Source organism: Ralstonia sp. 1138 (genome assembly GCF_040544795.1).
GTDB lineage: Bacteria > Pseudomonadota > Gammaproteobacteria > Burkholderiales > Burkholderiaceae > Ralstonia > Ralstonia flatus.
The window spans coordinates 1-56789 of record NZ_JBEPKQ010000002.1 but is presented as its reverse complement, the minus strand read 5'-3'; the positions used below and the strand labels follow the sequence as shown (position 1 = coordinate 56789).

51 protein-coding genes and 1 tRNA gene (1 of these 52 running past the window's edge) are annotated in these 56789 nt (G+C 65.9%); 21 read left to right on the top strand and 31 right to left on the bottom strand.

All coding sequences use genetic code 11. The annotated features are described in order from the left end of the window. Together ABIC76_RS07860 and ABIC76_RS07855 are read left to right on the top strand one after the other, a co-directional pair. Nucleotides 1-144, top strand: the 3' end of a protein-coding gene (locus ABIC76_RS07860) for a porin (protein ID WP_027680420.1). 987 nt of this gene lie to the left of the window's left edge; only the last 144 of its 1131 coding nucleotides appear in the window; its start codon lies beyond the left edge, outside the window; its stop codon occupies nt 142-144. A gap of 145 nt (nt 145-289) precedes the next feature. Continuing rightward, the gene (locus tag ABIC76_RS07855) at nt 290-1288 is read left to right on the top strand and encodes a Bug family tripartite tricarboxylate transporter substrate binding protein (RefSeq protein WP_354533600.1); all 999 of its coding nucleotides are present in this window, start codon (nt 290-292) and stop codon (nt 1286-1288) included. 6 nt (nt 1289-1294) lie between these two features. Here ABIC76_RS07855 and kdpE read toward each other — a convergent pair whose 3' ends face one another. The 4 genes from kdpE to ABIC76_RS07835 form a co-directional block, all read right to left on the bottom strand. Next, nucleotides 1295-1999, bottom strand: a complete 705-nt coding sequence (kdpE, locus tag ABIC76_RS07850; protein ID WP_102063946.1) for a two-component system response regulator KdpE — start codon at nt 1997-1999, stop codon at nt 1295-1297. A 71-nt stretch (nt 2000-2070) separates the two neighbouring features. After that, nucleotides 2071-2382: a high-potential iron-sulfur protein gene (locus ABIC76_RS07845; protein ID WP_354533599.1), complete on the bottom strand. Its 312-nt coding sequence runs from the start codon at nt 2380-2382 to the stop codon at nt 2071-2073. A gap of 325 nt (nt 2383-2707) precedes the next feature. After that, a complete protein-coding gene (gene hisC / locus ABIC76_RS07840) occupies nt 2708-3775 on the bottom strand; it encodes a histidinol-phosphate transaminase (RefSeq protein WP_354533598.1) in 1068 nt (355 codons plus the stop codon). A gap of 163 nt (nt 3776-3938) precedes the next feature. After that, nucleotides 3939-4014, bottom strand: a tRNA-Arg gene (locus ABIC76_RS07835). A gap of 381 nt (nt 4015-4395) precedes the next feature. Between ABIC76_RS07835 and ABIC76_RS07830 the strand changes: the two genes are divergently transcribed. Continuing rightward, nucleotides 4396-5283 carry a c-type cytochrome gene (locus ABIC76_RS07830; protein WP_102063948.1) on the top strand — a complete coding sequence of 296 codons (888 nt, stop codon included), beginning with the start codon at nt 4396-4398 and terminating at the stop codon, nt 5281-5283. Nucleotides 5284-5458: 175 nt separating this feature from the next. Beyond that, a complete protein-coding gene (locus ABIC76_RS07825) occupies nt 5459-5872 on the top strand; it encodes a surface-adhesin E family protein (RefSeq protein WP_102063949.1) in 414 nt (137 codons plus the stop codon). Between the two features lie 16 nt (nt 5873-5888). Here the strand turns inward: ABIC76_RS07825 and ABIC76_RS07820 are convergent, their stop codons facing one another. Beyond that, nucleotides 5889-6962: a DUF2993 domain-containing protein gene (locus tag ABIC76_RS07820; protein WP_354533597.1), complete on the bottom strand. Its 1074-nt coding sequence runs from the start codon at nt 6960-6962 to the stop codon at nt 5889-5891. Then, entirely contained in the window at nt 6959-8116 is a 1158-nt protein-coding gene (locus ABIC76_RS07815; protein ID WP_354533596.1) for a hypothetical protein, read from the bottom strand. Before ABIC76_RS07815 ends, ABIC76_RS07820 begins: the two co-directional genes overlap by 4 nt. 86 nt (nt 8117-8202) lie before the next feature. Between ABIC76_RS07815 and ABIC76_RS07810 the strand changes: the two genes are divergently transcribed. Continuing rightward, entirely contained in the window at nt 8203-9021 is an 819-nt protein-coding gene (locus tag ABIC76_RS07810; RefSeq protein WP_354533595.1) for a MerR family transcriptional regulator, read from the top strand. A 91-nt stretch (nt 9022-9112) separates the two neighbouring features. Here the strand turns inward: ABIC76_RS07810 and ABIC76_RS07805 are convergent, their stop codons facing one another. The 6 genes from ABIC76_RS07805 to ABIC76_RS07780 all read right to left on the bottom strand — a co-directional run bounded on the left by ABIC76_RS07805 (nt 9113) and on the right by ABIC76_RS07780 (nt 18700). Continuing rightward, nucleotides 9113-10009: a metal-dependent hydrolase gene (locus ABIC76_RS07805; protein ID WP_009239703.1), complete on the bottom strand. Its 897-nt coding sequence runs from the start codon at nt 10007-10009 to the stop codon at nt 9113-9115. Next, nucleotides 10006-11028: an alpha/beta fold hydrolase gene (locus tag ABIC76_RS07800; RefSeq protein WP_354533594.1), complete on the bottom strand. Its 1023-nt coding sequence runs from the start codon at nt 11026-11028 to the stop codon at nt 10006-10008. The genes ABIC76_RS07805 and ABIC76_RS07800 overlap by 4 nt, the downstream gene beginning before the upstream one ends. Before the next feature lie 10 nt (nt 11029-11038). After that, nucleotides 11039-11929, bottom strand: a complete 891-nt coding sequence (locus ABIC76_RS07795; protein WP_260798658.1) for an SDR family NAD(P)-dependent oxidoreductase — start codon at nt 11927-11929, stop codon at nt 11039-11041. A 28-nt stretch (nt 11930-11957) separates the two neighbouring features. Beyond that, nucleotides 11958-13580 (bottom strand): flavin-containing monooxygenase, encoded by a 1623-nt coding sequence (locus tag ABIC76_RS07790; protein WP_354533593.1) that lies wholly within the window; start codon nt 13578-13580, stop codon nt 11958-11960. 145 nt (nt 13581-13725) lie between these two features. Further along, nucleotides 13726-18030, bottom strand: a complete 4305-nt coding sequence (locus ABIC76_RS07785; RefSeq protein WP_354533592.1) for an ATP-binding protein — start codon at nt 18028-18030, stop codon at nt 13726-13728. Nucleotides 18031-18034: 4 nt separating this feature from the next. Further along, complete coding sequence (locus tag ABIC76_RS07780) at nt 18035-18700, bottom strand: response regulator (protein WP_354533591.1); 666 nt, start codon at nt 18698-18700, stop codon at nt 18035-18037. Nucleotides 18701-18938: 238 nt separating this feature from the next. On the opposite strand from ABIC76_RS07780, the gene ABIC76_RS07775 reads away from it, so the two are divergent. Continuing rightward, nucleotides 18939-20087, top strand: a complete 1149-nt coding sequence (locus ABIC76_RS07775; RefSeq protein WP_354533589.1) for a cation diffusion facilitator family transporter — start codon at nt 18939-18941, stop codon at nt 20085-20087. 9 nt (nt 20088-20096) lie between these two features. Here ABIC76_RS07775 and ABIC76_RS07770 read toward each other — a convergent pair whose 3' ends face one another. After that, nucleotides 20097-21311, bottom strand: coding sequence for a hypothetical protein (locus ABIC76_RS07770; RefSeq protein WP_354533588.1), 1215 nt, complete (start codon nt 21309-21311; stop codon nt 20097-20099). Nucleotides 21312-21583: 272 nt separating this feature from the next. Between ABIC76_RS07770 and ABIC76_RS07765 the strand changes: the two genes are divergently transcribed. The 4 genes from ABIC76_RS07765 to ABIC76_RS07750 all read left to right on the top strand — a co-directional run bounded on the left by ABIC76_RS07765 (nt 21584) and on the right by ABIC76_RS07750 (nt 23265). Further along, the gene (locus tag ABIC76_RS07765; RefSeq protein WP_102063960.1) at nt 21584-21793 is read left to right on the top strand and encodes a hypothetical protein; all 210 of its coding nucleotides are present in this window, start codon (nt 21584-21586) and stop codon (nt 21791-21793) included. 43 nt (nt 21794-21836) lie between these two features. Continuing rightward, the gene (locus ABIC76_RS07760) at nt 21837-22064 is read left to right on the top strand and encodes a hypothetical protein (RefSeq protein ID WP_015855793.1); all 228 of its coding nucleotides are present in this window, start codon (nt 21837-21839) and stop codon (nt 22062-22064) included. A 335-nt stretch (nt 22065-22399) separates the two neighbouring features. Continuing rightward, entirely contained in the window at nt 22400-22822 is a 423-nt protein-coding gene (locus ABIC76_RS07755; protein WP_012436616.1) for a hypothetical protein, read from the top strand. A 41-nt stretch (nt 22823-22863) separates the two neighbouring features. Continuing rightward, on the top strand, nt 22864-23265 hold the full coding sequence (locus tag ABIC76_RS07750) for a hypothetical protein (protein WP_354533587.1): 402 nt from the start codon (nt 22864-22866) through the stop codon (nt 23263-23265). A gap of 41 nt (nt 23266-23306) precedes the next feature. Here the strand turns inward: ABIC76_RS07750 and ABIC76_RS07745 are convergent, their stop codons facing one another. Beyond that, nucleotides 23307-24023 (bottom strand): glutathione S-transferase, encoded by a 717-nt coding sequence (locus ABIC76_RS07745; RefSeq protein ID WP_354533586.1) that lies wholly within the window; start codon nt 24021-24023, stop codon nt 23307-23309. A 119-nt stretch (nt 24024-24142) separates the two neighbouring features. Between ABIC76_RS07745 and ABIC76_RS07740 the strand changes: the two genes are divergently transcribed. Both ABIC76_RS07740 and ABIC76_RS07735 read left to right on the top strand, forming a co-directional pair. After that, complete coding sequence (locus ABIC76_RS07740; protein WP_102065091.1) at nt 24143-25396, top strand: MFS transporter; 1254 nt, start codon at nt 24143-24145, stop codon at nt 25394-25396. A 66-nt stretch (nt 25397-25462) separates the two neighbouring features. After that, complete coding sequence (locus ABIC76_RS07735) at nt 25463-27730, top strand: mechanosensitive ion channel family protein (protein WP_354533585.1); 2268 nt, start codon at nt 25463-25465, stop codon at nt 27728-27730. Nucleotides 27731-28011: 281 nt separating this feature from the next. Here the strand turns inward: ABIC76_RS07735 and ABIC76_RS07730 are convergent, their stop codons facing one another. After that, nucleotides 28012-29058 (bottom strand): porin, encoded by a 1047-nt coding sequence (locus tag ABIC76_RS07730; RefSeq protein WP_102063963.1) that lies wholly within the window; start codon nt 29056-29058, stop codon nt 28012-28014. Between the two features lie 288 nt (nt 29059-29346). On the opposite strand from ABIC76_RS07730, the gene ABIC76_RS07725 reads away from it, so the two are divergent. Then, complete coding sequence (locus tag ABIC76_RS07725) at nt 29347-30210, top strand: MurR/RpiR family transcriptional regulator (RefSeq protein WP_015855786.1); 864 nt, start codon at nt 29347-29349, stop codon at nt 30208-30210. A gap of 72 nt (nt 30211-30282) precedes the next feature. On the opposite strand, the gene ABIC76_RS07720 is transcribed toward ABIC76_RS07725, so the two are convergent. Beyond that, nucleotides 30283-31047 (bottom strand): PepSY-associated TM helix domain-containing protein, encoded by a 765-nt coding sequence (locus ABIC76_RS07720; protein WP_102063964.1) that lies wholly within the window; start codon nt 31045-31047, stop codon nt 30283-30285. Between the two features lie 89 nt (nt 31048-31136). Then, a complete protein-coding gene (locus tag ABIC76_RS07715; RefSeq protein ID WP_354533584.1) occupies nt 31137-32120 on the bottom strand; it encodes a helix-turn-helix domain-containing protein in 984 nt (327 codons plus the stop codon). Between the two features lie 117 nt (nt 32121-32237). Here ABIC76_RS07715 and ABIC76_RS07710 point away from each other — a divergent pair, with 117 nt between their 5' ends. After that, nucleotides 32238-33158 (top strand): alpha/beta hydrolase family protein, encoded by a 921-nt coding sequence (locus ABIC76_RS07710; protein ID WP_354533583.1) that lies wholly within the window; start codon nt 32238-32240, stop codon nt 33156-33158. A 12-nt stretch (nt 33159-33170) separates the two neighbouring features. Here the strand turns inward: ABIC76_RS07710 and ABIC76_RS07705 are convergent, their stop codons facing one another. Then, nucleotides 33171-33968, bottom strand: a complete 798-nt coding sequence (locus ABIC76_RS07705; RefSeq protein ID WP_354533582.1) for a MipA/OmpV family protein — start codon at nt 33966-33968, stop codon at nt 33171-33173. 202 nt (nt 33969-34170) lie between these two features. Between ABIC76_RS07705 and ABIC76_RS07700 the strand changes: the two genes are divergently transcribed. Both ABIC76_RS07700 and ABIC76_RS07695 read left to right on the top strand, forming a co-directional pair. Next, nucleotides 34171-34902 (top strand): response regulator, encoded by a 732-nt coding sequence (locus tag ABIC76_RS07700; protein ID WP_102065093.1) that lies wholly within the window; start codon nt 34171-34173, stop codon nt 34900-34902. Nucleotides 34903-34905: 3 nt separating this feature from the next. Next, entirely contained in the window at nt 34906-36231 is a 1326-nt protein-coding gene (locus ABIC76_RS07695) for an ATP-binding protein (protein ID WP_354533581.1), read from the top strand. 36 nt (nt 36232-36267) lie between these two features. On the opposite strand, the gene ABIC76_RS07690 is transcribed toward ABIC76_RS07695, so the two are convergent. Next, complete coding sequence (locus ABIC76_RS07690) at nt 36268-37065, bottom strand: AraC family transcriptional regulator (protein ID WP_027680451.1); 798 nt, start codon at nt 37063-37065, stop codon at nt 36268-36270. Between the two features lie 282 nt (nt 37066-37347). Between ABIC76_RS07690 and ABIC76_RS07685 the strand changes: the two genes are divergently transcribed. Next, nucleotides 37348-38439, top strand: coding sequence for an ABC transporter substrate-binding protein (locus ABIC76_RS07685; RefSeq protein ID WP_354533580.1), 1092 nt, complete (start codon nt 37348-37350; stop codon nt 38437-38439). A 682-nt stretch (nt 38440-39121) separates the two neighbouring features. Here ABIC76_RS07685 and ABIC76_RS07680 read toward each other — a convergent pair. After that, nucleotides 39122-40423 (bottom strand): MFS transporter, encoded by a 1302-nt coding sequence (locus ABIC76_RS07680; protein WP_027680520.1) that lies wholly within the window; start codon nt 40421-40423, stop codon nt 39122-39124. Nucleotides 40424-40431: 8 nt separating this feature from the next. Then, entirely contained in the window at nt 40432-41673 is a 1242-nt protein-coding gene (locus ABIC76_RS07675) for an AGE family epimerase/isomerase (RefSeq protein WP_354533578.1), read from the bottom strand. Between the two features lie 276 nt (nt 41674-41949). On the opposite strand from ABIC76_RS07675, the gene ABIC76_RS07670 reads away from it, so the two are divergent. After that, nucleotides 41950-43563 (top strand): OpgD/OpgG family glucan biosynthesis protein, encoded by a 1614-nt coding sequence (locus tag ABIC76_RS07670; RefSeq protein ID WP_354533576.1) that lies wholly within the window; start codon nt 41950-41952, stop codon nt 43561-43563. Between the two features lie 283 nt (nt 43564-43846). Here the strand turns inward: ABIC76_RS07670 and ABIC76_RS07665 are convergent, their stop codons facing one another. After that, on the bottom strand, nt 43847-44473 hold the full coding sequence (locus ABIC76_RS07665; RefSeq protein WP_354533575.1) for a DUF1415 domain-containing protein: 627 nt from the start codon (nt 44471-44473) through the stop codon (nt 43847-43849). A gap of 191 nt (nt 44474-44664) precedes the next feature. On the opposite strand from ABIC76_RS07665, the gene ABIC76_RS07660 reads away from it, so the two are divergent. Further along, on the top strand, nt 44665-45030 hold the full coding sequence (locus ABIC76_RS07660) for a hypothetical protein (protein ID WP_027680524.1): 366 nt from the start codon (nt 44665-44667) through the stop codon (nt 45028-45030). Between the two features lie 66 nt (nt 45031-45096). Here the strand turns inward: ABIC76_RS07660 and glpK are convergent, their stop codons facing one another. The 8 genes from glpK to glpD form a co-directional block, all read right to left on the bottom strand. Beyond that, the gene (gene glpK / locus ABIC76_RS07655) at nt 45097-46593 is read right to left on the bottom strand and encodes a glycerol kinase GlpK (RefSeq protein ID WP_354533574.1); all 1497 of its coding nucleotides are present in this window, start codon (nt 46591-46593) and stop codon (nt 45097-45099) included. Between the two features lie 113 nt (nt 46594-46706). Then, nucleotides 46707-48452, bottom strand: a complete 1746-nt coding sequence (locus ABIC76_RS07650; RefSeq protein WP_027680525.1) for an ABC transporter substrate-binding protein — start codon at nt 48450-48452, stop codon at nt 46707-46709. A gap of 172 nt (nt 48453-48624) precedes the next feature. Further along, nucleotides 48625-48906 carry a DUF2160 domain-containing protein gene (locus ABIC76_RS07645; protein ID WP_232041215.1) on the bottom strand — a complete coding sequence of 94 codons (282 nt, stop codon included), beginning with the start codon at nt 48904-48906 and terminating at the stop codon, nt 48625-48627. A gap of 22 nt (nt 48907-48928) precedes the next feature. After that, complete coding sequence (locus ABIC76_RS07640; RefSeq protein ID WP_027680527.1) at nt 48929-49762, bottom strand: carbohydrate ABC transporter permease; 834 nt, start codon at nt 49760-49762, stop codon at nt 48929-48931. Further along, nucleotides 49755-50645 (bottom strand): carbohydrate ABC transporter permease, encoded by an 891-nt coding sequence (locus tag ABIC76_RS07635; protein ID WP_004637132.1) that lies wholly within the window; start codon nt 50643-50645, stop codon nt 49755-49757. Before ABIC76_RS07635 ends, ABIC76_RS07640 begins: the two co-directional genes overlap by 8 nt. Beyond that, on the bottom strand, nt 50642-51739 hold the full coding sequence (locus ABIC76_RS07630) for an ABC transporter ATP-binding protein (protein WP_354533573.1): 1098 nt from the start codon (nt 51737-51739) through the stop codon (nt 50642-50644). Before ABIC76_RS07630 ends, ABIC76_RS07635 begins: the two co-directional genes overlap by 4 nt. Continuing rightward, nucleotides 51726-52844: an ABC transporter ATP-binding protein gene (locus ABIC76_RS07625; protein WP_354533572.1), complete on the bottom strand. Its 1119-nt coding sequence runs from the start codon at nt 52842-52844 to the stop codon at nt 51726-51728. Before ABIC76_RS07625 ends, ABIC76_RS07630 begins: the two co-directional genes overlap by 14 nt. A 67-nt stretch (nt 52845-52911) precedes the next feature. Beyond that, entirely contained in the window at nt 52912-54489 is a 1578-nt protein-coding gene (glpD, locus tag ABIC76_RS07620) for a glycerol-3-phosphate dehydrogenase (protein ID WP_102067516.1), read from the bottom strand. Between the two features lie 143 nt (nt 54490-54632). Here glpD and ABIC76_RS07615 point away from each other — a divergent pair, with 143 nt between their 5' ends. Continuing rightward, nucleotides 54633-55406, top strand: a complete 774-nt coding sequence (locus ABIC76_RS07615) for a DeoR/GlpR family DNA-binding transcription regulator (RefSeq protein ID WP_027680531.1) — start codon at nt 54633-54635, stop codon at nt 55404-55406. Nucleotides 55407-55515: 109 nt separating this feature from the next. Beyond that, nucleotides 55516-56376, top strand: coding sequence for a CHAD domain-containing protein (locus ABIC76_RS07610; protein WP_354533571.1), 861 nt, complete (start codon nt 55516-55518; stop codon nt 56374-56376). Nucleotides 56377-56439: 63 nt separating this feature from the next. Here the strand turns inward: ABIC76_RS07610 and ABIC76_RS07605 are convergent. Continuing rightward, a partial coding sequence (locus ABIC76_RS07605) for a hypothetical protein (protein WP_354533570.1) occupies nt 56440-56789 on the bottom strand: 350 nt, incomplete at its 5' end.

Here is a 56789-nt window from a genome sequence, read left to right as displayed (position 1 = left end):
AAGCGCACGCAAGTGTACGGCACGGTCGACTACAACAAGGTCAAGGACGCAGCTCTGCCGGAACTGTCGGGTGGCGGCAACGCAACCGGCGTTGGCAAGTCGAACCAGACGAGCGTTGGCGTGGGTATCCGCCACATCTTCTAATCGACACTGTCACGCGATTGGGAATGGAAAAGGCGCCTTCGGGCGCCTTTTCTTTTGCCTGCTGTTTTTGTACGTCGCCAGGGCGAGCTTGCCTGGGCATCGGCCTACAATGTTCCTTTCCGTTTCTCCCCCCTGACATTGCGCCATGACTTCCGCACGTACCGCCCGCCGTCGTCTGATTGCTTCTGCCGTGCTGCTGTGCGCCGGCCTGCCGCTGCTGGCCACCGTGCCTGCCCAGGCGCAGGACTATCCGGCCAAGCCGATCCGCATCATCGTCGCGTATCCGACTGGTGGCATTTCCGACAACGTGGCGCGTGCGCTGGGTGAAAAGCTGTCGGCGCAACTGGGCCAGCCGGTGGTGGTGGAAAACCGCGCCGGTGCCGGCGGCAGCATCGGCATGGACGCCGTAGCCAAGTCGGCGCCCGATGGCTACACGCTGGGCTTCTCGTCGGTCAGCCCCCTCACGCTCAACCCGCATTTCGGCAAACTGCCGTATGACCCGCAGAAAGACATCGCGCCCGTGGCCAACGTCATGTACGCACCGATGATCCTGCTGGGCACGCCGTCGTTCACCGGCAAGAGCTTTGCCGACATGCTGAGCCAGTCCCGCACCAAGCCGGGTTCGATCCGCTGGTCGACATCGGGCCTCGGTACGGTGGGGCATCTCGCGCTGGAGCAGATCAAGTCGCAGGCGCGCGTGGATATCACGCTCATCCCGTACAAGGGCGGCGGCCAGCAATTGACGGATGCGCTGGGCGGCCAGGTGGAAGTCATGTCGACCAACGTCGGTCCGACCTTGATGCAACACATCACCAGCGGCAAGCTGCGCCCGTTGGCGGTGGGTGCGCCGCACCGGCTCGACGCGCTGCCGAATGTGCCGACCTTCACCGAACTCGGTTACGCCAAGGCGAACATGGCCTCGACCTTCGGCGTGTTCGCGCCCGCCAAGACGCCAGCCCCCGTGATTGCCCGATTGAACGCCGAGATCAACAAGGCGCTGGCCGCGCCCGATCTGCGCGAGCGCCTCACGCAGGCCGCCGTGGTGCCGGCGGGCGGCACAGCCGAGCAGTTTGCCGCGGCCATTCGCGCCGAATACGACAGCAACGGCCGCATCGTGCGCGCCGCCGGCATCAAGGAGCATTGAACCGGCTTATGCGGTGAAGCGGTACCCGACGCCGACTTCGGTCAGCAGGTGTTCGGGCCGCGCGGGGTCGCGCTCCAGCTTGTGGCGCAGATGGCCCATGTAGATGCGCAGATAGTGGCTGCTGTCGGAATGCGCGGGGCCCCAGACTTCGCGCAGCAGCTCGCGGTGCGTCATCACGGTGCCGCGTCGGCCGAGCAGCACCGCCAGCAGCCGGTATTCGATCGGGGTGAGATGCACCGCCTCGCCGTTGCGGCTCACCAGGCGGCGCGCCAGGTCCACTTCCACCTCGGCGAAGCGGATGACGCTGCCGCCATCTTCGCCGCGCTTGGCGTGCCGCCGCAGCAGCACGCGCAGGCGCGCAACCAGCTCGCCCACGCCGAAGGGTTTGGTCAGGTAATCATCCGCCCCCGCATCGAGCGCCTCGATCTTGTCGCGCTCATCCACGCGCGCCGAAAGCACGAGCACCGGCACTTCCGTCCAGGTGCGCAGCTCGCGAATCAGCTGCATGCCATCGCCATCGGGCAGCCCCAGATCGAGGATCACCGCGTCCGGCTGACGTGTGCCCGCTTCGATCAGGCCACGCTCGACGCGGTCGGCTTCATGGACTTCGCAGCCTTCCTCCTCCAGTGCGGCGCGCACGAAGCGTCGGATGTGCGGTTCGTCGTCGATGACGAGGACGGTGGGCGTGAATGTGAACGGCATGGCACGCATTGTAGAGCGAGTGCCCATGAAAAAACGGACCCCGCAGAGTCCGTTTTTTCATGGGTGCGATACCGCTTCGCTCAGGCTTTTTTGGCCCAGGCGCTGCACCAGCCCTTGTTGGCGACGTCCTTGCCGGCGAACAGCGGACAACCGCCTTGCGCAGCCGCACCGCCTTGGTACAGGGCGCAGTTGCCGCAGTGCTGATCCGGCGTGTGCTTCTGGAACTTTGCCTTGTCGGCCTTGGTGGTGTCAGCCACGTAGCCCAGCGCCTTGGCTTGCGGGTCGCTTTCCGCCACCATCGGTGCAGCCAGTGCCAGGTCCGACATCGACATGACGGCGCCCGCGGCGGCCACGATGGGGATGCTCTTCAGGAATTGACGACGATTGGACATGCTGATTCCTTTTGTGGGAGTGTGTTGTGTGGCGTCCCGTGCCGCCCGCGCAGTGCTCAGGCTCGCCCTAGGGGACAGCGGACGGCGTCGGCGCGCCGTTTACCCGCTCGTGCATTCTGGCACAGCAATTGGCCGCCGGCATCTGCGTACGGTCAATGTTCCCCATACCTGCGCGCAGTAATCGCTGACTTTCGCGGCCCTCCATCCACATCGCGCCCTGCCGCGCATGCACCGTGTGGTCGGGGCCTGCAGCCACCGGCGTGGGGCGCTGTCCACCGAACGGCGGGCGGACCCCGGTGGCAATTTGCCGCAGACGCCCACGTACTTATTTCAGCAGTCCCCGCAGCGCATTTAAGAATGCGTCGCATTCATCGTCGGTGCCCACGGTAATGCGCAGGTGCTGGTCAATGCGTGCGAGCTTGAAATGGCGCACGAAGATGGCCTGCTCTTTCAGGCGCGCCGCCAGTGTGGCCGCATCGTAGGCCGGATGCCGCGCGAAGACGAAGTTCGCCATCGACGGCACGACTTCGAACCCGAGGGACTGCAGCGATTGCGTCAACCGCGTGCGGCTCGCCATCACGCGTGCGCACGTGGCGCGGAAGTACGCATCGTCTTCGTAAGCCGCTTGCGCCGCGGCCTGCGCGAGCCGATCCAGCGGGTACGAATTGAAGCTGTCCTTCACGCGGTTGAGCGCTTCGATGAGCGCCGCGTGCCCGAACGCAAAGCCCACGCGCATGCCCGCCAGCGAGCGCGACTTCGACGTCGTGTGCACCACGAGCAGATTCGGATAGCGGTCGATGAGCGCAATGGCAGACTCGGCCCCGAAATCGACATAGGCCTCATCCACCACGACCACCGACGACGGATTCGCGGCGACGATCCGTTCGATTTCTGCCAGCGGCAGCGCGTGGCCGGTCGGCGCGTTCGGGTTCGGGAACAGCACGCCGCCCGCGTCGCCAAGATAGTCATCGGCGCGGATGGAGAAGTCGTCCGCCAGCGGCACCACTTCGCACTGCACGCCGTACAGCCGCGCGTAGGTCGGATAGAAGCTGTACGAAATGTCGGGAAAGCGCAGCGGCTTGTCGTGCTTGAGCAGCGCGTGGAAGACGTGCGCCAAGACTTCGTCCGACCCGTTGCCCGCAAAGACCTGCTCGGGCTTGAGGCCGACCTGCGCGGCGACGGTCTCGCGCAGCCGCCGCGACAGCGGATCGGGATAGCGACGCAGGCTGTCGCCTGACGCTCCCAGCTCCGCAGAGATGGCCGCTACCACGCGCGGCGACGGCGGGTATGGGTTTTCGTTCGTATTCAGCTTGATGGGCCGCGCGATGGCCGGCTGCTCGCCGGGGACGTAAGGCACCAGCTGCTGAACGATATCGCTCCAGTAACGGCTCACGGTTCGACTCCTGATGGGGGATTGTCAGCGTGCCCGCTGCGCGATCGAGAAATCGATATGGCAGGGAGCAGGAATGGTTCGAAAACAGGCAAACCGCCACGTCGCGGCAGAAGCGCGGTTCTGGCAGGGAAAGCCGTGCAGGGTTGGGTGAATCTTTGATGTGTGGCGCGCCCGGCTGGGATCGAACCAGCAACCCCTGCCTTCGGAGGGCAGTACTCTATCCATTGAGCTACGGGCGCATATCGGCACAGAACGTACCGAAAGAGAAGCCCCGCAGGATAGCGCATTTGGGCGAAACCGTCCATCGGCCGCCCGTGAACGGCCCGGTACGGGGCGTGCTGCTGCAACGTTTCGTTGGGTTTTTGACGCAGGTCGAAAAGCGGCGCCTAGGGCTGTCCCGCGTGTCAAAGGCCCAGGCATTGCGGATATAATCGCGCGTTATTTGCCAGAAGAAAGACGGGGACAGGTCTGTCTGGGCCGACGCGGCGACTCAATCGCCATGGTCTTCCTGCCCTCATCGCGATCCAATGCGGCCCCCACGCTCTGCCGGCGATGCTCGTGACCTTGCCGGCGGCGCTCCGAGGGCTCCAAGAGCGGTTCCACCATCCTGAGAGTTGAGCATGAGCGACGCGCAACACGACGAACACGAGCCTCTGATCAAGACCCCCAAGCAGCTGATCATCGCGGTGATCGCCGCCTTTGCCGTTCCCATCCTCATCATCATCCTGCTGGCCAATTACGTTGGCCTGGGCGCCAAGGAAGGCGCGGGCGGCTCCGGCATGTCGGAAGAGGCCGTCAACGATCGCATCAAGCCGGTTGCGCAACTCGAACTGAAAGATCCCAACGCACCGCGCGTCTACAAGACGGGCGAGCAGCTCTATAAGGAAGTCTGCGCGACCTGCCACGCGGCAGGCGTGGCTGGCGCGCCCAAGTTTGGCGATGCGGCCAGCTGGGGCCCGCGCCTGTCGCAGGGCCTGGATGGCCTGACGAAGGTGGCGCTGGCCGGCAAGGGTGGCATGCCCGCACGCGGCGGCACGTCCCCGGATGATGTGAGCGACTATGAAATCGAGCGCGCCATCGTCTACATGGCCAACTCCGCGGGCGGCAAGCTGCAGGAACCGGCCGCCCCGGCCGGCGCGGGCGCAGCACCGGCTCAGGCAGCGGCACCGGAAGCATCGGCCCCGGCGGCTGCACAGGCTCCGGCCGCTGCTGCACCGGCACCTGCTGCGGCGGCACCGGCCGCGCCTGCCGCACCGCAAGCAGCTGCAGGCGAGGTTGGCAAGAAGGTTTACGATTCGACGTGCCAGATGTGCCACGCCGCTGGTGTGGCCGGCGCGCCGAAGTTTGGCGACAAGGCCGCCTGGGCGCCGCGCATTGCCGAGGGCAAGGCCAAGATGTACGACATCGCGCTGCACGGCAAGGGCGCAATGCCGCCCAAGGGTACGTATGCCGGGTCCGACGACGACGTGAAAGCCGCCGTCGACTACATGGCCGCCGCTGCCAAGTAAGCCGTCCCGCATCCCCGAAGAAGCCCGCCCCGTGCGGGCTTTTTTGTTGTCTGCCGGGGCAGCGGCGCACCCCGGGGCATGCCGTTTGCTACGTCCAGCTTGATGTGCGGAGAACGATGCAGTGGTGCTGCCACGCCGCACATACGTCTGTGCAATCAGGCAAACGGAGGTTGTGATGCGAACGGAACGAACGACGCTGATCTGCTGGGTGGCTGCTGCGCTGGCAATGGGCAGCTCGATGGCCATGGCGGCCGACAACTGGGTCAAGCTGGCCCCGCTGGCCAACAACAGCGGCTCGCTCTATCTGGACAAGGACTCCATCGAGCGCAACGCGGATGGCACCGTGCGCGCCACGACGCGCGACGCCTATGACGCGCCGCGCAAGCTCTCAGACGGCAAGGCGTATCAGTACGATACGCGCACGTCCGTCTACGACTGCAAGGAGGGGCGCATTCTGCCGGTCAGTGCGCTGATCCAGGATAGCCAGCACGGCACAGTGCTCACCAAGACCATCGACGGCCCCCGCTGGGAGGCCGTCGTGCCGCGCTCAGAGGGCGAGGCGATCCTGCGCGCCGTCTGCCAAAAGTAGTGCGCTGACGATGGCGTCACTGGACGGCCGCCGCCGGCGCGAGGTCGACGCGCAGCGTGCCGTCCGCGTCCATGCGCGTGGTGCCGCGCGCGGCGGCCTCGCGGTAGTGGTACAGATCGAAGCGCAGCGGCCCACGCGTTGACGTATCGGTCACGAGAATGCGGCTGTTGGCCACCAGCACGTTGTACATCTTCAGGTCGCCGGACTGGATCCAGATGCGGCTGGCGGCGTCGGTTGGCGCAGGCGCGCACATGGCGGGCGCGGGGCCGAAGCCGAGCACCAGCCCGTCGGGCGTGACACGCGCCGTCTTCATCTGACCGATCAGGCGCGGCGGCGGAAACACTGTGTGTTGGTCCAGCACCATATCGTTGCCGTCGAGCTTGGCGCCGGGGCGGTTGAGCGGCGCAAGCTGCGACAGCTCCAGGCCCATCCCTTTGAGCAGCGCCAGGGTCTGGATGCCCATCACGCGTGCCTCGGTGGGCGTGTAGACAAGGTAACGCGATTCCTTGAGCGCCAACGTGCCGCGCATGCCGAACGGCAGCCACACGCCAGGAAAGTGATTGCGCAGCTTGAGCCCGCCCGACACGTCGAGCACGCCGTCGCCGGGTGTGAGCGACAGCGCGTTGAGCGAGCGCGGCGAATAGTCGAGCAGATACCGGTTGAACAGCGCGTCGAGCGACTCCTTGGGCACCGTCACTTCGCCGCCGAGGATGCGGATGTCGAACTGGCCCGGGTCGTCCATGTCGACGGGCTGCCCCGGCTTGTGCGCCACGAGCTGCGCGGTCAGTTGATGCACGTGGAAACCGATGTCGCCGGTGATGCGGAAATCCACATCGCGCATCTGCACGACGGGCGGTGCGGTGCCGGAATCGCGCGCGGCGGCCGGGCCGCTGGCGTTGGGCGCGCCCGAGGACGGGTCGCAGCGCTGTGCCCATTGCTGGCGCACCGTGGTCAACTCCTTGCGTTGGGCGTTGGCCATTGGCGGCTCCGCGGCGCGTGCGAGCGCGCTGGCCAGAAGGCCGGTCAGGCCGAGCGTCACCAACGCCAGGCGCAACATCACAGCGGCGAAAGCAAAGGCGGGGGCGATCATGGCGCGGTCCTCTTGGCGAGTTGCAGGGCAGGCTTGCTCGTCTTGGCAACCGCAGTGGCCTTGGCGGCCTTGGCGGTGGCGAGGGTGTCGAACGACGGCATCAGCACGCGAATGCCGCCATCCGGCGAAAAGCGCAGCGACCCCGCCACGAGCTGATCGCGATAGCGGTACAGATTGAAGACGAAAGGCTTGGCCGGGTCGGCCACGACGATATCGATGCGCGCGTTCATCGGCATCGAGCGCATGAAGCGGATGTCGCCGCCGCGGAAGAGGATGTATGGGCGCTGCGCGTCGGCGGCATTGGCCAGCGGCGGCATCTGCGGGTTGCCATCGCCGATCTGCATGAGGAGCCCGTCGCGCGTGACGCGGATGGCGGAGAGCTTCAAATCCAGCGCGGGCGGCGGAAACAGCTTGGGCACCTGCATGACGATTTCGCTGCCGGCCAATTGCACGGCGGGCGTCGATACCGGCAGCAGATCGGCCAGTTCGATATGCGCCGCGCCCATCAGCGCGCCGGCGTCTTGCCCGCGTACCTTGACCACGTTGGGGCGGAACACGATGGTCTGCGGATCGCGCAGTACCAGCGGGCCGCGCAGCTCGATCGGCACCCACGCGCCGCGCCGGCGCATCTCGGCACGCATGTCGAGCGTGCCGTCGTCGAGCGCGAAGCTGAAGCCGCGCAGCGGCGGATCTTGGCCCGGCCCGCGCGCAAACACCACGGTGTTGAACAGCGCGGCCATGCTCTCGGCCGTGACGCGCACCGAACCGCTCACGGGCTGCAGCGTGTACGACGACACATCGTCGAGCCACACCGGGTCGCCCGGTGCACGCGGCACCATGCGCAGCGCGAGCTGATCGACCAGAAAGCCCACGCCGCCATCGAAACGAAAATCGACATGACGCAGATACGAGATCGCATCGGGCTGGCCCGAATCGCGCAGCGTGGCGGGCCGCACCTCGCGCGTGGCGAGATTGCCCGACTGGAATGGCGCCCGCGCCTGCGCGCGTGCATCTTCCAGCTGCTTGGCTTTGTCGGCTTCGATGGCGCCGTGCCCGTCGCCCGCGGTGGCGCAACTCTGCAGCAGCAGTGCCGCCGCCAGCGCGCCCGCAGCCCGCAGCGCGCTATTTCGATGACGCATCATCAAGTCCCACATCGACGGTCTCCTCGTCGTGAGAAACGCACCGGAAACGTTCCGGTCACCGACGCGGTCTGTCGCCGCGCTCGTGTAGAATTTTTTGCATGCCTGCCCGCAAACCAACCGGCGACGCCGGTCCGCCTGCCACTCCGCCCGCCCGCGAGTTCACCATCGACGAACTCGCGCGCGCGGCTGAAACCACTGTCCGCAACGTTCGCTCGTATCAGGACCGCGGCCTGATCGATCCGCCCGAGCGGCGCGGTCGCGTGGGCATCTACACGCAGGCGCATCTGGGGCGGCTCAAGCTCATCAACCACCTGCTCGGGCGCGGCTACACGCTCTCCAACATCCAGGAGCTGCTCAAGGCCATCGTCGAAGGCCATGACCTGCGCTCCATCCTCGGGCTCGAATCGGCCATCGCCAGCCCGTGGTCGGACGAGTCGCCCAAGCATTACTCGCTCCTCGCGCTTGCCAAGCTGTTCGGCCGCGCCATGTCGCGTCAGGCGCTGGCGCGGGCCATCTCGCTGGGCCTGCTTGAACCCGATGGCCTCGGCTATCTGGCGCGCAGCCCGAAAGCGCTGCTGGCCGGCGCGCAGATGGCAAAGGCCGGTTTCCCGCTCATCGAAGTGCTCGACATCATCGAGCGTGCCCGGCCGCATACGCAGGCGGTGGCCGACGATCTTGTCTCCATGGTCGTGCGCGAACTCGACAAATACGGCAGCGACCTGCCGCCGGTCGAAGACGTGCCGCGTCTGGTCGACGTGATCTGGCGCATCCGTCCGCTGGCGCTGGTGGCGGTTGAGGCCGAGCTGATGCGCGCGCTTGAGACGGCCGCCAACAAATACCTGGGCGACCGCGTGGCGCAGGTCATCGAGCACATGCATGAACCGCCGGGCAGCACGCCCGGGCCGGACAAAGGCTAGTGTCTCCGGCGCGCCCATGCGTGGGGCGCGCCTTATCTATTTCTAGTTTGATCCCGATACGACGGGTGCTGCAGGCGTTTTGAATGCCTGCTCAAGATCCGGCTGCACCCGCGGTCGACAGCTTGCGGCGGATCGACGGCGACGGCGCTTCGCCGTTCGCTGCCGCATAGGCTTCGATTTCCGAGATCAGCTTGGGCAGGCGTTCAAGTGCGTCACGGTTGTCTTCATCCCACGGGTGGAATGAGGGCCGGAAGAAGTCGAAGAATTCCGGGATGATCTTGCGCAGCGGCGCCGGGTGAATCCACAGGAAATGGAACGCCTTACCGAGGCCGAGGAATTTGTGCTTGACGGTGCGGTCCGCAAAGATCAGCCGCAAATGCACGTAAAACACCATCGCCCAGAAGGTCACGGTCGTCACCAACATCGTCAGCGTGCGCGTGAGGTAGCGGCCCACGCCCGGCTTGATGGCGAGGTTCCATACGTCGTAGCTGACGGCCTTGTGCTCGGTCTCTTCCATGGCGTGCCACAGCCAGACCTGGCGATAGCCGGGTTCCGAATTGCGGCCCAGGCCATCTTCATGTGAGAGCACCTGACCGGCCAGCATGGCGGTGTAGTGCTCGAGCGCCACGGTCACGGCCAACTGGTGCGACTTGGGCGTGTACTTCCGCAGCACGTTCAGGAACTTGCCGATGAAGCGGTCGATGCGCGTGGCAGGCAGGCCGGCGCGATCGAGCAGATCGTTGTACAGCACGTGTTCGCGTGTGTGCATGGCTTCCTGCCCGATGAAACCTGCCACGGCCTGCTTGAGTTCGGGATCGGTCACCAGATGGCGGTAGTTGCGCACGCTGTCCATGAAGAAGCGCTCTCCGGTCGGGAAGAAGATCGACAGCGCGTTCAGGAAGTGGGTCACGTGCGGGCCTCGCTCGTGCCAGTTGCTGATGCGATCAGCCGGCAGGTGAGGATGCACGTCGCGACGGACTGGCATCATGGGCGGTTCTCCTGGAATGTGGTTTCTGAAAGGCGCGTCGATGCGCGCCCCTGATCGAGGAATGCACAGAGGTCGGTCCCCACGCGTACGGGGTCTTCCTCCATCGGGATATGGCCGAGCGCCGGATACATGCGCAGCGTGGCGCCGGGAATGCGGCGGGCGAATTCGCCGGCATGCGCGGGCGGGATCCACCGGTCGCGCTGGCCCCAGAGGATGAGCGTGGGCACTCGGATCGAGGCCAGCCCGCTGGTATCGACATCGTCAAAGCGGAACTTCGGCACCATCTTGCCGATGGCCTGTCGTGCACCGTCGGCATAGAAGAAATCGGCGTAGCGGCGCAGCGTGGGTTCGGACACGCGCGACGGGTCGCCATACACATCGCGCGTGGCGGCGCGGATGATCCCCTCGGGCAGCATCCACGGCGACGTCATCCGCACGCCAACGTGATTGAACAGATCGATGTAGATCGGCAGCTTCATCGGGAAGCCGGCGGAGTCGATCAGCACGAGCTTCTCGACGCGGCCCGGGTGCCGCACGGCAAAATCCCACGACACCATGCCGCCCAGCGAATTGCCAATCAGCGTGAGTTTCGACAGGCCCAGCGTGTCGACAAACGCGTCGATGAAGTCGCGGTACAGCGGCAGCTCCATCGTGCGCGGGCGGCCCTGTGCATCGCGCAGCGGGCCGGTGATGCCGAACGGCGGCAGGTCGAGCCGGATCACGCGGTAGCGCCGCGTGAGCTGGGGCAGCACGCCGTCCCACGTATGCAGCGACGCGCCAAAACCATGGATCAGCAGCAACGTGCCTTCAGAGTTGGCAGCGCCTTCGTCGGTGTAATGCACGCGCGTGCCCATCAACGGCAGGTAGCGCGATTGCGGCTTGGCGTAGCGTGCGATCAGCACATCGCGGCCGATGCTGCGCAGGCCGATGCGGCCGGGGCGCAGCATGGCGCGTGCAACGTTGAGCAGGTTCGCGCGCGGGGGGCTGGCGAACAATTCTCCGGTGGTGGCCGTGTTCATCGGCGGCCTCCTACTTTGCGCGGGCGGTGGCCGGCGCCGTATCGTCGCGCAGCGCCTTCTTGCGCGTGCGGCGGGCTTCGCGCACGACCAGCGCCTGGTAGGCGGCCGGCAGCAAGCGGGCCATCACATCGGCGGCGTGGGCGTCGGGGCCGATCAGCACGCGGCGCTTGTTCTTGCGCACGCCGTCCAGGATCACCTCCGCGGCCTTGTCCGCCGAGGTGATGAAGAATTTCTCGAACTCGGCCTTGCCCTGCTGTTCGTCGCGCACCAGGAAGCCGTTCATGCTCGGCGAGACGCGGCTCGACTTGGCAATGTTGGTCTTGATGCCGCCCGGGTGGACGCACGTGGCCGACACGCCGCAGTTCATCAGGTCCAGTTCCTGGCGCAGCGCCTCGGTGTAGCCGCGCACGGCGTACTTGCTGGCGTTGTAGGCGCCCATGCCCGGCTGCGCGAAGATGCCGAAGATGCTCGACGTGTTGATGATGTGGCCATTGCCCGTCGCCTTGAGCAGCGGCAGGAACGCCTTGGTACCGTGCACGACGCCCCAGAAGTTGATGTTCATGATCCAGGCCAGCTCGTCGTCTTCCATGCCTTCGATCGTGCTGGACAGCGCCACGCCCGCGTTGTTGAAGATCAGGTTGACCTTGCCGTGCGCAGCGGCCGCTTCTTCGGCCCAGCGGTACACCGCGCCGCGGTCGGCCACGTCGACGGCATGCGTGGTCACGCGGATGCGGTCGCCTTCATGCGCACGCACCAGTTGCAGCGTCTGCGCGAGCGCCGCTTCGTTGCGATCGGCCAAGGCGAGGTGACAGCCTTCGCGCGCCAGCTGCAGCGCCAGCGAGCGGCCCATGCCCGACGCGGCGCCGGTGATGGCGGCAACCTGGTTGTTGAATGACTTCATGGCGTGGTCTCCGTGGGGCTGACGCGCGTCAGACGCGGTCGAGCGCTTCTTCGTTGGGGGTGTTTTGGGCGGCCGGCACTGTGCGGGCGGGCACGCGCAGCGGCACACCCTTCGGTACGGTCATCGGACGCGTGCGGTAATCGGCCAGCCGGAAATGCGCCGTCGCACGGCGGAACTGCCACGTGAATCCCGGCCACAGCGTCGTGTTCTTGCCGGTCTTCGGATCGAGGTACCAGCTCACGCAACCGCCCGCAGACCAGATCGCATTCGACAGCCGCTTCTGGATGCCGTCGTTGAAGCGGCGCTGCACGTCCGGGCGTACGTCGATGGCGGCCACGTTATGCGCGCGCATCGACTTGAGGGCGTCGACGATGTACGCCACCTGCGACTCGATCATGAACACCATCGACGAGTGGCCGAGCCCCGTGTTCGGGCCCACCACCATGAAGAAATTCGGAAAGCCCGACACGGTGGTGCCCAGGTAAGCCTCGGCGCCGTGCTTGTCCCACATGTCGACAATGTCCACGCCCTGGCTGCCGAGCAGCACGCCGCGCGGGAACGGGTCCGTTGCGTGAAAGCCCGTGCCGAAGATCAGGCAATCGACTTCGCGCCGCGTGCCGTCAGTGGTGACGATGGCGTTGGGCTCGACGCGTGCGATGCCCGAGGTGATCACGTCGACGTTGTCTCGCGTGAGCGCCGGGTAATAGTCGTTCGAAATAAGGATGCGCTTGCAGCCGATGGTGTAGTTGGGCGTCACCTTCTCGCGCAGCACGGGGTCGGCAATGCGGCGCTTGATGTGGCCGCGCGCCATGCGCTCCACCGCCTTCATCAGCTTCGGGTGGATCACAAAGCCCAGCACGCGCGACTCCAGCATCCAGTAGATGCCGGTACGCATGAGTTTTTGCGTGAACGGCAGGTGGCGGAACAGCCAATGCTCGGCGCGCGAGACCTTGCGGTCGGGCTTGGGCAGGATCCACGGCGGCGTGCGCTGATACAGGTCGAGACGGCCGACCTTCGGCGCAATCTGCGGCACGAACTGGATGGCCGACGCGCCGGTGCCGATCACGGCGACGCGCTTGCCGCGCAGGTCGTAATCGTGTTCCCAGAGCTGCGAGTGGAAGGCTTTGCCCTGGAAGGTCTCGATGCCGGGAATGTTCGGCCAGGCCGGACGGCTCAGGCCGCCCATGCCGGAGATCAGCGTGCGGGCACGGTAGCGGCGGCCGTCGGCCATTTCCAGGTTCCACACGCCTGCAGCGTCGTCGAACGCCGCGCGCGCCAGCTCGTGATGGAAGCGCACATGCGGGCGCACGCCAAATTCATCGGTGCAGCGCTCCAGATACGCGCGGATTTCCGGTTGCGGCGAATACATGCGCGACCAGTCCGGATTGGGTGCGAACGAAAACGAATACAGGTGCGATTGCACATCGCACGCGCAGCCGGGGTAATGGTTGTCGCGCCACGTGCCCCCGACGGAGCCCGCCTTCTCGAAGACGAGGAAGTTGTCGATGCCGTGCTGCTTGAGCTGGATCGCCATGCCCAGGCCGGCAAAGCCCGTCCCGATGATGGCGGCATCGATCAGGGGCGGGGCGTCAGCGCTGTGCGGGGCCGATGCAAAGGCGTCGGCGCGCGGGAAGTCGGTCCGTGCGTTCACGTGGTGTCTCCGTGGGCACCACATGGGCGCCTCTTAATGTGACATTGGTCGATGTCATCGTAGGAGGCTGCCCTGACCGAGTCAATCGGCCGATTGGAACGGTTCATCTAAAAGCGGCGCATGCACCGCTTGAAACGCTTTTCCCTTATGAATCCGTCACTTGCGTGCGGTGCACAACGTCGGCGGCGCTGGATTTGAAGGCGCACAGCAGCCCGTTTATGTGCGCCAAAAGCTTCATCATGCGTGCCCCGGCAGTGCGGATGTCGTTCGCATTGCCGTCCTGCACGGCATCGCGGAAGCCTTCCGCTACGGCATCCACGCCCGGGTTGTGCAGCAGCGCAAGGGCACCCCCGGTGCGATGGGCCCAACGGCGCAGCGCCGCACGGTCCATCGCCTCCAGCAGCGGCTGGAGGCGCTCGGCGTCATCGGCCAGCGACGATAGGAAGACCTGCGCCAAACCGACCGCGGCCGGGTCCGTCCCAAGGGCGGCGTGCAGGTCGTCGAGCGAGAGGGTGGGCGGCTCCTCCTCGGCCGCGCCGGCGCCAGCGGGAGCGTCAGCGCTCCACAGCGCAGACAGCGCTTCCTGCAGCGTCGCGAGCGTGGTCGGTTTCAGCAGGCTCGCGTCCATGCCGACGGCGCGGCAGCGTGCGTGCTCCTCGGCCAGCGTCGTTGCCGTGATGGCGATGATCGGCAGGCGAGGGCCGTCGCCCTCTTCGTGGCGGATATGCCGCGCCAGATCGAAGCCGTCCATGCGCGGCATGTGGCAATCCGTGAGCAACGCGTCGAAACGGTGTTCGCGCAGACGTTCGAGCGCGACCACGCCATCTTCCGCCAGCGTTACGCGATACCCCAGCAGGCGGAGTTGCTTGGCGATCAGTTCGCGGTTGATCGGATGATCCTCGGCCACGAGGATATGTGCACCGGGTGCTTCAGCAGGCGCGGCGGCCGGCGGTGTGTGGGCCGCCACGGAGGCCACGTGCGCATGCCCGGCTCGACGCAGCGCGTGCTCGCACGCCCGCACGAATGCGTGCCAGTTCAGCGGATTGACGCTCAGCGCGTTGCCCGGTTCGTCGTAGCCGGCATCGGAGGTGATACGGACCGCGCGACCCTGCGCCTGGGCCGTCGCGGTGAGGAGAATGTCTGCGTCGGCGGCGGCTGCGGGCTGCAGCCCGGCGGCGATCGCCAACTGCGTGAGGTTGTGCCGTACGGCCGCATCTTGCACGTCGATGGCAACGCTGTGCCCCGCCAGCTGCGGCAACGCATACCGCGCCTCCAGCACGGGCACGGCCAGCCGCAGCGTGACGGCCGTCCCGTGCCCCGGGGCGCTTTCCATGACCAGTTCGCCGCCCATCAGGCCGGCGAGCTGACGAGAGATCGCCAGGCCCAGGCCGGTGCCGCCGTAGCGCCGCGTGGTCGAGCGCTCGGCCTGCACGAACGGCGCGAACAGCGTGGCCTGCACCGCCGGCGAGATCCCGATGCCCGTATCCGTGACGGAGATGACGAGATGCGCCGTGTCGTCGGTGACGCGCGCGCATTCTGCTGAAAGGCGCACGCTTCCGGTGTCGGTGAACTTGATGGCGTTCGACAGCAGGTTGAACAGGATCTGGCGTAGACGAATGCTGTCGACCGAGACGCTGGCCGGCACGTCGGCGGCGACAGTCACATGCACCGCCAGCGATTTTTCGTGTGCGCGGCTCGCCAGCAAGCCTACCGTGCCGTCAAAGACCTCGCGCAGGTCAGTGGCCGCCGGCGAGATGTCCAGACGCCCCGCCTCGACCTTTGCGTAATCGAGGATGTCATCGAGGATATGCAGCAGCGCGCGCCCCGAATCCTGCACCAGCGAGACCATTTGCTTCTGCTCGCCCTCGAGCTTCGTCTGCTGCAGCAGTTCGACCAGGCCCAGCACACCGTTCATGGGCGTGCGGATTTCGTGGCTCATCATGGCCAGGAAGCGGTCCTTCGCGTGCAGGGCCGATTCCGCTGCGTTCTTGGCGGCCTCCAGCGCGTCGGCCTGCTCGCGCTCCGTGGTGACGTCGCTCAGGTAGCCGTTCCAGACCGTGCGGCCGTCCGGCTCGCGGTGCGGGATCGAACGTGCGTGCAACCAGCGCACCGTGCCGTCTTCGCAGACGTGGCGGAATTGCTGGTCGAACGGTGTCAGTTGCTGCGCCGAGACGAGCACCGTGTCGATCATGCGTTGCCGGTCGTCCTCATGAATCAGCCGTGCAGGCGTGGACAGGTAGTCCAGCAGATCCTGAGGCTGCGCACCCAGCGTTTCGTGCGCCTTGCCGGCCACGTAGGTGATGCGCCCCTGCGTCTGACCGGGCACCAGTTCGAACTGGTAGACCAGCGCCGGCAGCGACTCGGTCACCTCCCGCAGGCGCTGCTCAAGGCGTTCGGCGCGCGCCTGCGCTTCGCGGATCTCGCTGATGTCGACCAGCGAGGCGACGGTCCCCGCGGGTTGTCCATCCGGCAGGTGGAACGGCTCGATCCAGTACAGCACATTGCGCGATTGGCCATCCGGCGTGTCGATGACGAGTTCTTCGCGCGTGCTTTCGCTGGTCTGCACGGCGCGCTGGTTGATCCCGGATAACGGCGACGCATCGCTGACCGAATACAGCCCGAGTTCCTGCGCCGTACGGCCGAGCAAGGAGGCACGCGTCCGGCCGAACATGTTGCAGAACGCCGCATTCACGGCCACGTAACGGTGGCCCGCGTCTTCCGCCACCAGCGGAAACGGCACGGCTTCCATCAGCGCGCGCTGGAAGCTCAACTGACGCGCGAGGGTTTCTTCGGCGCAGCGGCGCTGATGATTTTCGCGGCGCAGCTGCATCTGCTTGATGAAGAGCGCCACGAGTGCGGCCAGCACCAGCGCCGCCACCGGTCCGAACTTGCCCAGCACGGCCGACGCTGATGGACCGAGCTGGTAGCTGACCGACAGCCACTTGTTGCGGATGCTGACCTGCTCGCCTTCGGGCATGGCGAACAGCGCGCGGTTGATCAGTGGCACCAGCCTGGCGTATCGCGCCGACACGCCCAGACCGATGCTCTCGATCCTGTTGGCCGAACCGGTGACCTTCAGCTCCCCGGGGAAATGATGGCGGATCAGCGCGTCGGCCACCGGCAGATTGATGATGGTGAAATCGGCTTTGCCAGCAGACACCATGGACAACGCATCGTTGACGGATCCCGCGGGCAGGATGCGTATCTTCGGTACGTTTTCCTTCAGCCGGCTGGTCAGCGTGTCGCTGGTCGGCAGGGCGACCGTCCTGCCGGAAAGCTCGTGCAGCGCGGCCACCGTGAGCGCATCGTTGCGCCCGACGATCACCAGCGGTGTGGCGTCGATGGGCTGCGTGAGCGTAAAACCGGCGGGGCGAGCATCCTGGTCCGACATGCCGAGCAAGATGTCGACCTCGCCATCGCGCGCCTTGTCGAGCGCGTCGGCCCAGTCACGCACGGCGACGCGCTCGAAGTGCACGCCCAGCGTTCGCGAGAGGAAGTTCTGGTATTCCGGGAAGATGCCGAGCAGCCCGCCGCCCGTGTCGTCAAAGGTGTACGGCATGTAGTCCGGGTCGGCCGCGTACCGCAACGGCGGCAGCGAGGCCAGCATGGCGCGCTCGTCGTCAGACAATTGCAGTGCCACGGTCGACGCACCCCCTTGTGTGATCCAACGGGCGCGAAGTTGGCTCATGGTGGTGTCGGGCAATTGCGCGAGATGGCGATCCAGGTGACGAATCAGCATCGCGTGATTCCGTGGCGCGGCAAAATGGAGCGCATCGACCTGCTGGTTTGCCAGCTGCACGATCGATAGCCCCCGGTAGCGCGGCCGCGCCATCAATTCCCGGGTGGGGTACGTTATGCCAACGTAGACGTCGACCGTCTCGTGCAACACGGCATCCAAAGCATCGGCAGCGGTGGGCGTGCTCATCAATACGATGTTCGGGTATTGCCGGGCCAGCTCCTGCTCGAGTGAAGAGCCTTGCTCCACGGCAATGCGAACACCGGCCCCGAAGGGGTTCTGCGCTATCTCGGCGTTTTCCGTGCGCGCGACCACAGCGGTGGGGCGTTCCAGATACGGCGCCGAATATTCCAGGCAATGGTCGTATTGAGAACGTGGCGCCACGCTCATGATGATGTCGACATCGCCGCGGCATGCTGCATTGAGAAGTTCGTCGCGCCGACCGAATACGCGAGGGACCACCCGCACTTGATCGTGCGGTAGCAACTGCATGAGGAGATCGCCCGAGAAACCACTGAGCCGGTCCGCTTCGATTCCCTCCAGCGGCATCATTGTGTTACCGATGACGCCCACGATGAGCATCGGAGGAAAGCGGGCGAATCGATACGCCCGCCCTTGCACGGCGTCGTCGGCGTCCTTTTGCCGTGCGTCGCCCCACCACACGAGAATGGCGGCACAGACGAGGGCGCAGACCGCGAATACAGAACGCCTCATCCGATCACGCCTCGCCGGTGCCCAGCAGCCCGTGGCGCACGGCAAAGTCGAAGAGCGCCGCCTCGGTGCCGAGTTCGAGCTTGCGCATGGCCGTCTGCTTTTGCGCGCTGATCGTCTTGACGCTGCGGTTGAGCTGCACGGCAATCTCGCTGACCGTCTTGCCGGTCACGTACATGCGCAGCACTTCCAACTCGCGCTTGCCGAGCTTGTTGATCGGGTCGTCGGTGGGAAGCGGTTCGAGCGTGCGGCGGATCAGCTTGGCATCGAGTTGCGGCGAAAGGTAGATGCGGTCGGTCACCGCCGCCAGCATGCCTTCGAGGATGTGTCGCGGCTCGTCGGATTTGCTGACGATGACTTTGATACCCGCGCGCAGGATGTTGCTCACCAGGACGCGGGTCTCCAGCATGGTGAGCACCATCACGCGCAGATCGGGGTGGCGGCGTGCGAGAAATTCGAGCAGAAAGATGCCGTCGCCATAGCGGCTGCTGGGCATGGCGTAGTCGGTGATGGCGAGGTCGCAGCGCACGCGGCCCAGCACGGCAAGCAACTCATCGGCGTTGCCGGCTTCACCCACCACCTCGAACCCTTCGACCGACGATACGAGATGCCGCACGGCCGCCACCACGCCGGGGTGGTCATCTGCAATGACGAGTTGAATGGGGGCTTGCATGTCGACGTGTCTCCAGCGTGTAACGTGCGGCAACGTGTTTGCCGCATTGCTGAGAATCGCCGATGCGGAAAACAGAGAACATCGGAAAAGTCTTATTAATGCGCCTCGATCTGCGCTCTTCTGGTGCAAATTTGTCGCAGCGCGTTGCGATCGTGGCCATCGGTTCGAACCGAATCGGCGCGTCACTGCGTGGCACAATGTTCGCGATGTCTTTCCCCGCCTCAGCACGCCGATTTCCATGACGCCCACATCCCCGACAACCCTGTCTGCGGCCGCACGCCAGCAGAGCGCCGAACGCTCCACGCTGGTGAGCGCGGGCGTCAATTGCCTGCTCTCGGCGGGGCAGATCACGGCGGGGCTCTGGTCACATTCGCAGGGTCTGGTGGCCGACGGGCTGCATACGCTGTCGGATTTGATCGCCGACGGCATCGTCTTCATTGCCAACCGCAACAGCCACAAGGGGCCGGATGAAGATCATCAGTACGGCCACGCGCGCTACGAGAACGCCGCGTCGCTGGGGCTGGGCCTGCTGCTGGTCGGGGCGGGCGCCGGCATGATCTGGGCGGCCGCGGAGAGCCTGCGCTCGCCGCAGGGGCCGGCGCCCGTGCATGGGCTGGCGCTGGTAGTGGCGCTGATCGCACTGGCCGCCAAGGAGGGGCTGTTCCGCTACATGCTGGCCGTTGCCAAGCGCATCAACTCACGCATGCTGATTGCGAATGCGTGGCATGCGCGTTCCGATGCGGTGTCGTCGTTGGTGGCGGCCGTCGGCGTGGCGGGCAACCTGATGGGTTACCACTGGCTCGACCCCGTGGCCGCCTGCGTCGTCGGGCTGATGATCGGCCGTGTGGGTGTGCGTTTCGGCTGGGAAGCGCTCAATGACCTGATGGACCGCGCTTTGCCGCCCGCGCAGGTGGAGGCCATTCGCGCCAGCCTCGAAGCCACGCCGGGCGTGATCAACGTGCACGACCTGCGCACGCGCGTGACCGGAGACCAGGCATTGGTGGACGCGCATATCGAGGTGGATCCGCGCGTCTCCGTGAGCGAGGGCCATGCGATTGCCGTGCGGGCGCGCACCAACGCGCTGAAGGCGCATACGGCCATGGCCGTGCTCGACGTGCAGATTCACGTCGACCCGCGCGAGCACATCGCGACCGATCCCGTACCGCTGCCCGACCGCGACGCGCTGCACGCCGTGCTGGCACAACTGCTGCCGCCCGGCACGCCGCTCGACGCACGCCATTGCGTGCTGCATTACGTCGATGGGGCGGTGGAGGTCGACCTGGTCTTGCCACCGGCGCTGGCCGGCGAACTCGCCCGCATTGCCGATGCCATCCACGCGCGGTGGGATGGTCTCGTTCGCCTGCGCGTGCTTGTTACCGACGCTTGAGCTTTCGCGCTAGCGGCATTGATCGACCGCATTGGCAGGCTGCGTTTTCGCAGGGTCGAAGTGCAGCTGCTCCAACCCCTTTTCCGTCAGCGACATCCAGTCGATTGCGCCCGACGTGCGCAGCAAACCGGTGCTGCCCACCGGACGCCATTGCACGCGCTTGCCGTCGGTATTCAGCAGCGTGGCCGATAGCGTGAGCGAATCCGGCCCCGCCTGCAGTTGCAGCAGGCGGCCATCGGCGGCGGGCGTATAGGCGGTGTTCTGGTTGACGGTGATGCCCGCTTCGCGCACCGTTGCCGGCATGCACGGAATGGACGCACGCACCTTGCCCGTGGTGTCGATCAAATCGGCAAAGCCGTTGCCTTTGGCCACGCCCACCAGCAGGTACCGCTCGATCGCCGGCATCCACGTGACGTTGTAGGTGTAGTACTGCAGATGCTTGTGCAGCAGCTGCTCGCCCGTCACGCGTCCGCTGACCGGGTCAAAGACGGCGATCTTCAGATTGGCTTCGGTCTCGCCCGGCACGAATTGCTGCCAGGCCAGCAGCGCGTTGGTGCTCCCGCCTGCCACCATGGGCCACCATTCGCGCCGGCCATCGGCAACATCGACGTTGTGCAGGCGGCGTCCGCGCCCGTCGTAGACCTTCAGGTAGACACCGTTGCCGCTGCCGAGGTTGTCGACGCCGCCGCCGGTGACCCAGCCGTCGGAATAGAACACCACGAAGCGGTCGCCCACGGCCGTGATGTGGCCGGAGTGCCCACCGGATTCCACCTGTTGCGGATACGGCTTGATGGGCCGCAGCGCGGCGTCGTAGATGCCGAAGCGCTGGTTCACGTTTTCCGGCGCATTCCAGCCGTCTTCAAACGACACCATCACCTGGCCGGCGCGGTTGCGGGCCACCGTCACGGGCTCCTGCGCTTCGGGCTTCTGGATGAAGATGCGCGGGGCATCGAGCACGCCCGTGTCGGCATGCCACTGCGCGACATAGACATCGTGCGGCCAGCTTCCGCTGCGATCGGCGCCGCGCGGCGGCAGGCCCGAGCTGCTGAAGAACACGTTGAAAGTGTTGGCCGTTGCGCCCGGCACTGCGCCGATGCCATGCATGTATTGACGCGGGTCGGGCGCGCCGGCCGTGGCCACGGCGGGCGCGGCAAGCGCGCACGCAAGGGCCAGCACGGTACGGCGCAGCAGAGACAGTCGAGACACGTGACGTTCCATCTTCATCGTTAGCTAGGTGGCGGTTTCAGAACCGAATTGGGCCACAGGCACCCGCTGAAGTTGCTGCGCGAATGGGGGAGCCCGTTTGGCGGAGTCGCCGCCGTGGCACCCCGTCCGGGGTACCCGGTTTACCCCCCGCCGAGGCAATCAAGTTTCAGTTCCGTGTGCCGTTCTTCACAAGCAAGAGCGGAACCCATTCCGCCAATCCCTTCCCAGCGCGGCCAGAGTGGGCACAAGCCCGCCACCCACCGCGCCAGAACCGACCCGACGAGAACAACATGACCCAGCGACTCGACGCCCGATGGCGAAGCGAAGTGACGGAGGCTCTACGTACCGTGGAGGCGCAGTTCGGCGTGGCACCGCAAAGCCTGCCGCGCGACGCGCTGATCGCGGCCCTGACCGATGCGATCTGGGCACAGCGTGCCGCCTATGCGCAGGTGCGCCGGACGCTGGTTGCGTGTCCTGAGCTGGCAGACGAATCGATGTAACGGCGTGCCCGGTGCCGCCGCTGTTTTTCAAGAAGGTGATGTGATGCGGTACTGCGGTTCGCTGGATCTGGACCATCTGCTGCGCCAGCCGTTTGGCCTCCTGGGCCGCCTGGTGCGCGATGAAGACTCGGGGCAGCCCCTGCCTCCGGTGGAAGTGGCCGCGCGCGCGGTGTTGCTGCGCGCTGCGGGCTACGAGGTGATGCCCACCTGTGGGCACCATGACCGACGTGGCTTCTGTCTCGGCCATGCGGACCGGATCATCGGGATGTAGGCGCCGCGCCTACGACGCATGCGCCACGTGCGCGCAGCCTTGCGCACACGCTGTTGCGAACGCGCATCAGGGGTCGTAAAAACGGTGCGCGCGCGTGGTGCCTGAAGCACCTGTAAAGCGTTGACTGGCGCACCTTTGCAGGCAATCCGTTGCCAAAAAGCAAACGGTAAAAATGACTTACATTCCGGTCCTTTTTCGGCCCATGGTTCTGGTGCATCCTGAACCAAGATAGATCGCACGGATGGCAGATGTGCGACGTCGGACGCAACGTCAAGCCGGAAGTCGGAAGTGAATCGAATCGGCGACGCCTGCAATCTGGGGTCAGGGGAAACAACATGAAGACGCAATATCTCAGCAAGCAAGAAATCTACGACGGCGCAGTCCGTCATCTGTTCGGTCAGGGCGGCGCGGCCATCCTGCCGCGCGGCGGCGCTGCGTACCACGGCCAGGGCGGTCGCTGCTGTCCCATCGGCAACCTGATCGGCGTGCGCGATTACACGACGTCGATGGAAAGCGTGCCGGTGCGCTACATCCTCAAGCCCACCAACGAGATTCCGCGCTACATGGATGCCGGCGTCATCGCGTTGCGCCGTGCGCTCAAGCGTGCGCGCATCGACGTGGACGACCGCGACACCGTCGAGCTGCTCTCCAAGCTGCAGAACGCGCATGACGTGTTCGGCACGTGGGAGTGGAAGGAACGCCTGCAGTCGATCGCACGCCAATTCGGCCTGAGCGGCGCTCTCGTCGATACATTCTGACCGACCGGCCGGTCACAGATCACCCTAAAGAAGGTGACGCCATGAAAGGGAAGGGGACGTTCCTCGCCATCGAGGACATTTTTGAACGCGTGTGCACGCACCTGCTCGCACAGCAATGCCGCTCCGAAGACGCCGACGGCGAGCCGCGCTACCGCGGCCTCGACAACCGCCGCTGCGGGGTCGGCATTCTGATCGACGATGCGTTCTATTGCAGCGCCATCGAGCGCCTGGGCGTGAGCCTGCTGCGCGTGCCGAGCGAGGATCCGCTCGCGCGTGCGCTGCGCAGCTCCGGCGTGAATGTCGACGACGATCAGGTGGTGGAATTGCTGATCGATCTGCAGGACATCCATGATCTCGCGGCCATCGAAAGCTGGCCCACGGCGCTGGAAGACATCCGGCGCCGGTTACCCCGCCTGTTGTCCGATACGCCGCTGGCAGCCTGAACGACGCATCCACTGCGAACCCGGCCCTGCGCCGGGTTTCGTCATTTCAGCGCGTCAAGTTCCGGATAGTGGCGGAAGATGCCCATCGTGTTGAACGGAATGCGACGCGGCGATTCCAGATACGCCGCGATGTTCGGCTGCGCCGCCACGCGGTCGTGCAGCGCTGCCAGATGCGGCAGCTCGCGTTCGTAGCGCTGCATGTGGCGCGGGAACGCATAGCGCAGCCCGGCCACGATCTGGAACAGCGACAAATCCACATACGTCAGCGCATCGCGCACGGCCCATGTCGGGCCAGCGGGGTTGCGGTCGAGCACGCGCTCGAAGTAGTGCAGGAATTTGGGCGCGCGATTGTCGAGAAAATCCTGCGTGCGGCGCTTGGCCTCGGCGCGCTGGTCTTCGTAGTACTCGCACGACGCGATGGGGTGGTGCGTGTCGTGAATCTCCACCACGAAATCGGCAATCGTCAGTTGCAGGCCGTGCGTCCACAGGCCGCCGGCTTCGTCGTGCGGGGCCAGGCCGTAGTGCTGGCCCAGATAAAGCAGGATGTTGGCCGTCTGCGCGATCACCAACGGGCCGGCCACCAGGAATGGCGGCGCGAACGGCGGCGTGGGAATGCCGGCATCGTCCAGAAACGCTTCGATGGCGGCTTCATCTTCGCGGCCGAGATCGGTATAGGGCACGGCGGCCTGCTCCAGCGCGAGCCGGACGAATTCGCCGCGGCCCTGGATTTCGGGCCAGTAATAGAGCGTGGTTTCCATGGTCGGGCGGGGGGAACAAGGTGATGGCTGCGCAGCAAGGCGGATGCCGCGTCGCAGCAGGAACGATGCCTGCGAACGATAATAGGCGCTTGCCTCTGCGCCTGTTTCAACCGCCCGCCGTGAACGCTCCGCTTTCTCCTTCGCCCGCCATCGAGCCCGCCGATCCGTCGCGCTGGCTGGTCCGTGGCCATCCCGGTTATCTGCGCGCCAATCTGGCGCTGTTCGCGGCGGGTTTCTCGACGTTCTCGCTGCTGTATTGCGTGCAGCCGCTCATGCCGCTGCTGGCGCACGACTTTGGCCTCACGCCCGCGCAGACGAGCCTGGTGCTGTCCGCATCGACGCTGCTGCTGGCCTTTGCGATCCTGTTTGCGGGGCTGCTGTCGGAGTCGATCCATCGCAAGACGCTGATGGGCGTGTCGCTCGTGCTCTCGTCGGCGCTCACATTGGCGGCGGCGGTGCTGCCGGGCTGGCACGGGTTGCTGGCCACGCGGGCCTTGCTGGGTGTGGTGCTGGGCGGCGTGCCGGCGGTGGCCATGGCGTATCTGGCCGAAGAGGTGCACCCGCAAGGGCTTGGCATGGCGATGGGCCTGTACGTTGGCGGCACCGCATTCGGCGGCATGGCGGGGCGCGTGCTGACCGGCGCCGTGGCCGACCATTTCGGCTGGCGCGCCGCCATCGGCTTTACCGGCATGCTGGGTTGGCTCGCGGCGCTGGCCTTTCTGTGGCTGCTGCCGCCGTCACGCCGGTTTGTGCCGCGCAAGGGCGTGGCGCTGGGCGACCTGTTCGACACGCTGGGCGCCCATCTGCGCGAGCCGGGACTGCGCGCGCTGTTCGCCATGGGCTTTCTGCTGATGGGCGGCTTTGTCACCATTTACAACTACGCGAGCTTCCACTTGCTCGACGCGCCATACGCCCTCAGCCAGACGGCGGTGGGCGGCATCTTCATGGTGTATCTGCTGGGCATTGGCGCCTCGGCATGGTTCGGCCGATTGGCGGATCGCCATGGCCGGGGCCGCATGCTGCTGGCGGGCACAGCGCTGATGTCGACGGGCGTGCTGATGACGTTGGCGGGCCCGCTGGTGCTGGTGATTGGCGGCATCGCGCTGCTGACCTTCGGTTTCTTTGGTGCGCACGCGGTGGCCAGCGGCTGGGTCGGGCGCCGCGCGCAGCGTGCCAAGGGGCAGGCCGCGGCGCTGTATTTGCTGGCGTATTACCTGGGCTCCAGCCTGATCGGCACGACAGGCGGCAAGCTCTATGCGCCGTGGGGCTGGCCGGGCGTGGTGATGTTGGTGATGGGCTGCATGGCCTGTGCGCTGGGCACGGCGGCCTGGCTCTGGCGGCGGGCTCCGATGCCGCCGGGCGCCAAGCGCTGAGGTTGTGCGCCCCGGGAATTCGCGTATCGTGCCGTGATCGATGTCTGCACGATCGCTTTCCCTGTCATGCGTACTCATTTCCTGTTCTGCACGCGGCGACTGTGGCCGCTCGCATCGTTCCTGTTTCTGCTGATGGCCGGCGTGGCCCACATGGCCGATGCCGCGCCGGTGTCGTTCGCCAAGCTGGCCGGGCTGCCGACTTCCGCCACCAGCGCATCGGCGCCGGCAGCGGACCCGGCGCAGACGCGCCAGTCGCTCGACAGCGTCATCACGCTGCTCGACAACGACCAGCAGCGCACGGCCCTCGTCAATGAACTGAAGCAGCTGCGCGATGGCATGAGCGCGCAGCAGAAGGTACAGGCCGAACAGGCGCCGGGCTTGTTGGGCGCGGTGGCGTCCCTCATCGAGAACGGCTCACTGCAGGCCGATGTGGAGGCCGGTGCGCCGCGCTACTGGCTGCGCCGCATCGAAGCCGCCAGCGGTAACGCGAGCCTGCTCGTCGCGCCCGAGCGGCGCATGCCGCTGGTCGCCGACTTTGCGAGCACCGTTGGCATCTGGGCCGCCATCGCCGCTGGCCTGCTCGGCCTGGGCTGGCTGATCCGCCGCGTATTTGGCCTCACCGCGGGCCTCGGGCCGCATCCGACCACGCGCGCGCTGTTGATCGATGCGCTGCGCAAGATCGGCCCGTGGGCGATCTCCTTTGCCGTCATCATGCGGCTTGACCGAGACGCCTCGCCGGGTTTTGTGCTGGCGCTGGTGCTGGCCTACGCCATCGTGTGGGGCGCGATCATCACGGCGGGCGTGGCGATGCTGTTCTCGCTGTTTTCCGGCAGTGCGCACCGGCGCGTGGCGGTGGAATATCTGTTCAAGCACGGCATGTGGCCGATCTTTCTGACGGCCAGCCTGGGCGCCTGCGGCGATGCGCTGGTCGACCCGCGCGTCGCGTTGGTGCTGGGCGGCTCGCTCAGTCTGCTGCTGGCCACGGTGTGCAATGTGGTGTCTTCGTTGATGCTGGCGGTGGGCGCGTTGTGGGCGCGGCGGCCCATCGGCCAGTTGATCGCCAATCGTCCGCTGGAGCTGCGCAGCGGCGAACACACGGGCAACCAGGTCCGCCGGCTGCTGGCGGCGTTCTGGCCGGTGCCGGTGCTGGTGCTGGCCGGCGCCACCGTCATGGCCACGTTGACGACGCCCGATAACGTTGACGTCGTGGCACGCCGTGCCGTGATGACGTCGCTGCTGCTGGTCGCGGCGTTCTTCCTGTCGGCGCTGGTCCGCCCCCGCGCGAACTGGCGCTCGCATCTACGTCTGGCGCGCAGCTCGCCTTATCTCGAGCGGCTCAAGCATTTCGTCGGTGCGCTGATCAAGCTCGTCATCTGGATCGCGTTCCTGGAGCTGGTGCTGCGCGTGTGGGGCCACACGCTGGTGGAGGTCGCGCACAGTTCGGTCAACGGCAAGCGCATCGCCGATGCCTTGGTGGGCCTGATCGGCACCGTGTTTGCCACCTGGCTGGTCTGGATTCTGCTCGACACGGCGATCTTGCGGGCGCTGTCGCCGGCGTCGGCGCGGGCGCAGCCGAGCACGCGCGCGCTCACGATCCTGCCGCTGCTGCGCAATGGCCTGAAGGTGACGCTGGTGGTGACGGCCAGCATTGGCGTGCTGGCCAACCTGGGCGTGAACGTGACACCGCTGGTGGCCGGCGCCGGCGTGATCGGCCTGGCGGTGGGCTTTGGCGCGCAGTCGCTGGCGCAGGACTTCATTACCGGCATCTTCATCCTGATGGAAGACACGATCAGCGTGGGCGATGTGGTGGACGTGGGCGTGGCCACGGGCTCCGTCATCAACCTGACCATTCGCACGGTGCGGCTGCGCGATGGCACGGGCGCGGTGCTGTCGATTCCGTTCAGCCAGATCAAGACCGTGCGCAACCTCTCGCGCGATTACTCGTTTGCCGACTTTGAAGTGCGCGTGGCGATGGAGGCCGAACCGCAGCAGGCGATCGATCTTGTGCGCGCGGCGGCCGACCAGATTGCGGGTGAGCCGCGCTTTGGCTACACGTTGCTCGGTGGTGCGGAAATCTTCGGGCTGGATCGCTTTGAAGGGGGCGCGATGATCGTCAAGGGGCGGTTCAAGACGCGTCCGCAGAAGCAGGCGGATGTGCTGCGGGCGTTCAACGTTGTGCTCAAGGATGCGTTCGACAAGGCGGGCGTGCCGCTGGCGGCGCCGGGGACGGTGTTGCGGACTTCTGCGGCGTTGGAGGCGTGGATGACGCGGGTTGGGGCGGAGAAAGGGGCGTCGGCTTCTTCCAATGAACCGCCTGCTGCTGCGCCGGCTTAAGGGCGTTGGTGGTTTGCTGGGGTTTCGTCCCCTGCCGGGGCCGACTTGCTTTTCTTTGTCTTGCCAAAGAAAAGTAAGCAAAAGAAAGGCGCGCCCGAGATGGCGACCCCCTCCTTGAATTTCTGTAACCGGGCGGAGAAGGAGGCAAACTCGCTGCGCTCAGACAGGCCTCCTTCTTTTTTCCGCCCGCTTACAGAAATTCAAGGCGCCATCTAGGGCAGGGAAAGTCAAAGGCCGAACCGTCTGGGCGCACGTCTTGGCGCCCAGGCCGTGTCCTCGTTTTAGAAGCCGTGGCGCATGCCGACCATGACGCCGGTCTGCGAAGCCTTCGGCAGGGCGGCTGCCAGGACGGTGCCGGCGTCTTTCTGGTGGGTGTAGTCCATGCCGACGTACAGCCACGTGCGCTTGCTGACCACGTAATTCATGATCGCGTAGGCGGTGTAGCGCAGGCCGTCGGGGTCGCGCTGGCGCGTGGCCATGCCGCCCACGACGAGGTTGTACTGACCGCTGAAGTCGTACTTCACGCCGCCGAGGATGAGATCGTTCTTGGTGGGCGTGCCGTCGCGGTAGTTGATGTAGCCGAGCATCAGTTTGGCCGGGCCGACCTGCACGCTGCCGCCGGTGGTCCAGGTGCGGGTGCCGACCGATTGCAGGTCTTTCTGCTGCTCCCACGCGCCGCCGAACGCGAACGGGCCGCTGGCGTAGTTGAGCGACAGCGCGCTGTAGTTGCCTGCGGAGAACGCGCCCGCCTGCTCGCCCATGCCGACCATCACGCCCGGGCGCCAGCCGTTGAAATCGCCCACGTACTTGACCGAGTTGTCGATGCGCACGCCGGTGGCGGTGACGTGCCACGCCGTCGCGCCGAGGTTGCCGATGGAAAGCGCGTCGTATTGGCCGGCCGTGTTGAAGACGAGGTTCTCCTGCCGGCCGAACGTCAGCGACCCGAACCCGCCTTCCAAGCCGACATACGCCTGGCGCCCGAACAGGCGCGAGGTGGCGGGCGTGGTCGGTTTGTAGCCGCCCAGGCCCATGTCGTTGGTGGAGCCCACGCCGGTGTCCGGGGCGAAACCGCTAACCAGGTGGAACACGGCCTTCAGGCCGTTGCCCAGGTCTTCCGAGCCGCGAATGCCGAAGCGGCTGCCGCTGTAGTAGCCGCCTGCCATCTCGGCCTTGCCGTGGCCGTCGACGTCGTTGTTGGTGCTGTAGCGCAGGCCGGTTTCCATCACGCCGTACAGCGTGACGCTGGATTGCGCGTGCGCGGCACCGCAGGCCAGCAGCGCCGACAGTGCAACGGCCGATAGCGGAATGGAACGGATCGAAGTGGTCATGTGGCTCCCTTATTGTCGTCACGACTGTTGTGTCGGCCGGAACGGGTTTTCCGGCTTGGCTCGGGGGCCGACTCTCAGGCAAGTCTGCGCTGTAAGGGTTGAAGTTACGCATGCACCGGCAAAGCGCCGCACACGTCGCGCCGGTTGGGGCATTGCCCGCTGAAGGGGCATTGCGCGTAAACCGCGGGCTTACAGATTCTTGGGGGTTTTCCCTCGGCCAGGCGGCGCGGGGCGGGGCTGCCGCTACACTGGCGACGCTGATTTCCGTTTGCCGCCCACGTATCCGCCATGCCTTCGTTCTCCGTTCCCCTGCTCAACGCCCTGCGCGACCAGCTGCCCGCGCTGTCGCCGGCGCAGCAGGGCGTGGCGCGGTTGATCCTGGAAGCGCCGGAGCTGTCGCTCGAACAATCCGTGGAGACACTGGCCGTGCGCGCCGGCGTGTCGATGCCGACCATCGTGCGGATGTGCCAGGCGCTCGGCTTTGAAGGCTTGCGGGAGTTCAAGGCCACGCTGGCGGCCGAGCTGGCGCACGCGCAGCCGACGCTGCCGGGTCATGTCGGCCGGGCGGACCCGCCGGCGCTGGTCGCCAGCAAGGTCATCGATGGCGCCACGCGGGCGCTGGCCAAGCTGCGCGAATCGCTGTCCACCACGCAGGTCGACGCCGCCGCCGAACGCATTGCCCGCGCGCGCCGCGTCGATTGCTATGCGGCCGGCGCGGCCTCATCGTTCATGGCGAACGACATGCAGGCGCGGCTGATGCGGCTGGGGCTGGCGTCCAACGCCTACTTCGATGCGCATCTGCAGCTTGTGTCGGCGGCCATGCTGGGCGCGTCCGACGTTGTGGTGGCGTTCTCGCACGTGGGGCGCATGCCGTATCTGCTGGAGTCGATCGCCTATGCGGCCGAGCAGGGCGCGTGCGTGATCGCCATCACCCAGGCGGGCACGCCGCTGGCCGAGCGCGCGCAGATCGCGCTGACGGTGGACGTACCGGAAGATGCGGTGATGCGGGTCGGCACCGAGGCGTACCTCGTGCATCTGACCGTCATCGAGATCCTGATGACCTGCGTGGCGCAACGCCGCGATGAGATGGTGCGCTCGCGCATGCGGGCAATCCAGCGACTGTTGACCGAACGCAGCGTCGATCGCCCGTAAGCAACGGCAACGAAGCCGCGAAGGCAAAAAAAAATGGCGCCACGCGGGCGCCATTCACAACATATTCGGCACTTAGAGCCGCGAGATCGCCAGCCCGATCGCCAGCAGACTCCCCAACCCGAAGATCGTCCAGCCGACCGTGCGGCGCTTGGTGGTCATCACCCACAGCCACAGGCCCGAGATCGACAGGAAGATCAGGCAGCCGGCCAGCGTATCCACCAGCAGAATCCACGGCACCGTCATGCCGACGCCCTTGTGCAGGTTCATCAGCGTGCCGAGGAAGCCGTTGTCGGTCTGGCGGATCGCTACCGAGCGGTTGCCGGCCCAGTATTCGGCCTGGATTTGCGTGGTGGCGCTGCCGAAGTTGAAGGTCCATTGCTCGGGCTGCATCAGCGGCTTGGCGGCCGGTTCGCGCGGTGCGTCGGCGTTCTTGTCGTCCTTGGCGCCTTCGCCCTTGGCCGGGCGTTCGGCCCAGGCCACCGGCTTGGCCTTTTCCACGCGCGTGCGGGTGGCCGGCTCCGGCGTGTTCAGCGTCTGCTGCAGCCAGGCGGCCATCGCTTCGGGCGTGGCGGGCACGGGGTCGGGCAGGGCGATCTGCGTATTGATGCGCTGTTGCGCCACGGGCAGCTTCAACACCGCACGGTGGTTCAGCCAGATGCCCGACACGCCAAAGATCAGGCCCATCACGGCGCCCCACAGGCCGAACCAGCCGTGCGTCTTGCGCAGCCAGCGGACGATCGTGGCGCGGCGGTTGGCCGGGTGTTCGGATTTGGCCTTGGCCGGGCGTGCATTGGCGGCCGGCTCAGCCGAGAGTGGAGGTTGGGACAGGTCGGTCATGAAGCACAAGGCAGCGCACGGGCCGCCGGAGGGAGGCAAATCGACCGGCCAATATAGATGAGAATGATTCTCGTTGCAATCGGGTGAAGTTACAGCGTAATACGCTCCAACGCCCGCCGCGACGCCTCATCCGCCGGATAGAAACACTCGATGCGCATCTCCTGCAGCCCCGCATCGCGCGGTGTGCCCAGCGTGGTGAGCGTGGAGAACAGCGAGATCGTCACGCCGTCGCGCTGCAGTGAGATGGGCAGGAAGGGCGGCGGATCCCCGGCATCCTGCGCGGGCGCGGCGTGGGGTGCCGGCGCATCTGCCGCATCGAACAGCGCCGGTTGCATCGCGCGGATGTCGTGCAGCAGCCGCTGCGTTGCCGGGTCGATGGCTTGTAGCGCCAATTCCTGGCGCACACGCCGGGCCAGGTAGCGGCCGACGGCATCGCGGTTGGCGATGGCCGGCCACAGCGCGGTCGGGTCGAATACCAGCTTCATCATGTTGACGGCACCCGGAGCGCCTTCGGACCGGTCGTCGCCGATGGCCCAGCGCATCAGGCGGCGATGCGCGGCATTGGCGTCGAGCACGTGCCAGAAACGGTCCAGCACGATGGCCGGATACGGCGCCTGCTTGTCGAGGATCAGCTTCACCGCGTGGCGCACCGCCTGCATCATCGGCGAGGTTTCATCGCCCGGCGTGGCGAGGCCCTGTTCGGAATAGGCGGGAGCGAAACCGGCCGCCAGCAGCATCTGGTTGCGATGGCGCAGCGGCACGTTCAGCTCCTCGGCCAGTTGCAGGATCATGTTGCGGCTGGGCGCCGCGCGGGCCGATTCCAGAAAGCTCACATGCCGCTGCGACACACCCGCCGCCAGGGCCAGCGCCAGCTGGCTATAGCCGCGCCGCGTGCGCCAGAAGCGCAGCAACTGCGGGAAGCGCGAGAGCGCCGCTTCAGGCGGCTCAATTGCCGCTTGGGCCGCTTGGGCCGCTTGGGCCGCTTGGGCGCCATGAGAGGCGTGGGCGTCTTCAAGCATGAGGGTGTCGTCGATGGACGAAGTGGAGGCGGAGGCGGGCTTGGTGGGCGTCATGTCACCTATTGAAGCAGAGTCGGGTAGCTGCCGCGATTACCTGTCGCGTAATTGTGACCGCAGCCTGCGCCGCCAATACTCGGTCCATCCCAATTTGAAAGCCCGAGCGGAGTGCCCATGCAGCGCGAATCGATCGACTACCCCGCCGATGCCCTTCCCACCCGCGACGACCACGTCCGCACGGCCGACGGCTGGACGCTGCCCGTGACGGTCACCAGCCCCGGGCTGGGTGCGCACGGCACGGTGGTGATCTGTTCGGCGCTGGGCGTGCCGCGCCAGTTCTATGCGGCGTTTGCGCGGGCGCTGTGCCTGGCGGGCTGGCGTGTGGTGACGTTCGACTACCGCGGCATTGGCGAGGCGGCAGCAACCGGCCCGGGCACGCCACGCTTTGCCGATTGGGGCCGGCACGACATCGACGCGGTGCTGAAATGGGTGCACGACACGCTCGTCCCCGAGGGCTGCAGCGGCCGCAGGCTGGTGGTGCTCGGCCACAGCGCGGGCGGGCAATTGGCGGGGCTGGCGCCGCACATCGTGCACGCCGATGCGCTGGTGCACGTGGCGGTGTCGCTGGCGAACGCGCGGCTGTGGCCGTGGCGCGGGCCGCTGAGCCGTCCGCAGCTCGCGTGGCTGCTGCAGGTGCGGATTCCATTGGCGGTGGCGCGCGCGTGCGGCGGCATGCTGCCGCTGGCGGCCGTCGGCATGGGGCCGATGTCGATTCCGGCCGCCATCCTCGGCGATTGGGCGCGTTTTGCCCGTCGGCGCGGCTATCTCTTTGCGCCTGGCGCGGGGCTGGATACGTCGCGCTATCCGAGGCTGACCGTGCCGCTGCTCGCCTGGGGTTTTGACGATGACCCGATGGCGCCGGCCAACGCCATCGATGCGCTCATCGCGCAGTTTCCTGCCACGCGCGTCACGCGCCGCCAGGTGAGCGGCGCGGCGCTCGGTGCCAAGGGCGTCGGCCACATGGGCTTCTTCCGCGCATCGTCCGGCGCGCCGTGGTGGCGCGAAACCGTGGCGTGGCTGGACGCCCTCGCTTGATTGGCTGCCCGGTCAGAACGTGTAGACGAGGCCCGTACCGCCAAAGTAGCTCTGCTTGTTCTGCACGATCGGGCTCTTGGCCGCGTTGCCCAGCAGGCGCGAGGTGCCCACCGCCGTCTGCACCGCCCAGTGGCGCGAGAACGTATGCGTCCAGGCCACCGTGAGCGTGGCCGCCTGCAGGCCGCTGCTCGCGCTGTACTCGGCAAAGCCGCTGTTGGCCGATTGCTGCGGCGTCACCCCGAAGTACGTCTGCATGTATTTGCTCGAGCCGAAATGCAGGCTCGGGCTCACGGTGATCGTGTCGCTGCCCCAGCTCACGACCGGCGCGGCCACGTCGATGTGGCCAGACCAGCCCCGCTCGCGGTTGGTGATCGGCACTTCCAGCGTGGCGCTGCCCGTGGTGTCGCCGATCAGCTTGCCGCCCACCGTGAACACGCCGAGCAGCGATCCCTTGACCGTGCCCATGCCCTTGAGGTGATCCGAGCCGGGGCGGCCGTAGCGGTTGGTGTCGGAGCGGCCCGGATCGTACGACAGCGCGGCCGAGGCGAACATGCCGTTCAGGAAGCGGAGGGCATAGCCCGCACCGCCCTGCGTCGGGTCGATGAACCAGCCGTTGCCGAAATCTGCCCGGAAGCCCGGGCCGGCCGTCACGGTGTACTCCTTGCTGCCCTGATAGCGCGGCGCCACGCCCGCGTTGAGCGACAGCGAATACGACGATTCATCGGCATACACGGATGAGGGTGACAGCCACATGCCGGACAGCACGGCCAGATAAGCGACGGAAAACCGGGGGGAGAGACGATTGAGCACGTAGGACCTCTTGTTGGACCTCTTGAGAGAGAGCCCGCAGTCTGGCGAGATGCCACGCGCACGTCTGTCTGGAAATTGCCGGGAAGTTGTGCGCAATTGTGCGCGAGTGTCTGCAAGTTTCTCCGCCCCAACCGCTCGCAAGGCCGGCGCCGTACACTGCGCGCCAACACAAGAAGAAACGGGGGTACGGGCGATGACCGCGATGACCGACGCGCCGCTCAAGACCAAGGTGTTGCTGATCGAAGATGACGACCGCCTCGCGCAGCTTGTCGGCGAATACCTGGGCAACTATGAATTTGCAGTCGAAGTGGTGCGCCGCGGCGACATTGCCGTGGCCGCCGTGCGTGAGCACCAGCCCGCGCTGGTGATTCTCGACCTGATGCTGCCGCACATGGACGGCATGGAAGTGTGCCGGCGCATCCGCGCGTTCTCGCGCGTGCCGGTGCTGATCCTGACCGCGCGTGTCGACACGTACGACCAGGTGGCCGGGCTGGAAATCGGCGCCGACGACTACGTGCTCAAGCCCATCGAGCCGCGCCTGCTCGTCGCCCGGGCTCGCGCGCTGCTGCGCCGTTCGACGCCTGTCATGTCGACGTCCGAGCCGGTGGCGCCGCGCGACGACACGCTCGTCTTCGGCGAGCTTGCCATCTCGCCGCCCAACCGCACCGTCACGTGGCGCGGCCAGCCGGTCGACCTCAAGACGGCCGAGTTCAACTTGCTGCTGATCCTGGCGCGTGCGGCCGGCACCGTACTGAGCCGCGACGACATCCTCAAGCAGTTGCGCGGTATCGAGTTCGACGGGCTGGACCGGACTGTCGACTCGGGCATCTCGCGCCTGCGCCGCCGCTTTGGCGACGCCTCGCCCGAGCCGCACAAGATCAAGACAATCTGGGGACGCGGTTATCTGTTCAGCCCCTCGGCGTGGGAGGACTGAACCATGCTCAAGTCGTTACTGAAGCTGTACGCGATGGTCGTGGTGGCGGCCGCGCTCGCGCTGATCGGCGTGAACAAGTCGTTCGTGTGGATGTTCCACGACACGCTCACGCATGGCGAGCGCGAGGTGCGCAAGGGCTACGCCTTCGTGCTCCAGGAGTACCTGGACCGCGCCGACCTCACTGGCCCCGCGGGCCGCGATGCCGCCATCGCGCGCCTGAACAAGAACGCCTGGGAGAAGTTCGACATCGTCGATCCGGACACCGTGCCGAATTTCTCCGCGCAGCAACGGCGCGATCTTGCCGACAAGAAGCTTGTGCTGATGACCAACGGCAAGGATTACTACCTGCCGCTGCGCGACGGCACCGTGCTGCACGCTTACAGCGCTGATATGGACTACCTCGGCATCCAGCTCATGGCCTACGCGCTGATTGCCATTGCCGCCCTGCTGCCGCTGCTGCTCTGGGTCTGGATGCATTGGCGCGACCTGCGTGTGCTGGAAGACGCCGCGCGCGGCTTTGGGGCCGGCAACCTGGGGACGCGCGCCAATCTGCGCAAACGCTCGAACGTGTATGCGCTGGCGCGCCAGTTCGACGAGATGGCCGAGCGCATCCAGGGCTCGATCCAGCACCAGCGCGAGATGATGAACGGCATCTCGCATGAGCTGAAGACGCCGATTGCGCGGCTGGAATTCGGCATCGCGCTGCTGCAGTCGCCGCCGTCGCCGTCCTCGCCGTCGTCAGAAACGCAGCACAACCTGCGGCTCGATGCGCTGCGCCGCGACGTGCGTGAACTCGATGAGCTGGTGAGCGAATTGCTGGCGTTGAGCCGCCTGGAGCAGGGCGCCACACACCTTGTGCTGATGCGCGTGGCGGTGGACGAGTGGCTCGACAGCGTGGTCGCCAGCGTCGCCAATGACGTGGCCGACCGCCAGCTCACCCTGGCCGTGCATGCCGAGGGCGCTCCGGCGCACCACGTCTGCGACCCGCGCCTGCTGGCGCGTGCGCTGCTCAACCTGATCCGCAACGCCGCACGCTACGCCCGCAACACCATCACCATCCGCGCTGAAGCGGGGCCTTCAGGGGCGCTGCGCCTGACGGTGGAAGACGATGGCCCCGGCATTCCCGAGCCGGATCGCGCGCGCGTGTTCGAGCCGTTCCTGCGCCTGGATGCCAGCCGCGATCGCCACACCGGCGGCTTCGGCCTGGGGCTGGCGATCGTGCGCCGTATTGCGCTCGTGCATGGCGGCGACGTCCGCCTCGATGCCGGTGCGGCAGGCGGAGCGCGGTTTGCGGTGCTGTTGCCGGCGATGACGATCCCGCCGCTGTAGGCGCAGCAGGATCGGGGCGTTCCAGGCGCGCTAAGGCTAAGCGTCTTCGCCGCCCGGTCGATGCAGAAACGCGCTCGGGCTGCTGCCGAACGCCCGGCGGAACATCGCAGAGAACGCGCTCTGGCTGTTGTAGCCCAGCTCCTGCGCCACGCGCGACAGCGGCATGCCTTGCGACATCATCGGGATGGCGCTGGCGAGCACGGCCTGCTGGCGCCACTGCGAAAAGCTCACGCCCAGTTCGTCCCGGAAGCGGCGCGCCAGTGTGCGGGCGCTGGCACCGACGTCGCGGGCGAGGGCGTCGAAGGTGAGCGAGGTGCCGGGGTCGGCCATCACGCGTTCGCACAGGGCGCGCAGGCGCTTGTCGGCGGGCATGGGCAGATCCAGCGGCAGCGGTGCGCTGCGGCGCAGCTCATCCAGGATCAGCGTGGCCAGCGCCTGCTCGCGCGCGGCGGGCAGCGGCTGGCGGACGTCCATCGCGGCAATCAGCTCGCGCAGCAACGGCGACACCTCCATCACGCGGCACTGCGCGAGCGTGCCCGTCACCACGGACGGGTCGGCATACAGCGTACGCAGGAAGGCCGCCTCGACCACCCACACTTCGTGCTCGATGCCGGGCGGAATCCAGATCGCCCGCGAAGGCGGCACCACCCAGGCGGTGTCGCCGGCCTGCACGCGCAGCACGCTGTTGTGGCTATACGCCACCTGCGCCCACGGATGCGTGTGGCGCGGGAAGCGCGTGTTGGCCTCCATCTGCCGCGTGTAAAGCCGCACCGGATGCGCCGCTGAGGGCGGTGTGCGGCCTTCGATATCGGTGGGCAGGAGGCGCTGTGGCATGGCGGGTTTGCGACAGAAACGGTCGGGCCAGTGTAAATGCGGCGCCAGGACTTGTCGAAGCCAGACGTCGATGGCAGGCTATCGCCCGGCGCCGATGATGTGGGGCGCCACACTAGAAAGCGGACTGCCGAAGCGGTCTCGACAAAAACGCCGTTGCCCACGAGGCACGCGGCGAAATGGGTGCGAACAATGCAAACGGGAAATCACACGCGTAGCCGGGGGGCGCGCGGGGCGATGGGATGGTTGCGGCCATGGGCCGCGCTTGCCACGTGGGTGGCATGCATGGCCGCGTTGACAGCGCCAGCCGCCCACGCCGACATCAGCATCATCCAATCCTTGCCGCTGTCCGGCACCCAGGCCGCGACGGGGCGGGCGCTCAACGCCGGCGCACGGCTGTATTTCGACTGGCTCAACCTGGACGGCGGCATCAACGGCGAAACCATCCGCCTGGTCGCCCGCGACGACGAGCAGAAGGTCGAGCAGACCGTCCGCAACGTGCGCGACATGGCCAAGATCGACAACCCGGTGGCAGCGCTCACCGTGGTCGGCACCGCCAATGTGGAAGCGCTCATGCGCAACGGCGTGCTGGCCGAAGCCAACCTGCCGCTCGTCGGCCCCGCCACCGGTGCCTCCAGCATGACCGGCGATCCGCTGGTGTTTCCCATCAAGGCCAGCTATCAGCAGGAGATCGACAAGATGGTGGGTGCGCTCGTCACCATCGGCGTCACGCGCATCGGCGTGCTGTATCAGGACGATGCGCTGGGCAAGGAGGTGCTGGCCGGCGTGGAGCGCACGCTCAAGCCGTACAAGCTCACGATTGGGGCCACGGCTTCGTACCCGCGCAATACGGCCTCGGTGAGCGCCGCGGTCGACAAGCTGCTCGGCGCCGATGTGCAGGCCATCTTCCTGGGCGCCACGGCGGAGCCCGCCGCGCAATTCATCAAGCAATACCGCGCGCGCGGCGGTGGGGCGCAGCTGCTCGGGTTGTCGTCGATTGATCCGGGCATCCTGCTCAAGGTGGCCGGCATCGACGCGGTGCGCGGCTATTCCCTCGCGCTCGTGATGCCTAACCCTGGCAAGGGCGTGAACCCCGTCATCCGCGAATTCAACCGCGCACGCACAGCCGTCGGCGCCAAGGATGTCGAACTGTCATTCCGGGCGGTGGAAGGCTTTGTGGCCGCCAAGGTGCTGGCCGAAGCCGTGCGCCGCGCCGGCCCCAAGCCCACGCGCGACCAAGTGCGCCGCGAGCTGGCCCATTTGCGCAACTTCGATGTGGGTGGCGGGTTTGTGGTGGATTTTTCGGACCGCACGCGTCCGGGGTCGAATTATGTGGAGTTGGGGGTGGTGGGGCCGAATGGGCTGGTGATTCAGTAGCGCTCGCGCATGTGGAGCTTGTTGTACTGAATGTCGGGGTTGGAAGTTGGTAGGAGCGGGGGTTTCTTTGTTGGTGGTGCATCCCTTGTTTCATCCCCTGCCGGGGCTGACTCACTTTCTTTGGTCTTGCCCAAAGAAAGTAAGCAAAGAAATGCGCGCCCGAGATGGCGAAAGACTCCTTCAATTTCCGTAACCGGGCGGAGGCGGGGAAAACTCGCTGCGCTCAGACAGTTCCCCGCCTTGTTTCCGCCCGCTTACAAAAATTGAAGGCGCCATCAAGGGCAGGAAAGTCAAAGGACAAAGCCAAACACTCTGGGCGCAGGCCCAAACGACAAAGGCCAACCGCGCGATGGGTTGGCCTTTTTCTTTTGACGTTGAGCCCTTGATGGCGCCTTGAATTTTTGTGAGCGGGCGGATCAAGGAAGGAGGCTGTCTGAGCGCAGCGAGTTTGCCTCCTTCCCCGCACGGTCACACAAATTCAAGGAGTCTTTCGCCATCTCGGGCGCGCCTTTCTTTTGCTTACTTTTCTTTGGCAAGACAAAGAAAAGTAAGTCGGTCCCGGCAGGGAACGAAAGGGAGGTGGACCACCAACAAAAATCCCAGCAAAAACCAAAAACCCAAAAAGCAAAACGCCCCTCAGAGAGATCCCCTCTGAGAGGCGTTCATTCATCCACGAGACCAGTTAAGCCACAGGCGCCGTCCCCGCCCCATGCTCATGCCTGCCCGCCGGCTTCACAATCGCCAGCGTGGCAATCAACCCGCACAGCGCGGCAAACGACACCCACACGCCAGGCATCGCCTTGTTGCCCGTTTCGTGGATCAGCCATGTGGCAATCGCCGGGGTGAAGCCACCGAAGATCGCCGTGGCCAGGCTGTACGCCAGCGAGAAACCCGTGGTGCGCACTTCCGGCGGCATGATCTCGGTGAGCGTGACCACCATCGCGCCGTTGTAGCTGCCATACAGGAACGACAGCCACAGCAGCACGATCAGCATGCGGGCGAACGACGGTGCGCTCACCAGCCACTGCATGGCCGGGTACGCCGTCACCAGCATCAGCACGGTAAAGAGGATCAGCAGCGGGCGGCGGCCGACGCGGTCGGACACCGCGCCCATCACCGGCAGCCAGAAGAAGTTCGACGCGCCCACGCACAGCGTGACGATCAGGCTGTCCATGTCCGACAGGTGCAGCACGCTCTTGCCGAAGGTCGGCGTGTAGGCGGTGATCAGGTAGAACGACACCGTGGTCATCACGACCATCAGCGTGCCTGCGCCCACCAGGCGCCAGTTCTGGCCCATCGAGCGGAACACGGCGCGCAGGTCCGGACGGTGCTTGCGCTTCTGGAACTCCTCGGTCTCTTGCAGCGAGCGGCGGATGATGAACAGGAACGGCACGATCAGGCAGCCGATCAGGAACGGCACGCGCCAGCCCCATGCGCTCATCTCGGACGGCGGCAGCAGGTACGACATCAGCACGCCCAGCAGCGCGGCAAACATGACCGCCACCTGCTGGCTGGCCGACTGCCAGCTCACGAAGAAGCCCTTCTTGCCCGGGGTGGCGATTTCGGCCAGGTAGACCGACACACCGCCCAGCTCGACACCGGCCGAGAAGCCTTGCAGCAACCGGCCGATCAGCACCAGCAGCGGCGCCGCCAGCCCGATGGTGGCATAGCCCGGCACCAGCGCGATCAGCAGCGTGCCGCAGGCCATGAGCGCCAGCGTGACGATCAGGCCCGTGCGGCGGCCGTGACGGTCGATGTACGCGCCCAGGAAGATCGCGCCCAGGGGCCGCATCAGGAAGCCGGCGCCAAAGGTCACCAGCGACAGCATCAGCGAGAGGAACTCGTTGCCGGCGGGGAAGAAGGTGTCGGCGATGGCCTTGGCGTAATAGCCATAGACCATGAAGTCGTACATCTCCAGGAAGTTGCCGCTAACCACCCGGAAGACGGTGCGGGCCTTGGATTCGTTGGGGTTGGAGGTATGCATGATGGGTCTCACTCAACAGCTTGGGTACAACGTGCGGGCGAGCCGGTCAGCGCGCTGCGGGCCGCCTCGTAAAAGGTGGTGATGTGGTACGGCGTGCTTGACGGCATGTCGGCGCGCAGGCGCTGGCCGGCGGGGTCGATCACTTCGTTCCAGCCTTGCGCATGCAGGAAGCGCGCAGACCACGCCGGCAGCAGGCGCGCGAGCATGGCGCCCTGCGTCTCGGTGCACAACGCGAGGGCGCGGCCGTATTCGGTTTGCGCCCAGATACGCTGGCAGGCGTCGCGCATCGTGCCGTCCAGGTTGAGCGACAGACACACGCCCTGCGTGGCCGGGTCCACGCCATCGGCGCAGGCGGCATTCACCGCGCGGGCGAGGGTCTCGGCCAGATGGCGCCCGGCTTCGGACCGCGTAAAGACGTCGGCGTGTGCGCGCACGAGATAGAACCATTCGAACTGGTGACCGGGTTCGATGCGGTTGTCGGTGCTGGCTTCGTCAACGGGCAACTCGGCGATGCTGCCCGTGCGCGTATCGATGAAGCGCGCCAGGATGCCCTCGGCCAGCGTCCGCACGCCGGCCTCGGCCCACGCGGGCGGCTCGTCCAGCGCGGCGGCGGCCAGGTACGCCTCGGTCAGGTGCATCACCGGGTTCTGCGCGACGCCGGCCAGCGTGGTGCTGAACGCGCCATCCATGGAGGCAACCGGCAGCGGCTTGGCACCGGCGCGTGCAAAGCTGCGGGTGATCACGTCGTGCGCGTCGTGCATCAGCGCGGCAGCACGCGGGTCTTCGCTCACGGCCAGCCAATGTGCGGCGGCAAACAGCACAAAGGCGTGCGTGTACAGATCCTTGGTGGTGTCGTGCGGGGCCAGCGCGCTGTCGATCGCAAACAGCCAGCCGCCGTGGATCGTGTCGCGAAAGCGCGTGTCCAGCGCGTGACACAGCGCGGCGGCGCGTTCGGCGCAGAGATCGCGGTGGCGGTTGGAGAGCTGCGTGGCGCGCGCAAAGGTATACAACTGCCGCGCACAGGCCATCGCCCGGTAGCGCGCGGTGGACGCCGGCGCGAGTGCACCGTTGTCGACGACGAGCGCCTCATAGCAGAGACCGGCCTGCGCGTTCCAACCGGGCCCCAGCCACATGGGCAACAGGACGTCGTCGTAGTAGCGGTCGAACGATTCCAGCGCAGCCGCAATCGCGGCGGACGGTTCGGTCGTGGCCGTATCGGGCGGCGGGGGCGTGGAGGGTCGTGAAAGCATGTGCGCCGTGATGATCGTGGCGGGCGTCGACCCGTTCTAGCCAGGCCGGCTGCTCGTATCTGTTCTGTTCACCATAGGCGACGTACATACGTTCTATATGTGAACAGACCCGGGATTGTGCTCCAAGTGGCGGCCCCGCGCCACGCACAACTGAGCCAATCCCGGTCACCGTGCAGGGTTGTGGGTCCAATGAAAGGTTTTTGCCGGATGCTGCCTGGGCGTGGGTTGTGCGAAGATGAATCACCCCTGGCTCATCCCCTGGTCCTGCCCCGATCCATGCACCGTCGCGACCTGCTCAAGCAGTTGGCCGCCGGGCTGCTTGCCCTGGCTCCTGGTTTGTCCCGCAGCGCCACGCCCGGCCCCGCCGCTGGCGCCTCCGAACCGTTTGACGAAGTCCGCCTGCTGGCGCGTGCACGGGCCTTGGCCGCACGGCCCTACCGGCCGCGCAGCACGCAGTTGCCCCCACCGCTGGCCACGCTCGGTTGGGACGGCTATCAATCGATTGGCTATCGCCCCGATCACGCATTGTGGGCCGGACAGCACTTGCCGTTCGAGGCGAAATTCTTCCACCTCGGGCTGTTCTTCAAGTCGGCCGTGCAGATGCACGAGGTGGTGGACGGCCAGGCCCGCTTGATTGCCTATGACCCGGCCATGTTCGATTACGGCAGGAGCGGGCTGGATCACCGGGCGCTACCGGCTGACCTCGGCTTCGCGGGTTTCCGGCTGACGACCAAGGCGGACCCGACGCGCGATGTGGCCGCTTTCCTGGGCGCGAGCTACTTCCGCGCCGTCGGCGGGCAGTGGCAGTACGGCATGTCGGCGCGCGGCCTGGCGATCGATACCGGCCTGCCGCGTGCGGAAGAATTTCCGGACTTCACGGAATTCTGGCTGGTGCGCCCGGCCGCCGATGCCGATACGTTGCGTGTCTACGCATTGCTCGATTCACCCAGCGTGGCCGGCGTCTACCGCTTCGACATCCGCCCCGGCGACACGCTGGTGATGGACGTGGCCGCCACGCTTTACGTGCGCAAGCCGATCGACCGTCTGGGCATCGCCCCGCTGACCAGCATGTTCCTCTACGGCGAAAACGACCGCACCGACCGCGCCGGCGATCGCCACAGTGCCGCGCGCCGCTGGCGTGCGTCGGACTGGCGCCCGGAAATCCATGATTCCGATGGCCTGGCCATCTGGCGTGGTTCGGGCGAGTGGATCTGGCGGCCGCTGGCCAATCCGCCCATGCTGCGCAGCCAGCGCTTTGCCGACGACAGCCCGCGCGGCTTCGGCCTGCTGCAGCGTGACCGGAATCCCGATCACTATCAGGATGACGGCGTGTTCTACGAGAAGCGCCCGAGCGTGTGGGTCGAACCGACCCATGGCTGGGGCGAGGGCGCGGTCGAACTGGTGGAACTGTCGGCCAACGATGAAACGTTCGACAACATCGTCGCGTTCTGGCGGCCGGCCGTGGCGCCGCATGCTGGGCAGGAACTGGCGTTTGGCTATCGGCTGACGTGGGGCGCGCAGCCTGCGGCGGCCTCGCCACTGGCGCGCGTGGTGGCGACGCGCACGGGCATTGGCGGGGTGGTGGGGCAGCCGCGCAAATACTTCTCGTGGCGGTTTGTCGTGGACTTTGCCGGCGGCGAGCTGTCGCGGCTGGGGCGCAGTACGGCGGGGTCGACCGTGGAGCCTGTCATCCGCGCGTCGCGCGGGCGGGTGGAGATTGCATCGGCGCGGCCGCTCGCGAGCATCGATGGCGTCCGGGCGATGTTTGATGTGGTGCCGGATGCGAGCAATGCGCCGATTGAGTTGTTGCTGACGTTGCAGTCGGGGGAGCGATTGCTTTCTGAGACTTGGGCGTATCAGTGGACGCCGCCGGTGGATCGAGGCGTGTGAGACGGGTTTCTTGAGGCGTCGGCTTTTATGGCTGGTGCCGGTCTATCCCCTGTTTCACCCCCTGCCGGGGGCGACTCACTTTCTTTGTCTTGCCAAAGAAAGTAAGCAAAGAAAGGCGCGCCCGAGATGGCGAAGGATTCCTTGAATTTATGTCGCAGGGAGGGAAGGGAGGCAAACTCGCTGCGCTCAGACAGGCCTCCCTTCTTTTTCCTCCCTGCAACAGAAATTCAAGGCGCCATCTAGGGCATCAACGGCCACACCGTCGCTGCTTTTGGTCAGTTGGTTAATCGCGGGGCGGGGCCTTGCTGAACGTCTTCGCCATTTCTGCCCAGCCTTCGGGGCCGAGCTTTTCCATCGTCGCGATATTGCGTTCGTAGATGTCGGCTGCGTCGGGGAAGGCAGCGGCGGCGCGGGCGATGCTGTCTTCGCGCAGCAGATGCAGGATGGGGGCCGGTGCGCGGTTGGTGGCGTTGGCGATGTCGTCAGGCTCCGCGTCGGCGAAGACGAAATCGGGGTGGAAGCTGGCCAGTTGCAGTTCGCCTTCGTAGCCGGCCTTGGCGAGTACGGATTCGGCGCGTTCCGTGAGCGAGTGGAAGTCGAGGAAGTCGGCCAGGGCGGGGACGATCAGCAGCGTGGTGTCGATCTGTGCGGCGGGGGTGGTGTGCAGCAGGTCGGCTTCGGCACGTAGGTGGTCGAGCACGTCGCCGTCCATCGTGGCGCGGCTGACGGCGTATCGAACCTGCCGCTTGACGTGGACGGCCTTGGCGAACGGACAGAGGTTCAGGCCGATGACGGCGTCTTCCAGCCAGCGCTGCACGGTCGCGACATGAAGGGCGGCGGCGTCGGCGTCCAAGTTGAGGGCGTCGGCGGGCGGGTCGAGCAGGACGAAATCAGGGGTGTGGTTGGACACGGCGCACGGGAGGGAAGCAACAGCGCGCAGTGTAGTCGATGGGTCGGGAGCGCTTCTTGCGACGGGATGGGTGTTGTGATTTGCAACGTCCGGCGCGCGCCGTTGATGTGCGCCGAGATCACTCCGGGTGCTTCGTGCGCCGCTTATGTGGTCAGTCCATTCCGCGTTTTTGTAAAAGAAGGAGCTCAACCATGATTGAACTGCGCCTGAAAACCGCCCTCGCCGTTGCCGCCACGTTTGCTGCGTCGGCTGCTTTCGCCCAGATGACGCCGGCACCGCAGACTTCACCGCAGACCACCGGCACCGTGCAGACCGCCCCGCAAGGCGGGCCGGCCACTTCGTCGTCTGACCCGCTGGTGCAGAAGCGCATTGACGACAAGGCCGCGAGCGACGAATACAAGGCTCGCAAGTCCGACGCCAAGGCTGCCTACAAGGAAGAGAAGAAGGCTGCCAAGGCCAACCGCAAGGCCGAGAAGAAGGAAGCCCGCGCCAAGCGCAAGGAGGCGATGAGCGAACAAGGCGGGCCCGCCCAGACGCCGAACAGCGAAGGCAAGTAAGCCGCTGGCCGAACCAAGAAAAAAGGCGACCTTCGGGCCGCCTTTTTTTTACCTCGAACTGCCCCTTCAGTGGCCGCGCGTGGTCGGCAGGCGGACCTGGGCGACGGCCATTTCCCACTGGGCGATGCGGTGCGCGGCCTCGTCGCGGCTGATGACAGGGTGGAACGTGCGGGACGCACGCCATTGCTGCGCGACTTCCGCTTCATCACGATAGAAGCCCGTGGCGATGCCGGCTAGGTAGGCCGCGCCGAGCGCTGTGGTTTCGATGATCTCCGGACGGACGACTGGAATGCCGAGCAGGTCAGCCTGGAACTGCAGCAGCAGGTTGTTGGCCGACGCGCCGCCGTCCACGCGCAGTTCCGAGATGGTGGAAACGGCATCGCGCGTCATGGCCTGCAGCAGCGCGGTGCTTTGGAAGGCAATCGACTCCAGCGCGGCTCGGGCAATGTGGCCGATCGTCGTGCCGCGCGACAGGCCGACGATCGCGCCCTGCGCGGTGGGGTCCCAGTACGGCGCACCCAGCCCCGTGAACGACGGCACGAACACCACGCCGCCGGAATCGGGCACCGAGGCGGCCAGGCCTTCGACGTCGGCAGAGCGCTGGATGGCGCGTAGGCCGTCGCGCAGCCACTGCACCACAGCACCGCCCACGAACACGCTGCCTTCGAGTGCGTAGCTGCGCGCCGTGCCGCTCTGGCAGGCGGCCGTGCTGATCAGCCCGTTGTGCGACTGGACCGCCTTGTCGCCCGTGTTGAGCAGCATGAAGCAGCCGGTGCCGTAGGTGTTCTTGGCCATGCCGGGTTTGAAGCACGCCTGGCCGAACAACGCGGATTGCTGGTCGCCGGCAATGCCGCCAATCGTGAGCGAGGCGCCGAGCCAGTCGGCATCGGTCTGCCCAAATTGATACGCGGACGGGTGCACCTCCGGCAACAGGCTCGGGTGGATGTCGAGTGCACGCATCAGGTCCGCATCCCATTCGCCGGTGTGGATGTTCCACAGCATCGTGCGGGAAGCGTTCGATACGTCGGTCACATGCAGGCGGCCGCGCGTGAGTTGCCAGACGAGCCAGCTGTCGATGGTGCCGAAGGCGAGTTCGCCACGCGCGGCGCGCTCGCGGGCGCCATCCACGTGATCGAGAATCCAGCGCAGCTTGGTGGCTGAAAAATACGGGTCGATGATCAGGCCGGTGCGCTTGCGTACCTCGTCTTCCAGGCCCTCGGCGCGCAGGCGCTCGCAGATGGCTTCGGTGCGGCGGTCCTGCCAGACGATGGCGTTGAAGATCGGTTTGCCCGTGGCGCGCTCCCACACCATGGTGGTTTCGCGCTGGTTGGTGATGCCAAGCGCGGCCATGTCGGCGGCGGACAGCTTGGCTTGTTCGAGTGCGGCGCGGCAGGTGGCGAGCTGGCTGTTCCAGATGTCGAACGGGTCATGCTCGACCCAGCCGGGCTGCGGGAAATGCTGGGGAAACTCCTGCTGGGCGCTGGCGACGATCTGGCCGGCGCGGTTGAAGACGATGGCGCGTGAGCTGGACGTGCCCTGGTCGAGCGCGAGGAGGTATTCCATAAGGCAGAAAAGAGTGGCCGCCGGGCACGATCAGCCGGCCCGGCGGCATGTGAAACGAATGCAGGCATGGTAGCCCGCCGGCCCCGTGTTGGCGACCGGCGGACGCGCGCGGATTAACGTACCTTGCCGGCCTTCCAGGCTGCGAGCAGCTTGTCGTAGGCCACCGTCTCACCCTTCGGACGCTCGTTGTCGAGCTTCTTCCACGGGGCGTGTTCGGTCGACAGCCACTTCGACGGATCGCTTTCCGGGTTCAGCTTGGGCGCGCAGTTCTTCATGCCCGCGCGCTGCAGGCGGCCCATCACCTGGTCCATTTCCTTGGCCAGGTTGTCCATCGCGCCTTGCGGCGTCTTCTCGCCCGTGACGGCCGTGGCGACGTTCTTCCACCAGAGCTGTGCCAGCTTCGGATAGTCGGGCACGTTGTTGCCGGTCGGGGTCCAGGCCACGCGGGCCGGGCTGCGGTAGAACTCGATCAGGCCGCCGTACTTGGCCGCGTTCTTGGTGAAGTAGTCGCTGTGGATATCGGAGTCACGAATGAACGTGAGGCCGGTGATGGACTTCTTGAGCGACACGGTCTTCGACGTGACGAACTGCGCGTACAGCCACGCGGCCGAGCGGCGCTCGAACGGGGTGGACTTGAAGAACGTCCACGAGCCGACGTCCTGGTAGCCGTTCTGCATGCCGTCCTTCCAGTACGGGCCGTGCGGCGACGGGGCCATGCGCCACTTGGGCGAGCCGTCGGCGTTCACGACCGGGCCCGGCTTGGTCATCGGCGCCGTGAAGGCGCTGTACCAGAACACCTGCTGGGCGATGTGGCCTTGCGCGGGCACCGGGCCGGCTTCGTTGAAGGTCATGCCGGTCGCCTCGGGCGGCGCGTACTTCTTCATCCAGTCGATGTACTTGGTGAGGGCGTACACGGCGGCCGGGCTGTTGGTGGCGCCGCCACGCGAGACCGATGCGCCCACCGGGGTGCACTTGTCCTTCTCGTCGACGCGGATGCCCCATTCGTCGACCGGCAGGCCGTTCGGGATGCCCTTGTCGGCGGAGCCTGCCATCGACAGCCAGGCGTCGGTGAAGCGCCAGCCGAGCGACGGGTCCTTCTTGCCGTAATCCATGTGGCCGTAAACGCGCTTGCCGTCCAGCTCCTTCACGTCGTTGGTGAAGAAGTTGGCGATGTCTTCATAGGCCGTCCAGTTGACGGGCACGCCCAGGTCGTAGCCGTACTTGGCCTTGAACTTGTCCTGCAGGTCCTTGCGGGCGAACCAGTCGGCGCGGAACCAGTACAGGTTGGCGAACTGCTGGTCGGGCAGCTGATACAGCTTGCCGTCGGACGCCGTGGTGAAGCTCGTGCCGATGAAATCCTTCAGATCCAGGCCGGGGTTGGTGAACTCCTTGCCTTCGCCCGACATGTAGTCGGACAGCGGCATGATCACGCCGTAGCGGTAGTGCGTGCCGATCAGGTCGGAGTCGGAGATCCAGCCGTCATAGATGCTCTTGCCGGATTGCATCGAGGTCTGCAGTTTTTCGACGACATCGCCTTCCTGCATGATGTCGTGCTTGACCTTGATGCCGGTGATTTCTTCGAAGGCCTTGGCCAGCGTCTTCGATTCATAGGCGTGCGTGTCGAGCGTTTCCGACACGACGTGGATCTCGGTCACGCCCTTGGCCTTGAGCTTGGCTGCGGCGTCGATGAACCACTTCATTTCCGCCATCTGCTTGTCTTGCGACAGCGTGCTGGGCTGGAATTCGCTGCTGATCCACTTCTTGGCTTCGGCTTCGCCGGCATGGGCTGCGCCGACTGCCAGGGCGCTCGCCAGTGCGATGGCACTGATCTGAAGCGTCATGCGCCAGGATGTTTTCATCGGTATCTCCTCGTGCTTGGTTAGCTTGTTGTTCTCCCCGCAGCGAAAACATCCGGCATTCCGACGCGGGGAGCGTGGTGGAATGCCTGTGCCCGTACGTCAATTTGGGCGTGGAGGCATCAACCCGTGCTGATGCCTCCGGACCTGCAAATTCAAATGCACCGATGGCGCGTCAGCCGCGCCACATCACGATCAGCAGCACCACCATCGAGGCGATGAAGCCGCCCCAGGCGCTCGTCTCTTCCGACGTGAGCCCAACCCACGCCAGGTTGATATAGGCCGCGGTCAGCAGGCCGATGAAGAGGCGGTCGCCGCGGGTGGTGGCAATGGGCAGGAAGCCCTTGCGCTCCACCGTGGGCCGAACCACCTCCCAGACCGTCATGCTGGCCAGCATCAGGGCGATGCAGCCGAAGAAGATCGCCACTTCGGGCGTCCAGGCCATCCAGCTGAACATGGCTGTGTCTCCCGTTCTTGTTTTAGACGCGGCCCATCGCGAAACCCTTCGCAATGTAGTTCCGCACAAACCAGATCACCAGCGCGCCGGGAATGATCGTCAGCACACCCGCTGCGGCCAGCACGCCCCAATCCATGCCCGAGGCCGACACCGTGCGCGTCATCACCGCGGTGATGGGTTTGGCATCGACCGAAGTCAGCGTGCGCGCGAGCAGCAGTTCCACCCAGCTGAACATGAAGCAGAAGAACGCCGTCACGCCCACGCCGGCCTTGATGAGCGGCAGGAAGATCTTCAGGAAGAACTTCGGGAAGCTGTAGCCGTCGATGTAGGCCGTCTCGTCGATCTCGCGCGGGATGCCCGACATGAAGCCTTCGAGAATCCACACCGCCAGCGGCACGTTGAACAGCATGTGCGCCAGCGCCACGCCCAGGTGCGTGTCCATCAGGCCGACCGTCGAATACAGCTGGAAGAACGGCAGCAGGAACACCGCAGGCGGCGTCATGCGGTTCGTCAGCAGCCAGAAGAACATGTGTTTGTCGCCCAGGAAACGGTAGCGCGAGAAGGCGTAGGCCGCCGGTAGCGCTACCACGGTCGAGAGCACCGTGTTCATCGTCACGTAGATGATGGAGTTGATGTAACCCCAGTACCACGACGGGTCGGTGAAGATGATCTTGTAGTTGTCGAATGTGACGAGCTTCGGCCAGATCGAGAAGCCGGCCAGGGTCTCCTCGTTGGTCTTGAGCGACATGCTCAACATCCAGTACAGCGGCAGCACGGCAAACGCCACATACACCGCCAGCGTGATCGCGCGGGCAATCTTGCGCTTGTGCTCGTTGTTGTTGTTCTGCTTAGGCATGGTCGTCTCCCACGGCCGTGCTGGCGCTGCCCATGCGTTGCATCCAGTTGTAGAGGACGAAGCAGAACAGCAGGATGATGAGGAAGTACACGATCGAGAATGCCGCCGCCGGGCCCAGGTCGAACTGACCGACCGCCTTCTGCGTCAGGTACTGCGACAGGAACGTCGTGGCATTGCCGGGGCCGCCGCCGGTCAGCACGAACGGCTCGGTGTAGATCATGAAGCTGTCCATGAAGCGCAGCAGCACGCCGATCATCAGCACGCCGCGCATCTTCGGCAGCTGGATGTAGCGGAACACGGCCAGGCGGCTGGCACCGTCAATCTCGGCGGCCTGGTAGAAGGCATCCGGGATCGAGCGCAGGCCGGCATAGGCCAGCAGCGCCACCAGCGGCGTCCAGTGCCACACGTCCATGATCAGCACGGTGATCCACGCGTCGAACGAGTGCGACGTGTAGTTGTAATCGATGCCCATCTGGTTGAGCCAATAACCGGCCAGGCCGATATCGGAGCGCCCGAAGATCTGCCAGATCGTGCCGACCACGTTCCAGGGAATCAGCAGCGGCATGGCGAGCACCACCAGCGCAGCCGACGCCTTCCAGCCCTTCGAGGGCATCGACAGCGCCAGGCCGATGCCCAGCGGAATTTCCACCGCCAGCACGCACAGCGAGAAGATCAGCTGCCGGGTGAGGGCGTCCTGCAGATCGCCGTCACGCAGGATCTGGCGGAACCAGTCGACGCCCACGAACACGTGCTGCTCGGGGCTGATGATGTCCTGCACCGAGTAGTTCACCACCGTCATCAGCGGCAGGATGGCGGAGAACGCCACGCACAGGAACACCGGCAGGATCAGGAACCACGCCTTGTTGTTGAGCGGCTTGTTCATCGGCCGATCCTCTCGTCATTGCTGTAATACAGCGTCTGCGGCGCATCCAGGCGCAGCCATACGCGCGATTCCGTTACGCTCACTTCGTTCGGCAGCTTGGCCTTGATGGGCAGGCCGCCGGCCTCGCCGAGGCTGGCGGTCAGCAGCTGGTGCGTACCGAGTTGCTGCACCTGGTGCACGTTGGCTGCCACGGTCCCGACTTCCCCCGGTGCGGCCAGCTGGACGAACTCCGGGCGGATGCCGAGCTTGAGCGAACCGTTCGTGTTCTTGAGCGTGGCGAGCGTGTCGCGCCCGACCGTCAGGCGCTGATCACCCAGTGCAATCACGTCGCCATCCACCGTCACCGGGTAGAGGTTCATGCCCGGGCTGCCGATGAAGTAGCCGACGAAGGTATGGTCCGGCCGCTCGAACAGCGCTTCCGGCCCGCCTTGCTGCACGACCTTGCCTTCGGTCATGACGACCACCTCGTCGGCAAAGGTCAGCGCTTCCACCTGGTCGTGCGTCACGTAGATCAGCGTGAGCTTGAGCTGCTGGTGAATCTTCTTGAGCTGGCGACGCAGTTGCCACTTCAGGTGCGGATCGATGACGGTGAGCGGCTCGTCGAACAGGATGGCCGCCACGTCCTTGCGCACCAGGCCGCGGCCCAGCGAGATCTTCTGCTTGGCGTCGGCCGCCAGACCGGAGGCGCGGCGCTTGAGCGCGTGCTGCAGCTCGAGGATCTCGGCCACTTCCTCCACGCGCTTCTTCACTTCGGCTTCCGGCGTCTTGCGGTTACGCAGCGGGAAGGCGAGGTTGTCGAACACGGTCATCGTGTCGTAGATGACCGGGAACTGGAACACCTGCGCGATGTTGCGCTCGCGCGGACTGGCGTGCGTGACGTCGCGGTCGTCGAAGAGCACCTGGCCTTCGGACGGCGTGAGCAGCCCCGAGATGATGTTCAGCAGCGTGGACTTGCCGCAGCCCGACGGGCCGAGCAGTGCATAGGCACCGCCGTCGCGCCACGTCATGTTCATCGGCTGCAGCGCGTAGTCCGACAGGCTTTGCGGATTGGGGCGGTAGCTGTGCCCCAGGTTGCGGAATTCAATGCGTGCCATGTGCGCCTCCCTGCTTGGGCGCGCTCACCAGCTTGCCCGCTTCGTCGAACAGGAACAGTTCGGCCGGATCGACAAACACCTCCAGCGCCGCGCCCAGTTCGAACTGATGCACCCCCGGCAACTGCGCGACCAGGCCGATGGTGTTCGACTGGCCGACAGCCTGCGCCCGTACGTGCAGATACGTTTCGGACCCCGACAGCTCGGCCAGTTCCACCGTGCCCGGCAGGGCGACCGCGCCACCGTTGCGCGGCGACAGGCGGATGTGGCTCGGACGCAGGCCGATGCGGCAGCGCGTGCCGGCCGCCATCGGCAGCGGACGCGTCCATGCAACGTCGATGCCTTGCGGCAGGCGGATCCGGTTGCCTTCCACCACGGTGGCGTCCAGCACATTCATCGGCGGGTCGTTGAAGATGGCCGCCGCATTGACCGACACCGGCACTTCGTACATGTCGAGCGTCGGGCCGTCTTGCAGCACGCGGCCTTCATGCATGACGACGGTGTGGCCGCCCAGCAGCAGCGCTTCCTGCGGCTCGGTAGTGGCGTACACGACGGTCGTGCCGCCATCAGCAAAGAGCGATGCCAGCTCGGCGCGGAGTTCCTCGCGCAGCTTGTAGTCGAGGTTGACGAGCGGCTCGTCCAGCAGCACCAGCGGTGCCCGCTTGACCAGCGCCCGCGCCAGCGCGCAGCGTTGCTGCTGGCCGCCCGACAGCTCGGCCGGCAGGCGCTGCAGCAGGTGGTCGATGTGCAGCTTGGAGGCGACGGCACGCACGCGCGTATCGATCTCGCCCTTGTTGGTGCCCTGCAGGCGCAGCGGCGAGGCGATGTTGTCGTACACCGTCATCGCCGGGTAGTTGATGAATTGCTGGTACACCATCGCCAGATTGCGATCGCGCACTCCCACGCCCGTCACGTCCTTGCCGTCGACCAGTACGCGGCCGGTGGTCGGCCGGTCCAGCCCGGCCATGATGCGCATCAACGTGGTCTTGCCGGCTTGCGTCGGCCCGAGCAGCACATTGATGGCGCCGGGCGCCAGCCGCAGGCTGGTCGGGTACAGATGCGTCTGCGCCCCGACCATGGCCGTAACCTGGTCCAGTTCCAGAATCAATTGATGTCTCCCGTCTTACTGCTTTGATTTCTTGATGTCTTGGTTCGGGCGCCCAGCCCCTGGTGCTTCAGGGCGCCCGTTCCGCAACTGGAGCGGTCTGGCCTTCCGGCAGATGCCGCGCCAGCCAGCCTTCCAGCCGGCTGCGGTCGGCATCGCTGGCGTGCAGCCCCAGCTTGGTCCGCCGCCACAGGATGTCCTGCGCCGTGCGGGCCCATTCATGTTCGATCAGGTAACGGATTTCGGCTTCATACAGGCCGGGCGTCACTTCGGCGCCCAACTCTTCCAGTCGCGTGGCGCCAGCCAGCAGTGTGTTCACGCGGGTGCCGTACTGGTGCGCATAGCGCAGCCCCAGCTGGGTCGGCAGCCACGGCAAACGTTTTTGCAGGCGCGTCACAAAGTCGTCGAAGGTGTATTCGGCAACCAGTTGCCCCGGCGCTTCCAGATCGCCGCCCGGCAGCGATGCGGTGGCCGTCCACGAAGGCTTGCCGGCCAGCGGTAGATGCGGGGCGAGTTGGTCCAGCGCTTCTTCGGCCAGCTTGCGATAGGTCGTGATCTTGCCGCCCCACACGTTGATGAGCGGCGCGCTGGCGCCGTCGGCCCCGGTCTCGCATTCGACCAGGTAATCGCGCGTGATGGCCGAGGCGTTGGCGGCGCTGTCGTCCAGCAGCGGCCGCACGCCCGAGTAGCTCCACACCACGTCGGCCGGCGTCAGCTGCTGGGTGAAATAGCGGCTAGCCATTTCGCACAGATACTGGATTTCGCCGGCATCGATGGCCACTTGGTCCACCGAACCCTTGTATTCCAGATCCGTCGTGCCGATCAGGGTGAAATCGTTCTGGTACGGGATCGCAAAGACGATCCGCCCGTCCGGGTTCTGGAAGATATAGGCGAACGGGTGATCGAACATCCGCCGCACCACGATGTGGCTGCCCTTGATCAGCCGCAGCCCCCGCGTGCTCGGCAATGCGTGGGCAGAGCGGGCGAATTCCGCCGCCCACGGGCCCGCTGCATTGACGATCGCCTTGGCGCGCACCGAGCGGATACCGTCCGGGCCGGCCAGCGAGGCGTGCCAGCCGTCGGCGCGTCGTTCGGCGTTCAGGCAGCGCGTGCGGGTGAGGATATGGGCGCCGCGGTCCGCCGCATCGCGGGCGTTGAGCACGACCAAGCGGGCGTCGTCCACCCAGCCGTCGGAATAGACGAAGCCACGCGTGTAACCCGCCTTGAGCGGCTTGCCGGCCGGATGCCGCGCCAGCTTGATCGACTCCGAACCCGGCAGAAAGCGCCGACGCGCGAGGTGGTCATACAGGAAGAGGCCTGCGCGGATCATCCACGCCGGGCGTTGCGCAGCATCGTGCGGCATCACGAATCGCAGCGGCCACATGATGTGCGGCGCCATGCGAAGCAGCACCTCGCGCTCCTGCAGCGCCTTGCGCACCAGGCTGAATTCGTAATATTCGAGGTACCGCAGCCCGCCGTGGATCAGCTTGGTCGAGGCCGAAGAGGTGTGCTGGGCCAGGTCGTCCTTTTCACACAAGACCACCGACAGGCCACGGCCCACGGCATCACGCGCGATACCCACGCCGTTGATGCCGCCTCCGACCACCAGCAGATCACAGTCCAGATGCGACGCGTCAGTGAGTTGCATGGGTTGAAATCTGTTGATTTTCGCGCCTTTCCTTGCGAATAGTGACGCGTTGGCGGATAGTTTAGTGAAGGGCGAAAATAAAGCAACATAGGGAATCGCCTAATCCGCTCACATATGTTCGTTTGTGTTCATTTCGTGACTTGATGCTTCCGCGACACCGCCAGATCCTCGAATACGTCCGCCAGCACGGCGATGCCTCTGTCGACGCGCTTGCCCGCGTGCTCGGCGTCACGACGCAAACCATCCGTCGCGATATCCGCCAGCTCGAAGACGAGCGCCTGCTCGCGCGGTACCACGGCGGCGTCGGCCTGCCGTCGTCGGTCGAAAACATCGACTACGACCAGCGCCAGGTCCTGCACATCGACGCCAAACGGCGCATCGCCGAGGTCGTTGCGCGCCACGTCGAGCCCGGCCGCTCGCTCATCATCAATATTGGAACGACCACCGAAGAGGTGTCCAAGGCGCTGGTCGGCCAGAACGGGCCCCGTGGTCTGCGTGTCATCACCAATAATCTGAACGTCGCGTCGATCCTCTCCGGCAGCCCGGACGCGGAGGTCATCGTCGCCGGCGGCCTCGTGCGCAACCGCGACCGGGGCATCGTCGGCGAGGCCACGATCGACTTCATGAAGCAGTTCCGCGTCGATATCGGCATCATCGGCGTCTCCAGCATCGACGAAGACGGCACGCTGCTCGACTACGACTATCGTGAAGTGCGCGTCGCCCAGTCCATCATCGAGCAGTCCCGCGAAGTCTGGCTCGTGGCCGATCACTCCAAGTTCGGTCGTCGCGCTGTTGTCCGCCTGGGCCATGTCTCGCAGATCGACAAGTTCTTCACCGACGTCCCTGTGCCCGAGCCGATGGCCGATGTTCTTCGCGCCGCCGAGGTCGAGGTGATCGTCGCCAGCGAAACGCGCTGACGTTCAATCCTGCTTTTCTCCAGTCTTCGCCCGCTCGACTACAGTGAAATGACAAGGCGCGCACCTTGCGTGCCTCCCCGTCATTCAGACTCGTCACACGGAGAGCATAGTGAGCAAGCACTCACATGCGGCAATCCTCTCGATCTTCGCGGGCATCGTCACTGAACACATTGCCGCTCTGCGCCAGGCACTTGCCAAGCTGGCGGCACCCAATCCCAGTAACGAAGATCTTCACCAGTTCCGTGTCACCCTGCGCCGACTGCGTTCCGCTTGGGTGACCTTTGCCCCGGTTCTGCCGGCCAGCTTTGTCGACCAGTGGAAACCTCGCCTGCGGGCGCTGGCTGCATCGACCGGCCCCGTACGGGAGTGGGACGTACTGCTTTCCGATTGGCTTCCGTCTGTCCGGAAGTCGCTCGTCGACAGTGACGAGGCGGGCCGGGCTTGGCTGGAGGCCGCGGTTATCAAATCCAAAGAGGCCCGGAACCGCGCTTGGGAGGAGTTGCGCACCGAGTTGGCGTCGCCGAATGTGCGCGAAACGCTGCTGGAGCTGGAAGGAGCGGTCACGGCCTTCCATATAGAAGACCAGCCGGAGCGGCATCGTCGCTTTGCCCGTACCCGGGCTCAGGCGCTTCGGGAGAAGCTGATTCGCCGCGGGCGTCGCCCGACGCGTTCGCCTGCGCCGCGTCTGCATCGAGCCCGCATCGCCGCCAAACAGTGGCGCTATCTATATGAAGCCTTCTACCCGGCGCTCGGCGCCCACGCAGCCAAGCGTTACCGGAGACATTTGCGCAAACTCCAGGACGCCTTGGGCGAGGTGCACGATGCATCTGTCTCGCTTGCTTGCGTCGCAGACCTCTTCAAGGCACCGCCCCCGCTGTCCATAGTGAGCGTCTTTCACAAGCGCGCTGACAGCGCGCGGCGGCGGGCTGCCAAGGAACTGCGCTGGGTACGGTCCCATCCAGCCCAGTAGCCCGCCAAAAGTGCAGAAAAGACCCTATGAAAAGAAAGGGCTTGCGCCGTTCGAGAAACCCGCCTATAGTTCGCCCCTCGCTGCAAAACACAGCGCCGAAACGCAAGTGGCGGTGGTGGTGTTGAGTGGTGGAGAAGCAGGTGTGGAGCGGGTTTGCGGTCGATTGGGTGGTAGGTGATCGGCGGTGGACTGGGTGGTGGTTGGCAGCGAGTTGACGGATAAAAATTCTTCGACGAGTTGTTGACAGCGACGAAAAAGCTCTGCATAATCTCGTTTCTCTGCTGCAGACAACGCAGCGACGCGGTGAACAAAGTTGATCGCGAAGTTCTTTAACAAGCAAACAGCCGATAAGTGTGGGCGCTTAATACTGGATGCGGCGGATTTCGATCCGCTAGCTAACAAGTAATGAAGTG

Coding starts and splice junctions, on each gene's coding strand:
- ABIC76_RS07825 (WP_102063949.1), top strand. CDS start 5,459: ATGCGAACGGAACGAACGACGCTGATCTGCTGGGTGGCTGCTGCGCTG.
- ABIC76_RS07755 (WP_012436616.1), top strand. CDS start 22,400: ATGAAGACGCAATATCTCAGCAAGCAAGAAATCTACGACGGCGCAGTC.
- ABIC76_RS07645 (WP_232041215.1), bottom strand. CDS start 48,906: ATGTTCAGCTGGATGGCCTGGACGCCCGAAGTGGCGATCTTCTTCGGC.
- ABIC76_RS07810 (WP_354533595.1), top strand. CDS start 8,203: ATGCCTGCCCGCAAACCAACCGGCGACGCCGGTCCGCCTGCCACTCCG.
- ABIC76_RS07800 (WP_354533594.1), bottom strand. CDS start 11,028: ATGAACACGGCCACCACCGGAGAATTGTTCGCCAGCCCCCCGCGCGCG.
- ABIC76_RS07770 (WP_354533588.1), bottom strand. CDS start 21,311: ATGAAGATGGAACGTCACGTGTCTCGACTGTCTCTGCTGCGCCGTACC.
- ABIC76_RS07640 (WP_027680527.1), bottom strand. CDS start 49,762: ATGCCTAAGCAGAACAACAACAACGAGCACAAGCGCAAGATTGCCCGC.
- glpD (WP_102067516.1), bottom strand. CDS start 54,489: ATGCAACTCACTGACGCGTCGCATCTGGACTGTGATCTGCTGGTGGTC.
- ABIC76_RS07710 (WP_354533583.1), top strand. CDS start 32,238: ATGCAGCGCGAATCGATCGACTACCCCGCCGATGCCCTTCCCACCCGC.
- ABIC76_RS07815 (WP_354533596.1), bottom strand. CDS start 8,116: ATGTGGGACTTGATGATGCGTCATCGAAATAGCGCGCTGCGGGCTGCG.
- ABIC76_RS07630 (WP_354533573.1), bottom strand. CDS start 51,739: ATGGCACGCATTGAATTCCGCAACCTGGGGCACAGCTACCGCCCCAAT.
- ABIC76_RS07730 (WP_102063963.1), bottom strand. CDS start 29,058: ATGACCACTTCGATCCGTTCCATTCCGCTATCGGCCGTTGCACTGTCG.
- ABIC76_RS07695 (WP_354533581.1), top strand. CDS start 34,906: ATGCTCAAGTCGTTACTGAAGCTGTACGCGATGGTCGTGGTGGCGGCC.
- ABIC76_RS07750 (WP_354533587.1), top strand. CDS start 22,864: ATGAAAGGGAAGGGGACGTTCCTCGCCATCGAGGACATTTTTGAACGC.
- ABIC76_RS07780 (WP_354533591.1), bottom strand. CDS start 18,700: ATGCAAGCCCCCATTCAACTCGTCATTGCAGATGACCACCCCGGCGTG.
- ABIC76_RS07720 (WP_102063964.1), bottom strand. CDS start 31,047: ATGACCGACCTGTCCCAACCTCCACTCTCGGCTGAGCCGGCCGCCAAT.
- ABIC76_RS07690 (WP_027680451.1), bottom strand. CDS start 37,065: ATGCCACAGCGCCTCCTGCCCACCGATATCGAAGGCCGCACACCGCCC.
- ABIC76_RS07680 (WP_027680520.1), bottom strand. CDS start 40,423: ATGCATACCTCCAACCCCAACGAATCCAAGGCCCGCACCGTCTTCCGG.
- ABIC76_RS07675 (WP_354533578.1), bottom strand. CDS start 41,673: ATGCTTTCACGACCCTCCACGCCCCCGCCGCCCGATACGGCCACGACC.
- glpK (WP_354533574.1), bottom strand. CDS start 46,593: ATGGAATACCTCCTCGCGCTCGACCAGGGCACGTCCAGCTCACGCGCC.
- ABIC76_RS07775 (WP_354533589.1), top strand. CDS start 18,939: ATGACGCCCACATCCCCGACAACCCTGTCTGCGGCCGCACGCCAGCAG.
- ABIC76_RS07735 (WP_354533585.1), top strand. CDS start 25,463: ATGCGTACTCATTTCCTGTTCTGCACGCGGCGACTGTGGCCGCTCGCA.
- ABIC76_RS07635 (WP_004637132.1), bottom strand. CDS start 50,645: ATGAACAAGCCGCTCAACAACAAGGCGTGGTTCCTGATCCTGCCGGTG.
- ABIC76_RS07715 (WP_354533584.1), bottom strand. CDS start 32,120: ATGACGCCCACCAAGCCCGCCTCCGCCTCCACTTCGTCCATCGACGAC.
- ABIC76_RS07805 (WP_009239703.1), bottom strand. CDS start 10,009: ATGATGCCAGTCCGTCGCGACGTGCATCCTCACCTGCCGGCTGATCGC.
- ABIC76_RS07660 (WP_027680524.1), top strand. CDS start 44,665: ATGATTGAACTGCGCCTGAAAACCGCCCTCGCCGTTGCCGCCACGTTT.
- ABIC76_RS07820 (WP_354533597.1), bottom strand. CDS start 6,962: ATGATCGCCCCCGCCTTTGCTTTCGCCGCTGTGATGTTGCGCCTGGCG.
- ABIC76_RS07670 (WP_354533576.1), top strand. CDS start 41,950: ATGCACCGTCGCGACCTGCTCAAGCAGTTGGCCGCCGGGCTGCTTGCC.
- ABIC76_RS07700 (WP_102065093.1), top strand. CDS start 34,171: ATGACCGACGCGCCGCTCAAGACCAAGGTGTTGCTGATCGAAGATGAC.
- ABIC76_RS07615 (WP_027680531.1), top strand. CDS start 54,633: ATGCTTCCGCGACACCGCCAGATCCTCGAATACGTCCGCCAGCACGGC.
- ABIC76_RS07725 (WP_015855786.1), top strand. CDS start 29,347: ATGCCTTCGTTCTCCGTTCCCCTGCTCAACGCCCTGCGCGACCAGCTG.
- ABIC76_RS07650 (WP_027680525.1), bottom strand. CDS start 48,452: ATGAAAACATCCTGGCGCATGACGCTTCAGATCAGTGCCATCGCACTG.
- ABIC76_RS07855 (WP_354533600.1), top strand. CDS start 290: ATGACTTCCGCACGTACCGCCCGCCGTCGTCTGATTGCTTCTGCCGTG.
- ABIC76_RS07745 (WP_354533586.1), bottom strand. CDS start 24,023: ATGGAAACCACGCTCTATTACTGGCCCGAAATCCAGGGCCGCGGCGAA.
- ABIC76_RS07765 (WP_102063960.1), top strand. CDS start 21,584: ATGACCCAGCGACTCGACGCCCGATGGCGAAGCGAAGTGACGGAGGCT.
- ABIC76_RS07785 (WP_354533592.1), bottom strand. CDS start 18,030: ATGAGGCGTTCTGTATTCGCGGTCTGCGCCCTCGTCTGTGCCGCCATT.
- ABIC76_RS07760 (WP_015855793.1), top strand. CDS start 21,837: ATGCGGTACTGCGGTTCGCTGGATCTGGACCATCTGCTGCGCCAGCCG.
- ABIC76_RS07830 (WP_102063948.1), top strand. CDS start 4,396: ATGAGCGACGCGCAACACGACGAACACGAGCCTCTGATCAAGACCCCC.
- kdpE (WP_102063946.1), bottom strand. CDS start 1,999: ATGCGTGCCATGCCGTTCACATTCACGCCCACCGTCCTCGTCATCGAC.
- ABIC76_RS07845 (WP_354533599.1), bottom strand. CDS start 2,382: ATGTCCAATCGTCGTCAATTCCTGAAGAGCATCCCCATCGTGGCCGCC.
- ABIC76_RS07795 (WP_260798658.1), bottom strand. CDS start 11,929: ATGAAGTCATTCAACAACCAGGTTGCCGCCATCACCGGCGCCGCGTCG.
- ABIC76_RS07685 (WP_354533580.1), top strand. CDS start 37,348: ATGGCCGCGTTGACAGCGCCAGCCGCCCACGCCGACATCAGCATCATC.